This window comes from Myxococcus eversor, assembly GCF_010894455.1.
In the GTDB taxonomy this organism is placed as follows: domain Bacteria; phylum Myxococcota; class Myxococcia; order Myxococcales; family Myxococcaceae; genus Myxococcus; species Myxococcus eversor.
This window is the reverse complement of sequence record NZ_JAAIXY010000006.1, coordinates 400,563-458,233: the sequence shown is the minus strand read 5'-3', so window position 1 is coordinate 458,233 and position 57,671 is coordinate 400,563. Positions and strand designations below refer to the sequence as shown.

Genomic DNA, 57,671 nt, shown 5'->3' with positions numbered 1-57,671 from the left:
GAGTACCACCGCAACCCGCTTTCCCTGTTGGATTTGGTCCAGGAGGGGAACATCGGGTTGATGCAGGCGGTGAAGAAGTACGACCCGGAGCGGGGCGTGAAGCTGAGCAGCTACGCGGCCTGGTGGATTCGGGCGTACATCCTTCGCTACATCATGGACAACTGGAAGATGGTGAAGCTGGGGACGACCGAGGCCCAGCGGAAGCTCTTCTTCAAGCTGCGCCAGGAGCAGGACAAGCTCGTGGCCCAGGGCTTCGAGGCCAGCCCCAAGCTCCTGGCGGAGCGGCTCAACGTCACCGAGCAGGACGTGGTGGAGATGGACCAGCGGCTCGGCCATGACGAGCTGTCCATCGACGCGCCGCTGGGTGGGGACGACGAGGGCTCGCGAGGCACGCGCGCGGACCGCTACCTGCCCTCGGGCGCCATCCCCGCCGACGAGCGGCTGGGCGCCGAGCAGCTCAAGGCCCTCTTCCGCGAGAAGCTCTCCGAGTTCTCCCGGACGCTGGAGGGCAAGGAGCGCTTCATCTTCGAGAACCGCCTCACCTCCGACGAGCCGCTCACCCTCCAGGACATCGGCGACAAGTACGGCGTCAGCCGGGAGCGCGCGCGGCAAATCGAGGCGGCGCTCATCCAGCGCATGCGCGAGTTCATGCGTGAACACATCCCCGACTTCGATTTGGTGGCCAACCCCAAGGGCTGACGGGGGCGGGAGCGCGCGGCGGGGGCGAGGAGCGGTATGCTCCCGCTGTCGCCACCGCTTCCTCCTGGGGGTCTTTCATGGGCCGCTTCTTCCGCGCCTCGGGCGTGTGTCTCGTCGTCGCCGCGCTGCTGACGCTCGCGGGTTGTGCCAGCTCGCTCCGGCAGAACTACCTGCGAGACAAGGCCGCGGACCACGTCTACGCCCGGCCGCTTCCGGACCTCTGGCCGGAGGTGAAGGCGCTCCTCAAGGATCAGGGCTACTCCTGGAAGGAGATGCAGGGCCGCTTCGTGCTGGAGACGGAGTGGCGCGACTCCGGGGGCGGGACGCTGGGACCCACCTCGTCCTCTCGCTTCCTGGTGGAGGGCCTCACGCTCGCCAACGGCGGCGCCATCCTCCGGGTGATGCGGGGCAACCGGGTGTCCCAGTCCATTGGCGTGGGCAACGTGGACCAGCGAATCGCCACGGGCGGCTCACAGCGCGCCCAGGAGGAGCAGGCCCAGGCCCGCCTCGACTCCACCACCAGCGGCGTGCTGCCCACGCAGCAGAACTACGCGCGGGACTTGGAGCTGGAGCTGCTGCTGCTCCAGCGAATCGACCCGGCCTCGGCCGCGAAGCTGGAGGCGGACGCCGTGAGCGCCCACCCCTGAGCCTTCGCTACTTCTTCCAGGGGCGGGAGATGACGCAGGCGTTGATGCCGCCCACGCCCATGGACAGCTTGCCCGCGCAGCCGGCGGGGGCATCCACGGCCTCGTCGAACACGAAGCGGCCGTGGACGCGCGAAATCTGCTGGTTGAGCTCCGTCTTCTTCAGCGGGGTGGGGAACACCTGCCCGCGTCCGTAGCCCAGGTACTGCGCCGTCAACTCCCAGCCGCCGCCCGCGGACATGCCGTGGCCGAACGTGCCCTTGCGCGCGGTGATGAGCACCGACTCGGGCAGCACGTCCCGCAGGTTCTGCACCTCCAGGTAGTCACCCGGCGTGGCGGTGGCGTGCAAGTCCCAGCTCCCCACGTCGGAGGGCTCGCAGCCCGCGGCGGCCAGCGCCTCGCGGATGGCCAGCGTGGGGCCTTCCTTGGACGGGGTGATGATGTGGTCCGCGTCCGCGGTGACGCCCACGGAGACGGGCTCCATGCCCAGCGGCTTGAAGCCCTTGGACGTGAAGTAGTCGTAGTCGCCCAGCACCCAGACCACCGCGCCTCCCGCGATGTGCGTGCCGCGCAGCGCGGTGAGGGGCTTGGAGATGGCGGCGTCGGCGGAGATGACGCGGGCGTTGTAGAAGCCGCCCACCACGAGCGGGCTGGGCGCCGCGTCCGTCATTCCCATGACGACGGCCTTCGCCTCACCCAACTGCAGCGAGTTCATGGCCAGCTTCAGTCCGTAGCCGAAGGACGAGCACGCGGCGACGGGAGCGAACGTCATGCCGGTGATTTGCCCCAGCATCGAAATCTGCGAGGCGGGCGTGTTGTGGATGTTCCACAGCACGTTGGAGGAGACGGCGTTCCAGGGCGGCTCCGGCGCCATCCACTTCTTCTGCAGCCGGGCGTTGCGGGTGCGCTTGTCCTTGATGACGGCCAGCTTCGCGGACTCCACGTCGGCGCCGTCCGGCACGCCGATGGCTTCAATGTCGCGCAGCTCCGCCAGGTACTCGCGCAGCTCCGTGGACTGGCCCGTCCAGAAGTGCCACCACGCGTCCTCGGCCTCGTCGCGGAGGCCTTCTTCCACCGACGACGGCTCCGGCGGCAGACCCGCCAACGGCTCGCGCGTCTCCAGCCACTTGCGCAGCACCGCGTTGCGCTCCGGCGCGGACCAGAAGCGGTCCCACCGGCGCTGGGCGCGGTACAGGTCCAACGAGATGGACTGGATGGTGGGCAAATCGCCCAGGCCGGTGCCCACGTAGACGTGCGCGCGGGGCCCCAGGGCCTGCAGCTCCTGCTCCAGGCCGGGGTTCTGCGCGAGCGACTGGATGAACGCGCCGATGGCGAACTGCGTCGGCTGGCCCATCTTCCGCTCCAACTGCGAGAAGCGGTTGGCGGGGAAGCGCTCGTCAATCCAGGGCTTGTAGTCGGCCAGATTGAAGTCCGGCGTGCCGACGAGGAAGTTGTCCGGCCCGAAGCCGTTGAAAGGGGACAGCCAGCTCTCGGAGGACGTGAGGTTCCTCTCGAACGCCTCGATGTTCCTGGACCGGGGGGCGACGACGCCCCAGCCGAAGATGCCAACTCTGCGCACGGTGTGACTTTCCTTGGCCGCTAGGGGGCGAGCGGCGCGATCTTCAAATTGTCGAAGTGGACCCGGCTCTTCCAGCCGGAGAATCCGAAGTACTGATTGCGCGTGCCTTCCAGGGGCGAGGCGTCCTGGAGGGTGAGGAAGGGCTGCCCGTCCAGTTCCCAGGAGAGGGTGCCCGCGCGCCGGGTGAGCTTGAAGTGGTGGCGCTTGCCGGGAACCACGAAGGCCCCGTCGCGCGACACGCGGTCCGGCGTGTGCTCGCTGCGGCGGGCGATGGCGGACTGCGTGTTGCGCCAGCCGCCGAAGATGAACACATAGCCCGTCGCCGTGTACTGCAGGCGCAGGTCTCCGGCGTAGAAGGAGCGACCGTCGCCCCACGCCTCGATTTTGATGTCGCCGTCCGGGCTGTCCGTCCACGCGTCGAACTCAATCGTCGCGTCGCGGGGGATGGGCCGCTTCAGCCACACGGGGCGGTTGTGGAGCAGCTCCACCACCAGCGCGCCGTCCACCAGCTTCGTGGCGGCGGGGTTGGTGACGTTCCACGCGTCTCCCAGCGTGTCGCGGTTGAAGTCGTCCGCGTACGGGCCCGGAGGAATCACGGGCGCGGCGGGGGCGACGCGGGCGGGCAGCCGGTCCGGCGTGTCCACGCGCAGGTTGTCGTAGAAGATTTGCGACTCGAAGCCGGACAGGCCCAGCCTGTCATTCCCCTGGCCCTTCAGGGGACGCGGGTCGTCGAACTCCAGGAAGGGCTCTCCGTCGATGCTCCAGCGCAGGAGCGAGCCGCGGCGCTCGATTCGCCAGTGGTACGTGCGGCCGGCCTGCACCGGCGTGCCGCGCGCCTCCACGCGCACGCGGGTGTCGTCCTTGAACACGGTGGCGATGTCGGCGGCCTCAATCTTGGCGCCGTCGTCCACCTTCTCACCCTGGGCACCGGCCTTGCGCGCCGCGCGACGCTTGAGCGAGTCGATGTTGGGCGCGCCCATGTCGAGCCGGCCAAGCACGGACAGGGAGTTGTTGAATCCGCCCTGCACCAGGATGTACCCGGAGCTGGGGTCCACGCCGTTGCCGAAGACCTCCACCCGGATGTCACCCTCGGGCAGCTCCGAGCGCACGTCGAACTCGATGGCCACGTCGTCCGGCAGCGGCGCCTGGAGCCACAGCGGGTTGTTCTTCACGCCCGGCGCCAACAGCTCGCCCTGAATCACCCGCCAGTAGCCGCCCGTGGAGAAGAAGTCCCGCTTCACCACGCCCGGGTCCGTGAAGTCCTGGGTGTAGGGCACTGTCGCCGTCACGTCCGCGTCGCCGCGGAACAGGGCGTAGTGGATGAGGGGGAACTGGATGACCAGAATCAGCGCGGCGAGCACGGCCCAGCCCCGGCGCGACATCCCTTCCGGCTTCACCCACGCGCCGCTGGCGCCAGGCTCCTGCCGGGGGGCGGGCTCCGAGGGGGACTCCGGCTTCTTCTCCGACTCCTTGCGCCTGACCTGGCCCATCAATCCTTTGGGGGGAGAATTCTGGGGGGAAAGGCGGCGGAATGTACGCGCCACGACGCTGGAGGTAAAGCGCGGCCGGCGCCCGGAGGAGGTCGTCTACTTGACCCCCCAACGTTTCTCGAGCGCCCGCTGCTCCGCCTGCCGGAGCTTGAGGCGCTCCTTCTCCGCGCGCTGCTTCTCGGCCTCTTCGGGCGAGGCCCGCATGGCGAGCTGATAGACGGCGCCGGCGATGGCGAACAGGCCGGCGGCGATGATGACGCCCCAGGGCCTGCTGGCCACGGCGGCCACCAGCCCGCCGAACTGGTGCAGCGCCGCCAGCGCGCCGATGACGAGCACCCACCCGCCCACCGCGGAGGCCACCAGGGCGCTGACCACCCGGTGCAGGAGCGCGCCCACCAGGCCGCCGATGATGAACCCCGGCGCGAAGCCGAGCAGGAAGTCCTGTGGCCCGGCGATCTGCCCGGCCAACAGGCCCAGCGGTACGCCCAGTCCCACGAAGGTGATTGCGGGCGGAAACAGGAAGCCCAGCGCCAGGAGCACCGCCGCGACGATGGAGGGCGCGCGCGGGTCCAGGTCTGGCAGGCCCAGCTTCGCGGTGATGGCGCCCGTCCACACCAGCCCCAGGAGCGCGCCGATGGGCCCGGCCAGCACCCGGAATACCCGGGGGCCTCCGCCCACCAAAAGGAGCGTCACCCCGGCGACACAGCAGACGATGCCCGCCCACATGGGCAGCAGGCGGTAGATGCCGACCCAGCCCGACGGGTTGAGCTCCTGATAGGCCTTGAGGGCCTGAAGGAGGCCTTCCATGGCTCCAACTCCTTGCATTGCGGCGTACCCGACGTTGGCCCCCTTGAGGGGCACGAGGGCGCCGACGATGTAGCTTAAGCGTAGCGGGTCAAGGCCAATAGCAGCAGCAGCACGAAGACGGCGGCGGCGAGCAGGGCGAAGCCGTAGAGGGCCTTCGGGGTGGAGGTGTGGCGCAGCAGTGCCTCGGCCTCGGCCCGGTCCTCCGGGCTGAGACTGCCCGCCAGCAGACGCTCGGCGTCGCGCCGTGCTCCGGCGACGTCTCCGGCCTCCTTGCGAGCCCAGGCCGCCCGGACCTCGGGAGAGCCGGGCTGCTCGGGCGTCTGTCCGCCTTTTGCCATGGGCCCGCTCTATACCGGGGAATGCGAGCACCCGTCGACGGTATATAGATGCGCTCTATGTCCGCGCGGCGTCTGACCCGTCGAAACCTCCTGCTCGGCTCCGCCGCGCTTGCTCCGCTGCTGGCGGGGCGTGCGCACGCGTTCGGCGAGAAGAATCGCTTCATCCCCGCGGTGGCGAAGCACGGCGGCCGCTGGGACTCGCGGCTGTCCGGCCTGCGGCGCATCGCCTGGGAGCTGCAGCGGCGCACGTCCGTCGAAGTGGTGCCGGACGCGCGGCCCTTCGCGCTGAGCAGCCCCGACCTCTTCGAGTACCCCTTCCTCTACTTCGGCGGCGACGGCGGCTTCCCCCCGCTCAACGACGCGGAGGTCGCGAACCTCCGGCGCTACCTGACGTATGGCGGCTTCATGCTCGCGGACGCCAACGACGGCAGCGATGGGGACGGCTTCGACGCCAGCTTCCGTCGGGAGATGGCGCGCGTGCTGCCGCAGAGTCCGCTGGCGGAAGTCCCCTCCGGACACGTGGTGTTCAAGTCCTTCTTCCTGCTGGACGCGGCGCCGGGCCGGCTGCTCAACAAGCCGCAGATGATGGCGGCCAACCTGGGCAAGCGCGCGGCGGTGCTCTACACGCAGAACGACGTGGCCGGGGCCTGGAGCCGCAACGAGTCCGGGGACTACGAATTCGACGTGAGCCCCGGCGGCGAGCCGCAGCGGGAGTTGGCGGTGCGGCTGGGCATCAACGTGTGCATGTACGCCCTCTGCCTGGACTACAAGGACGACGCCGTCCACCTGCAGCTCATCCTCAACAAGCGGCGCTGAAGCACCGGCCCTACGCCAAGAGCCTGGATGAATTCCCCCACCTTCAACGCCTGGAAGCTCGTCAGCCTCTCTCCCCTGCCTTCGTGGGCGCTGGTGTTCCTCGCGCTCGGGTTGCTCCTGGGAGTGGCGCTGGCCGCCTGGGGCGTGCGTCGCGAGCCCTCGCGCGGACGTCGCGTCCTGCTGTGGGCGCTGCGCGTGGGCGCGGGCGTGGCCGCGCTCTTCTTCCTGCTGGAGCCCGGCATCCGCCATCTGCAGGTGGCGCGGATGAAGAACCGCGTCGCGGTGCTGGTGGACCGCTCCGCGTCCATGGGTTTCCCCTCGGAGCCCGGAGGCCCCACGCGCGCGGCGGAGGTGGCCACGTTCCTGGAGAAGGCCTCTCCGGCGCTCGCGGGACTCCAGGACCGCTTCACGGTGGAGATGTACGGGTTCGACCCGGAGCTGGCGCCGATAACTCCCGCGTCGCTGGCCAAGGAGCCGCCTCGCGCGGGCTCCACGGACCTGCTGGCCGCGCTGCGTGCGGCGGCGGGCGCGGGGCAGGGCGCGCGCAAGCTGTCGGGCGTGCTGCTGTTCAGCGATGGCGCGGACAACACGGAGTTGAAGGCGGGCGTGGTGGGCCGTGCGCGCGCGGCGCTGGCGGACCTGGGCGTTCCCGTCTCCACTTTCACCGTGGGCCAGGAGGCGCTGAAGGACCTGGCGATTGAAGGATTGAAGGTGGATGACTTCGCCTTCGTGCGCAACTCGCTCACGGTGGAGGCGGAGATTCACGGCCGCGGCTTCCGGGGCAAGGAGATTCCCGTCGTGCTCAGCCAGGAGGGCAAGACGGTGGCGAGCAAGACGGTGCGCCTGGAGACCAACGACGACGTGAAGCCGGTGTCCTTCACCTTCACGCCGGACCAGACGGGCCGCTTCGTCTACACGGTGACGGTGCCCACCTTCCCGGACGAGGCGGTGACGGACAACAACAGCCGCTCCTTCACGCTGAAGGTCATCAGAGACAGGGTGCGCGTGCTGCTGGTGGTGGGCCGGCCGTCCTGGGACGAGCGCTACCTGCGCGGCCTGTTGAAGCAGGACGCCAACGTGGACCTCATCTCGTTCTACATCCTGCGCACGCTGTCGGATGACCCGGGTGTGGTGAACGAGCGCGAGCTGTCCCTCATCCCGTTCCCCATGGAGGAGATTTTCGACACGAAGCTGGACACCTTCGACGTCGTCATCTTCCAGAACTTCGGGCACGCGGACCCATCGCTCTCCATCGCCGAGTACGAGCGCAACCTGGAGCGCTACATCCACAACGGCGGCGCCTTCGTGATGATTGGCGGCGACAGCGTGCTGGGTGAAGGCCGGGCCACCATGCCCACGCTGATGGAGGCCCTGCCCGTGGCCGCCGCGGGCCCCGCCAACGTGGAGCCCTTCACCGCGCGCCTGACGCCGGAGGGCCTGCGCCACCCGGTGACGGCCATCGGCTCCGGCGCGTCCAGCACCGAGGCCGCGTGGGGCGAGCTGCCGCCGATTCCGGGCGCCAACCTCACGTACGCGCGCCCTGGCGCCACCGTGTTGCTGGAGCATCCGCATCTCACGGCGAACGGGAAGAACGCGCCGCTCGTCGCCGTCTGGGACTACGGCCGGGGCCGGGCGTTGGTCATGGCCACGGATGCGTCGTGGTACTGGGCCTTCGCCGCGCACCGGGATGGCTCGCCCAACCGCGCGTATGACCGCTTCTGGGGCAATGCGCTTCGGTGGCTGGTGAGGGACCCTGACCTGACGACGCTGAAGGTGACGGCGGACCCGCCGTCGGTGGAGCCGGGGCGTCCGGTGGCCGTGGTGGTGCAGGCGCGCAGCGCGGACTACCAGCCCGCGCAGGACGCGCAGGTGCGGGTGGAGCTGTTCTCGGTGGCGACGCAGAAGCCGGTGGCGGTGCAGACGGGCGCCACGGGGCCGGACGGTGTGGTGCGCCTGGAGTTCGCGCCGCCGGACCCGGGGCCGTACAAGCTGCTCGCGACGGCGAAGAAGGGCGAGACGGACCTGGGCAAGGGCGAGGACGCGGTGGCGGTGCGCGCCGTGGGGCCGGAGCTGTCGGACGCGTCCGTGCGGCCGGAGTTGATGGAGCAGATCGCCAAGGTGACGGGCGGCAAGGCGTACAAGCTGCCTCAAGACGGGCTGCCGGACATGCCGCTGTTGGACCCTCCCGTGGTGGAGGTGGGGCGCGCGAAGGACCAGCCGCTGTGGGACCGCTGGTACTACCTCGTGGCGCTCATCGGCCTGCTCGGCGCGGAGTGGTTCGCGCGGCGCCGCTTCGGCTACGTCTGAGTCGCGCGGGGCGTGCCCGCGAGCATGGAATAGGGGCTGCTGGGGAGCGTTCGCCAGGTGCGATAGAGAGGGGACTCCCAAAGTCCCTTCCTGGAGCCTGGAGCCCCCGTGCGTCACGTCCTCGCGCTTCTCCTCGTCGTCCTGCCGCTGTCCCCGGCCTTCGCGCAATCACTGCCCGCCGACTTCGACGCCACCATCGAAAAGGCGATGAAGACCTTCGATGTGCCGGGCGTGGCCCTGGCCGTGGTGAAGGACGGCAAGGTGGTGCTCGCCAAGGGCTACGGCGTGCGCAAGCTCGGAGACAAGACGCCGGTGACGGCGGACACGCTGTTCGGCATCGCCTCCAACAGCAAGGCCTTCACTGCGGCGGCGCTGGCGATGCTCGTCGAGGAGGGCAAGCTCCAGTGGGATGACCGCGTCGTCGACCACCTGCCGTCGTTCCAGATGCATGATGCGTACGTCACCCGTGAGCTGACGATTCGGGACTTGCTCGTCCACCGCAGCGGGCTGGGGCTGGGCGCGGGAGACCTGCTGTACTTCCCGCAGTCCACCTTCACGGAGGACGAGATTGTCTCCAAGCTCCGCCACATCCCCCCGGCAACGAGCTTCCGCAGCCGCTACGCGTACGACAACATCCTCTACCTCGTGGCGGGCAAGGTCATCGAGAAGGTGAGCGGCCGTCACTGGCGCGACTTCGTGCGCGAGCGCATCTTCGTGCCGGTGGGCATGCGCGATAGCAGCACGCTCTTCAAGGCCCTGCGGGTGAGCGGCAACGTCGCCACGCCGCACGCGAAGGCGGACGGTGTGCTCAAGGCGATTGCTCCCATGGGCTTCGAGAACAACTCGCCCGCGGCGGCCATCAACTCCAGCGTCAACGACTTGTCCAAGTGGATGCTGACGCAACTGGCCCAGGGCGTGATTCCGGGCACCGATGGCAAGAAGCGGCTGTTCAGCGAGGCGCAGTCGAAGGAGATGTGGGCGGCGCAGACGGTGATGACTGTCACCGAGCCCTCCAAGCCCCTGGCGGCGCTGCGCGCGAACTTCGCGGCGTATGGGCTGGGCTGGTCGCTGCGCGACTACCGGGGCTACAAGCTGGTGGGCCATGGCGGCGCGCTGCCGGGCTACTACTCACGGGTGATGCTGGTGCCGGAGCTGGGGCTGGGCATCGTCGTGCTGACGAACCAGGAGGAGCGCGGCACGCTGGAGGTGCCGGTGTGGACGGTGCTGGACGCGTTCATGGGCGCGCCCGCGACGGACTGGGTCGCCGCGTTCAAGGCGGACGACGACGCGAAGAAGGCCAAGGCGGAGGAGAAGGTCGCGGGCCTGCAAGCGGGGCGGAAGACGGAGAGCAAGCCGTCGCTGCCGCTGGACGCGTATGCGGGGAAGTTCCGCGACGCGTGGTATGGCGACGTGACGCTCACGCGCGAGGCGGAGAAGCTGATGCTGCGCTTCAGCAAGACGCCGAGCCTCGTGGGCGAGCTGGAGCACTGGCAATACGACACCTTCGTCGCGCGCTGGAAGGACCGCTCGCTCAACGCCGATGCCTTCGTGTCCTTCTCGCTGAAGCCGGACGGCACGGTGGGCGAGATGCGGATGCAGCCGGTGTCGCCGCTCACCGACTTCAGCTTCGACTTCCAGGACCTGCTCTTCACGCCCGTGAAGGAGACCCCCGCCGCTGTCGCGCGGCCGGTGCACTGACTTCGGCCCGGGCGCTGCCCGCCTGGCGTTGCTTCCAGGCGGGGGCGCTCACGAGGCCGCGAGCTTACGGCTGCTGCTTCTCCACCACACCGCACGCGATGCGGCCACCAGCGTCGCCCGTGGGGTCGGTCTGGTAGTCGTCTTCCTTCGTGTGGATGACGACCGCGGAGCCGTCCTTGTCGAACAGCGCCTTCACGGTGAGCCCGTTCTGGGAGAACGTGTCGAACTGCACCTTGCCGTCCTGGCCCACGTAGAGGTTGGGCAGGTCGCCCACGTGCTTGCCCTTGGGCGCCATCATCCCGTGCGCCTTCTTCGTCGGGTTGAAGTGGCTGCCCGCCGTCTTGAACTCCGGCGCCTCGCACTTGCCCGTCTCGTGGATGTGGAAGGCATGCTGACCGGGAGGCAGGTCATGCAGCTCGCCCTTGATGACCACGCCGTGCTTGGTCTGCTCGAAGGTGACCTCGCCCACGTCCTTGCCCTGCGCGTCCTTCACCGTCGCCTTCGCCATCTCTCCCGGCGGAATCATCTTCTTCGCGGGCGCGGGCGCGGGCGCCATGGCGGGGGCCGCCTGCGCGGGCTCGGCGGGCGGCGGGGCCGCGGGGGCCTGGGCCAGCACGGGAGCAGCGGCGGTGAGAACGGTGGCGGTCAGCAGCGCACGGATTTTCATGAAGTAGGTCCTTCCTCCTGAAGGGAATGCAGCTTGGCGAAGGTGGACACTAGCGGTTGTTTCCGCAGCCCGCAGGGAAACCGTGCGGGCGGGCAGCGGCCCCGCCACGCACAATGCTCACTCCTGACCAGGAGGAGGCACCAGCAACGGCACCGGCACCACGCGTGACGCTCCGAAGGCCGGAGCCCAGACGCGCTGCACCTCGGGTCCATTGAGGAAGCGGACGATGGCCTGGAAGGCGGGCAGGGGACCTCCCAGCGTCTCCGCCCACTCCAATCCTCGCGGCGACAGGTTGGGCACCAGCGGACCCAGCTCCTCCGCCGACGTCGACGAACGGGTGACGCGCAGCCCCTCGTCCCTCAGTCGCTTGGGGACATACAGGGGCGCGAAGCGCGCGTGCCGGTGGTCATGGACGCAGCCCTCCTCCTCCAGCAGCGCGGCGGACAGCGGCAGCTCGCGCACGTTGAAGAGGAGCTTCACCGCGCCGACGTGCGGGTCATACGGGCCGCGCAGCCGGTGGTCTCCCCGGGGAATCAGGCGCCGGTCCAGGTAGCAGAACGCGCGAGCCTCCGGCGGCAGCGTGCCCCGATGCCGAGCCCCACCGTAGCGATAGAAGGGCCGCAGGTGCTTGGCGTCCACCTCCAGCGGCGTGCCCACCTTGAGCGCGCGCAGCTTGGGCAAAAGCTCCTCCGACAGGCCGTGCACCCGCGCGAACTCCGGCAGCTCCTCCATCGGTGACGCGGCGAAGGCGCGGATGCGCGCCAGCAGGCGCTCCGGGTCCGCGTCCACCAGCAGCTCGTCGAAGCGGGTCTTCACCCCTGGCAGGCTCACGGGCACCAGGGTGGTGAGGGGTTCGCCTTCCGCGCTCCAACGTGCATCCAAGGCACTGGCCTCCGGGGTGGTGGGTGCCAGGCGCCACTCGGGCGCCTCGGGGGTGAAGTGCTGCCAGACGCCGCGTCGCTCGAAGCGCGGCGGGTCCACATGGCCCGGAAGCGAGGACCACACGGTGATGCACGTGCGCACCTGCGTGCCCGCGAAGGCGCCGGGCCCCAGGTCCACCACCTCGCGCAGCGTCAGCATGCGCAACAGCGACTGGCGCAGCGGCGCGTAGAGGAAGGCGTCCAGCAGGCTCGCGGGGGTGATGAAGGCGAGCACGCCGGGCCGCGTGGAGAGCCGGTGCGCGGCCACCAGCAGGAAGAAGGCGAAGTCGTCCCGCAGGCTGGTGCCCGGTGGGAGCGCCAGGGGCAACAGCGCGCGCAGCTTCGCGTAGGCCGTCGGGTCCTTCAGCACCGGCGACGTGCCGTTGTAGGGGGGATTTCCCACCCACAGCTCGCGGTGCTCCGGAGGCGTCGTCGCGAGCATGGGTTCCATCCCACCTCGCAACGTGTCGCCTTCGCGCACGTCGGCTTCCGGGACTCGAGCCTGACAGAGTCGGGCTACGGCGGGGTCCAGCTCCAGCCCACACAGACGGGCTCCGGGCCAGAGTTTCGAGGCCGCCGACAAGAAAGCTCCTGCCCCACAGGCGGGGTCCACCACCGTGAGGGGTCCAGCTCCCAGGTGCGCCATCGCGAGCGATAGCGTGCGTTCCACCAGGGGTGCGGGCGTGAAGAACGCCCCCACCGCCTTGCGGTCCAGCCCGGGGAACTGGTGGACGAGCTTTTCCTCGTCGACGTCCAGCATCCTGTTCGCGGCGCGTGGCATCGGGGACTCATCCTAGCCAGCACTTCGCCCAGGGGTGATCCATCCAAAGCTTTGCAAATGCACTCAAACGCTCGGATGTGTCATCCCAATCATTTCACATGCCCGGAAGTCTGAGATTTGGGGCCCCGCAATGCGTTGCGCAAGCCCGCACCGACGTCCGAGTGGGTTGTCCACGTGCTACAGGCCTACCCAGGTTGCCTCATGATTCCGCGAAACAAGGCCATCCCCACCAGCATGGCCCCCACGAAGAGCAGCACCGGGGTGCCTCCCACGGGGAGCGACACCAGGGCCGGGCCGGGGCAATAGCCTGACATGCCCCACCCGATGCCGAAGAGGGCCGCGCCCCCAATCAACCGTCCGTCCACGGAGGCCTGGGGCGGCGGAGGGAAGCGCTCCGCGAGCACGGGCTTCGTCCGTCGCAGGATGAAGGGGCGCAAGAGCGCGTAGGTGCCCAGCGCGCCCGCCATGACGAAGGCGAGGCTCGGGTCCCAACGTCCCGCCACATCGAGGAAACCCACCACCTTCGCCGGGTCCGTCATCCCTCCCAGCCCCAGCCCCAACGCGAAGAGCAGGCCCGCCACGCCCGCCACCAGGAGCGACTTCATGAAGCACCTCCCAGCACATGGCGGGAGAGGAAGACGGTGAGCGCGGCCGTCGCCATGAACGTCAGCGTGGCCACCAGCGAGCGCTTGGAGCCGCGGGCGAGGCCACAGACGCCGTGGCCGCTGGTGCAGCCGCCGCCCAGCCGGGTGCCGAAGCCGACGAGCAGCCCGGCGACGAGCGTGGCGCCCACGTTGGTGAGCACCGGAGGCCCGAGCGACTCCGGACGGAAGACCGAGAGCAGCACGCCTCCCAGGGCGAGCCCTCCGAGGAAGGCCGCGCGCCAGCCGAAGTCGGCGGGTGCAGGGGACAAGAGCCCGCCGGTGATTCCGCTGATGCCCGCGATGCGGCCGTGGAAGAGCAGCAGCAGGGCGGAGGCCAGGCCGACGAGGACGCCCCCGAGCAGGGGAAGAAGGACCGGATTCATGGTGACACACCCATCGAGGAGAAAGAGCCCGAGAGGGGAGGGTGTCACGTCATCGGCTGCCCGTGAGAATCATGGAGGCGGAAAAAAACGATTCAGTACCCGGTGCCTGAGCGGGCGGCCCCACGAGCGCCGGCTCCACCGCGCGCATGCGGTCGCGGGAGCGACTGGCGGGGGACTCCTGAAGAGGGGCGGGACCCGGGCTCCTTGGAGACCCAGGCCCCACCCCCGCCCTCCTCCCCAGGAGCAATGACGGAGGAGGGCTACTCGGTGGCGTTACGCCTTGCTGGGCGTGGGAGTCGGTGTCGCGCTGGATTCCGACGCGGACGACTTCGCCGCGGCGGCTGCGGGTACAGGGGCCTGGACCGCGCCCATGTGCATGCGGTGCTTCACCTCCGCGAAGCGTTCGCTGGACTCGCGCTCCGGGAACAACAGCGACACGAGCACTCCCACGACGAAAGCCAACGGCATGGTGATGATGCCTGGATTCTTCAGCGGGAACATCGCGCTCGCGTTCTTCAGAAGGTCCACTTGTACGGTGGGCGACAGGAAGATGAGCAGCACCGCGCTGAACGAGCCCGTCAGCATGCTGGCCACCGCTCCATAGGTGGTGAACTTCTTCCATGCCATGGACAAGAGCAGCGCGGGGAAGTTGGCGCTCGCGGCGATGGCGAACGCCAGGCCCACCATGAAGGCCACGTTCTGTCCCTTGAAGGCCACGCCCAGCACCACGGCCAGCACGCCGAGGAAGAGGCTGGCGAGCCGCGCCACCTTGAGCTGCTCGTGCTCGGGCGCCTCGCCCTTGCGCACCACGCTGGACCACAAGTCGTGGGACAGCGCCGCCGCGCCGGACAGCGTCAGGCCGGCCACCACCGCGAGGATGGTGGCGAAGGCCACCGCGGAGATGAAGCCCAGGAAGCCCGTGCCGCCCACGACTTCCGCCAGCATGGGCGCCGCCATGTTGCCGCCCTTGTCCACACTCGTAATCGCCTGCCGGCCCACCAGCACCGACGCGCCGAAGCCGAGGATGAACGTCACCAGGTAGAAGTAGCCGATGAGGCCCGTGGCGTAGAACACGCTGCTGCGCGCGGCCTTCGCGTTGGGCACCGTGTAGAAGCGCATCAGGATGTGCGGCAGGCCCGCCGTGCCGAACATCAGCGCCAGCCCGAGCGAAATCGTCTCCACCGGGTTGCTCACCAGCGCGCCCGGCGCCAGCGTCTGCGCGCCATACTGCGTGGCCGCCTCGTTGAAGAGCGCCAGCGGGTTGAAGCCGAACTTGTACAGCACCGCCCCGGCCAGCGCGGACGCGCCCGCGAGCAGCAGCACGGCCTTCACGATTTGCACCCACGTGGTGGCAATCATCCCGCCGAACAGCACGTAGAGAATCATCACCGCGCCGACGATGACGACGGCGGCCTCATAGGACAGGCCGAAGAGCAGGTGGATGAGGTTGCCGGCGCCCACCATCTGCGCAATCAGGTAGAAGCTCACCACGGTGAGCGTGCCCAGCGCGGCGGCCAGTCGCACCGGCGTCTGCTTGAGGCGGTACGCCACCACGTCCGCGAAGGTGTACTTGCCCAGGTTGCGCAGCGGCTCGGCGATGAGGAACGTCACCACCGGCCAGCCCACCAGCCAGCCCACCGAGTAGATGAGCCCGTCGAAGCCGGACATGGCGACGAGGCCGGCGATGCCCAGGAAGCTGGCGGCGCTCATGTAGTCGCCCGCGAGGGCGAAGCCGTTCTGCAGGGCGCTCACCCCGCCGCCGGCCGCGAAGAACTCCGAAGTGGTCTTCGTCTTGCGCGCCGCCCAGTACGTGATTCCCAGGGTGACGCCGACGAAGAGGAGGAAGAAGAGGATGGCCGTGCTGTTGGGCTGGCCCAACTGCGTGCCCGTTCCAGGGGTTGTCGTGGGATTCATTCGAGGCTCGCTCTCAGCGACGCAGTTGGCTCAGGGCGCGGTCGTACTTGCCGTTCGCCCAGATCATGTAGATGCCCGTCAGCGCCCAGGCGGTGACGATGACGATGGCACCCAGGAGGATTCCCACCGACAGGCCGGGAGTGAGCTGCTTGCCCATCAGCGGCTTGTTGAAGGCCACCAGCAGGATGAAGCCGAAGTACGCCACCAGCGTGGCCCCCGTCAGGACTGCGGCCACCCTCCAGCGCGACGCGGCGAGTGCTTCCAGGGCGTCTTCTTGGGATTTCGTAGGCATCGCTTGTCTCCAGTGTGACGTCGGAAGGCCAGGGGGAATCAGGACTTGGCCCGCACGGGCGCGCCCTTGATGAGCAGCTCATCCAGCACGGCGGGGTCTGCGAGGGTGGTGGCGTCTCCCAGGTTCTCCGTCTCGCCGGAGGCAATCTTGCGCAACATGCGGCGCAGAATCTTGCCGGAGCGCGTCTTGGGCAGGCCGTTGACGACGACGACGCGGTCCGGCGTGGCGATGGGGCCGATGACGTGGCGCACCTGCTCCTTGAGCGCGCCCACCATCTGCTCGGTGGACGTCTCCTGCCAGTCGGGCTTCACCGTGACGAAGGCGCACACGCCCGTGCCCTTGATGTCGTGGGGGAAGCCCACCACGGCGGCCTCGGCCACGGCCTCGTGCGCGACGAGCGCGCTCTCCACCTCCGCGGTGCCCAGGCGATGGCCGGAGACGTTGAGGACGTCATCCACGCGGCCGGTAATCCAGTAGTAGCCGTCCTCGTCGCGCCGGCAGCCGTCGCCGGTGAAGTACAGGTTGGGGAAGCGCGAGTAGTACGTCTCCACGAAGCGCTGGTGATGGCCGTACAGCGTGCGCGCCTGTCCGGGCCACGAGCGCGCCAGGCACAGGTTGCCACTGACGCCGTTGCCCTCGATGACGCGGCCCTCGTCGTCGAGCAGCACCGGCTCCACGCCGAAGAAGGGCAGGGTGGCGGAACCCGGCTTGCACGGCGTCGCGCCCGGCAGCGGGGAGATGAGGATGCCGCCCGTCTCCGTCTGCCACCACGTGTCGATGATGGGGTTGCGGCCCTCGCCCACCACGTCGTGGTACCAGCGCCAGACCTCCGGGTTGATGGGCTCGCCCACGCTGCCCAGGAGGCGCAGCGACTTGCGCGAGGACTTCTTCACCCACGCGTCGCCCTCCTTGATGAGCGCGCGCAGCGCGGTGGGCGCCGTGTAGATGACGGTGGCCTTCACGTCGTCCACCACCTGCCAGAGCCGGCCCGCGTCGGGGTACGACGGCGTGGACTCGAACAGCACGGTGGTGGTGCCGTTGAGGAGCGGGCCGTACAGCAGGTAGCTGTGGCCCGTCACCCAGCCCAGGTCCGCCGTACAGAAGTGCACGTCGTCGGGCCGCGCGTCGAAGACGTAGTGGTGCGTGGTCGCCGCATACACGAGGTAGCCGCCCGTGGTGTGCAGCACGCCCTTGGGCTTTCCGGTGGAGCCGGAGGTGTAGAGGATGAAGAGCGGGTCCTCCGCGTCCATCCACTCGGCGGGACACACGCCCCGGTGGCGCGCCATCTCCACGTCCAGCCACGCGTCGCGCCCTTCCACCATGGGGACTTCGCGCGACGTGCGCCGCACCACCAGTACGGACGTCACCTGGGTGAGGCCCTCCACCGCCTCGTCGGCGATGGCCTTGGTGGGGACGCTCTTGGGGCCGCGCGGGCCCTCGTTCGCGGTGACGAGCACCCTGGCGCCGCAGTCGAGGATGCGCTCGCGCAGCGACTCCGAGGAGAAGCCCGCGAACACCACCGAGTGCACCGCGCCAAGCCGCGCGCACGCGAGCATGGTGTACGCCAGCTCCGGAATCATCGGCAGGTAGATGCAGACGCGGTCGCCCTTGCGGACGCCGTGGGCCTTGAGCACGTTGGCCACGCGGCCGACGTGGTGCCGCAGCTCCCGGAAGGTGATGGTCTGGTATTCGCCCGGCTCGTTCTTGGCCCAGATGATGGCGGCCTTGCCGGGGCGCTCGCGCGCGTGGCGGTCCACGCAGTTGTACGCGGCGTTGAGCTTGCCGCCGCTGAACCAGGAGAAGTCCACCTGCTCCGCGTCCACCTCGCGGATGGCCTCCGGCGGATGGAACCAGGTGAGCCGCTGGGCCTGCTCGCCCCAGAAGGCGTCGGGTTCTCGCAAACTCTTTTGATAGAGGTCGCGGTACTCCGCCAGATTTTTCACGTGGGAGTCCCTGGAGAAGTGCTCTTTCGGCGGGACGAACGAATCCTTCGCGGCAGTCATCGGGGGTGACCTCGGGAGAGCGGGGAGGTGTCAGTAGAAGAACTGGAGCTGCGCGGTGCCGGCGATGCCGGTGTCCGTCTCGGAGATGTCGCCCAGGCGGGAGATGGCGACCTCCGTCTTCAGGTTGAAGGTGTGCTTCTGGAACCAGAGGTTGAAGCCGGGCCTCACCACGAACGCGTCCTGCGCGATGACGCGCGAGTTGAAGTACTCCACGGACACGAGCGGCTCCACGTGGCCGATGCGGTAGCCCAGCTCAGACAGGAAGCCCGTGCCGCTCTGCGCGCTGTCCATCCCCTGGCGGTAGGTGTACACGCCCGTCTGGAAGACGAGCTCCTGGTTGTTGCCCATGGGCCAGTCCAGGAACACGTCCGCGGAGAACGCCACCGAGTCGTGCACGCCGCTGGCTGTCGCGACGGCGGAGGGCTGGTAGTCCGCGCCCGCGCCCACGGAGAGGTGGGGCTTCTCGGTGAAGTAGATGCCCTGGAAGAAGAGGTCCTCTTCGCGGGTGAGGAAGTTCCACCGCACCATCGCCACGCCTCGGGGAATGTCATCCGGGTTGATGGCGGGCGCATCCTCGCGGACGGTGCCCTCCGCGCCATTGAGGATGGCGGCGCGGAAGCCGAGCGGCCCGACAAAGCCGCGAAGCTGCACGCCCATGTCGCGCCAGACTTTCCCGACGCCCGGCGTGAAGCGGATGAGGTTGGAGTGGAAGTCGACGGTGTTGAGCGCGATGGCGCCCTGCAGGTTGTGGCGTGACAAGGGGGCGATGAGGAAGCCCGCGTCCACCCAGATTTTGTCGGCGAACTCGTAGGAGGCGAACGCGTCCTGGACGAAGAAGTCGACGTTGTAGTTGCCGTCCTTGCCGAAGTTGGGCTGGTCCGTCTCCATGAAGAAGGACAGCCGCTTCGTCACGTTGCCGAAGACGAGCAGCCGCACGCGCCGCAGGAAGAAGTCGGTGCCCACGTGCCCGACGGGTGCTCCGTCCTTGATGAACTGGGCCTGAGGCTGCAACAACAGATTGATGTTGAGGTGGGCCTCGTCGTTGATGGTGATCTTCCCGGCGACCGCGGAGCCCAAGGGGAGCAGGGCCACCGCGAGCGTCAGCAGCAGCGGCAACGGGCGCGTGGGGGTGAGGGGCATGCCCGTCGCCCAGAGCAACACTCCGGCCAACGTCCACCGCGCGGAGATTCAAGACCTTGGAGGTTGGCTCGCCGCGTCAGGATGTTACGGAAGGTGACGTGGGCGTTACCTCGGTAACGAATCATGCAATGCGTCGTAACGAATCGCGCACGAGCCGAGTCGTTGGCTGACGACATCGCTCCCGCCCTGAAGGCGGTGCGTCAGGCGCGCGTGCGCGGGAGGCCGAGCTTCTGGCGTTTCTCCCACAAGGCCTTGCGGCTGATGCCCAGGCGCTTCGCCAGCTCCGTCTCGCCCATGTGCTCCTGGTGCTCGAGCACGAAGCGGCGGAAGTACTCCTCCATGGAGCCGCCCGCCTCCTCGGCTTCGGGCTCGCCGGGCTCGGGCGCGTCGGGGGTGAGCGGACTCGCCTCGCCGCCGGGCAGCTCCAGCGCGAGCAGGTCGGGGGTGACGACGGGGCCATCCGAGAGGATGACGGCTCGCTCCAGGGCGTTCTCCAACTCGCGCACATTGCCGGGCCAGGGGTGGACGCTCAAGGCCAGCATCGCCTCCGGTGACAGCGTCGCCGGGGCGCGGCCGAGCTTCCGGCAGGCCTTCTCCAGCAGGTACTTCGCCAGCACGGGCAGGTCGTCGCCGCGCTCGCGCAGGGGCGGCATGCGAATCTCCACCACGCGCAGGCGGAAGTAGAGGTCCTGGCGGAAGACGCCCTCCTGCACGCGGCGAGGCAAGTCCCGGTGCGTGGCGGCGACGATGCGCACGTCCACCTTGCGAGGCCGCGTGGAGCCCACGCGCCGCACCTCGCCGTCCTGGAGCATGCGCAACAGGCGCGCCTGCGCGGGCGCGGGCAGTTCACCCACTTCGTCCAGGAAGAGGGTGCCGCCGTGCGAGGCCTCCACCAGGCCCGCGTGCGCGGTGAGCGCGCCGGTGAAGGCGCCCTTCTCGTGGCCGAACAGCTCGCTCTCCAGGAGTCCCTCTGGAATCGCCGCGCAGTTCACCGATATCAGCGGGCCGTCCGCGCGAGGGCTCTGCGCGTGGAGGGCGCGGGCCACCAGCTCCTTGCCGGTGCCGGACTCGCCGAGCACCAGCACCGTGGCGGGGGAGGGGGCGACCTTGCGGATGCGCTCGAACACGTCGCGCATCGCGGGGCTGCTGCCCACCATGCCGCTCACTGGATACGCTTGCTCCACCTCGCGCTTGAGCGCGGCGTTCTGCCGGGTGAGCTTGCCCTCGCGCAGCACGCGCTCCACCTGGAGCAGCAGCTCGTCGTGGTCGAACGGCTTGGCGATGTAGTCCACTGCGCCCAGCTTCATCGCGTCCACGGCGGACTTCACCGTCGCGTAGCTCGTCATGATGAGCACCGGCACACCCGGGCACAGGGCGATGATGTCCGTGCCTGGCGCGCCCGGCAGGCGCAGGTCCGACAGCACCAGGTCGAACGAGTCCAGCGCGTAGTCGCTCGAGGCCTCCTGCACCGCGCCCGCCTCGGACACGTCGTGCCCCGCGCGTACGAGGAGTCGTCGCAGCTCCGTGCGGATGATGGGCTCGTCCTCGATGACCAGGATGCGACTCATGCGGTGGCTCCCGGACCTGGACGCGTGCTCGACTCCACGCCGCGCGCATCGGGCAGGCTCACCGTCACGCTAGTCCCTCCCCCCGTCCGACTGTCCACCTGAATGGTGCCGCCGTGCTCCCGGACGATGCCCGCCACCAGCGCGAGCCCAAGGCCCGTGCCCTCGCCCGGCTGCTTCGTGGTGAAGAACGGCTCGAAGACCCGCTGTGAGAGTTCGGAGGGAATGCCGTGCCCCCGGTCCAACACGCGCAGGTGGATGCGGCCCTGCGTGGCCTCCGCCTCCAGCTCCACGCTGGCGCCTTCCGGTGAGGCATCCATGGCGTTGGTCAGGAGATTGACGAGGACCTGCTCCAGTCGCTGCGAGTCGCCCTGGACGACGAGCCCCTCCGGGCTGCGGTGCTCGAAGCGGACGCCTCGGGACTTCGTCGCGGTGCGCGCCAGGCGGGCGAGCTGCACGGCCTCGCTCAGCAGGGGGCCTACCTCCACGTGCGCGAAGGGGCGAGCCTCCCCGCCCACCGTGCCGGCGTGGCTGAAGCCCACCAGCGCGCGCACGATGGCGTCGATGCGGCGGCACTGCTGGAGGATGAGCTGGGTGCGCTCCTTCACCGCGTCGGCATCGTTCAGCTCGTACTTGAGGTTCTGCGTCAGGCTGGCGATGGCCGTCAGGGGATTGCCAATCTCGTGCGCCACGCCCGCCGCCACGCGTCCGAGTGAGGCCAGTCGGTCCTGATGTGCGAGTCGCGCATCCACGGCCTTGCGCGCCGTCAGGTCCTCCACGAGCAGCGCCATGCCCTCCGAGGTGCCGCCGCCTTCTTCATCCGGCGTCAATCGTGAGCGGTGGAGCCGCAGCGTGCGCTCGGCTTCGTCCACCGTGACGCGCGTCTCGGTGTCCGCCTCGGCGCCGGCCGCGAAGCTGGAGAGGAGCGGGCCCCAAGGGGCGGGAAGGGCTGCGAGGGGATGGCCGCGAGCGGCGTGCTCCTCCACGCCGGACAGTCGCTCCAGCGCGGCGTTCCAGATGACCACCTCGCCATCCGGGCCCACCGCGCACACGCCGAGCGGCAGGTCCTCAAGGATGCGCCGCAGGTAGCGCCGCACCGCCTCCACCGCGTGCACGGGGCCCTGCATGCCCCGGGCATCGCGCAGGCGCTCTTCCACGAAGCGGAGCTGCTCGGCCAGCGCGGCGCGGGTGCCGGGCCCCAGGCGCAGCGCTTCTTCCACGGTGAGGCGCGCGAGCACTGGGCCCAGGAGTCCGGACAGGTTGCGCTCCACGCCGTCGCGCAGGCGGCGCAGCTCGGCGGGGCGGCGCTCGTCGGGGGACATATCCAGGCCCGCCAGCGCGCGGTCGACCTCCGCCGACGCGGCCTCGGCACCGAGCAGGGGCGCGAGCCGCTCGCGGAACTCCCGGGGCGAGCCCGCCTCCACGCCACCGGAGACGAGTCCCGGAGCCTCCCGTGTGCAGGCCCGCGCGGCCTCGGCTTCGGACTCGGACTGTCGAGTGGCCAGGGACACGGCGACGAAGGCCAGCGTGTTGAGCGTGAGCGACGCGAAGGTGGAGAAGCCCCAGGGCTCGTCCCCTGGGAAGCCGAGCAGCATGGCGACGCGGTGGGTCCACGCGACCAGGCCGGGAGAGGCCCACAGTGGCACCACGAGCGTGAGCATCCACGTGGCGGCCCCGGCGCCCATGCCCGAGAGCAGTCCCGCGCGAGTGGCGCGCTTCCAGAACAACAGGCCCAGCACGCCCGGGGCGAACTGCGCCACCGCGACGAAGGACACGAGCCCCAGGTCCACGAGCCCCAGGCCGCGAGTGTCGAGGAGCCGGTAGAAGCCGTAGCCCGCGAGGATGATGAGGGCGATGAGCAGTCGGCGCGCCCAGAGGAGCCAGCCGTAGAGGTGGGGCTGTCCGCGCGCGTAGCCGAGGGGCAGCACCAGATGCGTCAGGCACATGGGGGCCAGGGCCAGCGTGGTGACGATGACCATGGCGCTGGACGCGGACACGCCGCCCAGGAAGGCCACCAGCGCGAGCCCCGTGGCGCCGCGCGAGGCGGGTACCGCGAGCAGGTGGAAGTCCGCGGGCCAGGGCAGGGACAGCGCCTCGCCACTCCACAGCACGATGGGCACGGCCAGGTTCATCACCAGCAACACGAGCGGGAAGGCCCACGTCGCGGTGGAGAGCGCGTCGCGCTCGGGGGCCTCGGTGAAGGCGACGTGGTAGCTGCGCGGGGTGAGGAAGGCGGCGGCGCAGGAGAGCACCAGCAGCGGAGCCCAGGATGCGTCACGCGCGGGACGGCGCAGTTGCTCCACCGCTTCGGGATTTGCCTCCAGCCACTTCCACAGTCCGTCCACGCCGCCGAAGACGGACGACACGGCCCATGCGCCCACGGCCACGAGGGCCACCACCTTCACCGCGGACTCGAAGGCGATGGCCAGCATCAGCCCTTCGTGGCGCTCGCGAGCGGTGAGGTGGCGCGCGCCGAAGAGGACGGAGAAGACGATGAGCACCGCGCAGAAGCCCATGCCGACGAGCGTGGGCGAGGCGGAAGGGCTCAGGACCTTGGCGGACTCGACGACGGCGCGCACCTGGAGGGCGAGGTAGGGGAGGCTGCCCGCGAGCATGAAGAGCGTCACCGCGGTGCCGGTGCTCTGTCCGGGGTAGCGGAAGGCGAGCAGGTCCGCGAGCGAGGTGAGCTGGAGCTCGCGAGTGAGGCGCAGCAACGGGCGCCACAGCACGGGCACGAGCAGGCAGGCCAGCGTGACGCCCAGATAGATGCCCAGGTAGCGGAAGCCGTGTCGGGCCGCGTAGCCCACGCTGCCGAAGTAGGACCACGACGTCGCGTAGACGCCGAGCGCGAGCGCGTAGACGAGCGGGTGCTGGGTGATGCGCGAGGAGATGAGGCCGCGCTCGGCCGCGTAGGCGACGAGGAACAGCACCATCAGATAGGCGACGGAGGCGGCGACGAGTGAGCCAATCTCAAGCGTCATGGCCACCGCTCCGGTACGCGGCCCAGGCCCCCAGGGCGATGACGCCCAGCCAGACGACGAAGGGCATGTACCCGGGCGCGTCCTCCGCCAACCACAGACGCCGCAGAGGCGAGCCGAAGAGGAGCACCGCGATGGTGAAGACGAGCAGCGACGGCATCGCGGGCGCGTCTTGCTCTGGGGGGCGCTTCATGGGCCCGAGGATAGCAGCGGGGCGGCGGCCGGGTGACAATGGGGTGACGTGCTTTCCGCCCGAGGCCCGCGTGCCTGAGTGGGGGGCGGGCCTCGCGAGTCGGTGAGGCGTCGAGCACGAGTGGGAAGGAGCAGGTCATGGCTGGCGCTAGGGGGACGCCCGATTGGCGGTTTCGGCCGCGCGCGACCGCTCAGAGGAAGCGGTTCAACAGCGCTGTTCTGTTCATCTGGTGTGCTATCGGAGGCGCGGGCGCGAAGCTGGGCCTGGACGTGCTCGTCGCGGTGCTTCAGGCGCTCCTGCTCCCGGTGCATATGAATGCCCGGAGTTCGATGACGGGTGTCCCGGCCATGGGGCTGGTGCTCGGGAGATTACTGGTGTCCGCCGCGCAGACGGGGTGGCTATGGGTGGGCTTCCGCTTCGCGCGGTTCCTGGTGCGCCCGGTCATCGGCGAGGACCAGGTCGCGATGGACTCGAAAGGCGTGACGTGGCGACAGTGGAGGGGCCCGGGGAGTGAGGTGCACCACCTGCCGTACTCCGACGTGGCGGCCTTTCCTGAACCTGTGGGGAGCGTCACGGCGCTGCTGCACACCGGGAAGGTTGTGGAACTCGCGAGCGTGGGGGAGTTGGAGCACGAGGCGCTGTGGAAGCGACTGTGTGGACTCTCCGAGCTGGGTGTCACGCCCAAGGTGCTCACGGCCTGTGTGCCCGAGGGACGCGAAGCGATTGCGCTTCCTGAGGGCGGCGTGGTGCTTCGCCGCGAGTGGGATGGTGGGATTGAACGCGCCTGGGCGTTGGGCGGCGTGGTGCTGCTGCTCCTGGTGTCTGCTGCCGTCGTGATGTGGAGACAGGGCATCGACGGAGCCACCGTGGAGGGGCCGCTGTTCGCGGTGGCGCTGGTGGGGTTCGTGGGCTGGGTGGGGCTGAAGGCCTGTCCCTCGTTCCAGTCGCGGCGGGAGTGGGAGATCCGTCCGGGTGTCCTTGAGAAGGTCCGGTACCGCATCGGACGGCCCATACGTGTGAACCACGGCGTGAAGTCGCTCGAGGTGCGGCAGGACGAGACCGGGGAACTCGGCACGCCGGAGTGGGTGTATTCCTCCTTGTTCCTGAACACGCCCAAGGGCCCCGTGCGACTGGAGCGCGGCAGCGCCAGTGCCCAGTACATCCAGCACCTGGGGCAGTGGCTTGCACATCGCCTCAAGGTGCCGCTGAACGTGCGCGCCATCCAGGACGAGCTGCCGAAGGTCAAATCCTCGCGTCGGTGCCGGACGGGGTGAGGCGCGGTGAGCGCCTTCTCCCAGGGGCTGTGGTGGTCAGCCAGGAACCTTGGCTGTCAATCACAGGGACCGTGGTTCGAGTACGCGTTGGGGAGCTGAACCCATACTTGAAGCGAGGGCGCTCTCGGGATGCCTCTGATCCAGCCACCCTCCGCCTACCCTTCGCTGGGCCCGCTCCCTTCCGCGCAAGGAAGGCAACGCCCCCTGAGCGTTTCCCTTGCGGTGCCTCCGTGCCGAAGGCTTCGCCAATCGCTGTCTGGATAAACGACCCGCGCGGCTCTCCGCCTCACAAGAAGCCGCGCAGTAATCTCTCGAACGCACTGTCGCAATCACGTTGGCGGAGAGGGCTCCAGAAGGTGGGAATGCCGCTGGCATGTGGTTGGACGTCAACGGTGTAAACTACGCCAAAAGAGGGACCCCATGATTCCCGCAAAAGCATTCAGAGGCAACGTTGCGTCGCAGTTGCACTACGCCGCAGGACTATCTCCGGAAGAAGCTTCTGTCATCCTCGAAAGCCGGCTGGAGGACCAGATGTGGACAGCCGCAGCTGCTCTATGGGTCGAGGTCGCGTGCGGGGTCGACAGACGTTCCGGGCGCAGCGGCATGGTCACTGCTCTGGTGGCCAGGCTGGCCCGACAGTTGATGGGCAGCCCCATTAGCGCCGACCTTCATGACTTCCTGCCGCGCGTTTTCGCGGAGCTCATCGCGGATCCTTCTACCGCAGCCTCCATTGGACCGGTCCTCGATCCGCTGGTGGGGTGGATTGCACTGAGCGCCAAGGCTGGAGACGCGGGACTCGTGGCCAAGATCCTGAATGCCACCTGGAGCCATCTCTCGAGTGTCCCCGGTATTCGAGACCCGCCGATCAAAAACCTCAGTCAGTTCCTCGGTCTCCTCTCACAGGTGGAACCCAGCAAAGACAGAACAGCACAGGGGCAGATCGAACAAGAGCAGCGCCGGCGCACCGATCTACTGAGGTCTTTCGTTCCCCTGGCTCATTGGATGATCGAAAAGGGCGCAGCGGAACTTCGCCAGCCAGGGCAAGGGCCATTGCTTGTCATGTTGTTGGAGTGCCTCGCCGAGGGAAAGCCTGCGGAGCTTCAGCTTGTGCTTCGGTTCCTCTCTCTTCACGCCAGACCCAACGAGGGCATCGGGCCTCAGCACATGGAGCTCTTCTGGCAGGTAGCGGAGCGTGTGCTAGCGGAAGGTGCTCCAGGTACGCTCATTTGCGAGTTGGTGGCCTCGATGTACCGTGGAAACTGGTGGGCCGAGCACTGTGCCCATCCGCTGGAGGCTCCGAAGAAGCTGCCTCGGGCGAGCCAAGCCATTCTCCAGGGACTCGTCGATGGGCGATTCGAGGCCATCGCCCATAACGCCAATGAGCGCTTTCATCCAGTCACTTGGCGGCTGGCTTTCCATCATCCTCCTGGGCAGTCAAAGCCCTTGCGGTTCCTCGAGGTGTCTCCCCTCTCCCGCGCTCTGGAGATTCTGGGCACCGCAGCAAGTGAACCGAACGCTCCCACCGCGGTGGCGGACTGGGCACACTATCTGGTCAAAGAATGGATTCGTCTTCATGGGCTGCGTGCCAGGAAGGATCTGGAGCCGCTCTTGAAGCTCACGGCTCTGCCGGGTCTGGGCGCGGCGGTGGCCATCGGTCTTGAGGAAGCACTCGAGGCGGCCCCTTCGACGGACGACACGCCTCTCGCGTTGCGAATTCTCAACGAACTTGGAGGGTCCCCGGACGCCCTTCGAGCTGTGCTCACCCTCGAATTGGAGCGGCCTGACTTCACCCATCGCAACACAGCCTCTCTGAGTTGGCTCCAGGATGAGTTCCGTCGTGTTCTTCACCTGCCGTGGACCGAGCCCGTCTTCGGTATCGATCTGCCTGGGATGTTCCAGGAGGCGCGAGACGTGCGCTTCATGAATCTGCCCCAAGAGGACCAAGTCGAAGTGCGCGGCGACTGCGTCATCCTTCACGAGCCGAGCTATCAGCAGATGGTGGCCAGCATCTCTGACAGGGAAGAGCTCCTGGCTACCGCAATGCTATACTTCCTGCACGAGTGGGTTCACGTGCAACAAAACATCGGCCAGAAGCGCATGGTGGACCTCCTGCGAGAGGCGGGGGGCGAGTCGACGCTGATGCAGCTGGACCTGTCGGCGGACCATGCCGCGACCCAGCTCACCCGGCGCGTTGAACCTCGGTGGAGCCTGGCCTGGCTCAAGGGCCTTCAGAGCCGCTCCCTGCTCAGCTACCCGGCCGGGCGCGGTCACACCACTGCATCGCGTGGCCGCAAGACTACCCGGCTCATCTCACTGCGACTCGATTACCTTGTACGCACCGCTTCCCGCACTCCAGGCTGGTTCTCGAAGCTTGGTGAAGGTTACGTTTTCGTGGATCTCAGCCCAGGAGGCGGTGCGATGTTCCTCCTCGTCAGCGGCCCACCTCTCTCCGTCGTAGACCACACACGTCTATCATCCGAACAGACCGCATTCCTCACCGCAATCATGGATGAGCGCGAGGAGAAGGGCGACAGGCTCACTGATCTCGATGCGCTGCTTCGGATCAGCTTTCGGATCAGTTGAGCCGGGTGGGGCCGGACCGAAGGGCGTCTCCAACATGACGAAGCCACTGAGCGGGACGCCCAGCCATCGCTGTGCCTGCCCTGGAATTCGGTCGCTGCGTCATGGGCGCCAATGCCTCCTTTGGCAGTATGGTCAGTGCTGGCTGAAGGTAAAGACGCGCATGCGGGCCCTCGGCGCCCGCACGCATGTGGTCCTCCGTGAAGCGATGAGAGAGGCACTCGCAACCGTGCGATCTCAGGAGGCAACTGCATGGTTCGCCTCCTGTGGCTCCCCGCTTCAACCGGTGTGCGCACCGTGGTAGTCCTCAGAATGGGCGAGAACTGGCGTCAGGGCTGCCTGCAACGGACCGCATTGGCCGACCCAATGGGACAGCTTCCACAGCTGGAGTTGCAAAACGCAGATTCTAGAACATACCCGCTGGGGCAGCGCGTCCCACACTGGGAGAAGGCTGTGCTATTCACCACGCAGTCGGTTTGATTGGAGCCGCCGAACCCGCAGTCGGCGGCGCACGAGGATGTGCAGGAATATCCGGTGGGATGATATCCGGTGGGGCAGCCAAGGCCACACGTGGTGAAAGAGATGCCGCTGTTAGGTGAGCAGCTGGCTTGGTTGACGGCGCCAGCGCCGCAGCTACTGCCGCACGAGAACGTACAAGAATAATAGCTGGGGTGATATCCAGCAGGACAGCTGATGCCACACTGGATGAACCCGCCGGCGCTGTTCGTCTCGCAATTGGTTTGATTGGAGCTACCAAATCCGCAGTCGGAGCCGCACGAGAAGCTGCAGGAATACCCGGTAGGATGAGAACCGGCTGGGCAGCCGAGGCCGCACGACCACAACGCCGACTCAGTTGAAGCAATCGTTTCGGAGTCTTCCGTCGCAGCAGGCAGTTCACTGGGCGCTGTATCCACGCCACAGGCGATTTGGGTAGCGACAACGGCAATCAGCAATGCACATCTGGTCATAGGCGGAATCCTCAGGACGGCAAGGTGCGGGGCAAAGACTACCGCAAGGAAGCACGGCATGCATGTAGATTCATGCACAAGAAAGAGAGGGGGAATGAGCGTTCAGTGGAGTTCAGAATCCCTGCGAAGGCTTGCATCAGGCACTGGAAGATTGCCTTGGCGCTGCACCGAGATGCTCGCCACTGCAGGTCGATGCGCGTGCGGCCCCAGCAGCGGGTGGGCGTCCAACGAAGATGGCGGGCCTGGGGCGTCGATCACAGACGCAATGTGAGTGATTGCGGCGCACCGCACCCGGTGTGGCCAGGGTGCAGGCGGGTGGGCCAGCAGCATCGAACGCAACCGCTTCTCCGGCAACCTCAAGGCGTTCAGCAACACCGAGCTGCGCTTCCACGCCGCGCAGCTGAAGCTGTTCTGAATCGAACGGACATCGCGCTACGCTCCTCGTCGTCACAGCACGGTCACACCCTCAAGACGAGAGTCGCGAGCGGAGGTGACACATGTCCCGAGGGATTCGCTGGCGGATGCGATGTTTCCAGGTCAGCGCCGCTGCCCCGGTCCTCGTCCAGGGAGTGAACCAGGGAGCGCGCTCCATCGCAGTGGGAGAGGACCACATGCTCGCCGTCACTCCCGCCGGTGACGTGTGGGCCTGGGGCAACAACCAGGACGGGCAGCTCGGCCACGGCGAGCCCTTCGACGCGCTCATGCCCATCCCATCGCGCCTGGACTGACCGTGCGAGGCCTGACCGTGTCCGATTTGACGGGAGCAACTCCAACCTACCTTGCCAGAAGCACGTGGACGCGGCTCCAACTAGGGTCGTACTTGTAGAGCAGGGCGATGTCGTCACTGCCATCGCCATTGAAGTCGCCGCTGACCATGCGGCCCGTGACGGCGTCAGGGCTGTAACCGCCGTTACTGCCCCACCAGCCGAAATCGCCCTGGTACTGGAACGAGGTCCCGGTCGAGAGCAGGACATGCACCCGGCTCGAGAAGGCGCCGTACTTGTAGAGCTGGGCGATATCGTCACGGCCATCGCCATTGAAGTCGCCGCTGACCATGCGGCCCGTGACGGCATCAGCGCTGTAACCGCCGTTGCTGCCCCACCAGCCGAAATCGCCCTGGTACTGGAATCGCGTGGCGAAGGAAGTCGTGTACAGCGCCTCGGTGATGCCGCCAGCTTCAATCATTTCGTGCGTCGCAACCAGGGACACCTCGGCATCCCGACCGACGTAGACGTTGCCTTCGAACTCCGGTGGCTCATCGGGTGGCTCGGCGCACCCGGACACAAGGGCAATGCATCCCACCGCGAGTACGACACCTCTCATAAACATGGATACTCCTTGCATGCGCTTCTTCCACGCGCGTGAGACTGTGGAGACATCTCGGCGGAACGACGTCCCTCTCGCCACGCGTGCAACGGCTAACTGTTCGAGGAACGCCAGACTCTAGAGAGAGCCTGCTCTCCCTCGCGCCGGAATAGCCTCTGCGACGGGGGAACTTGTTGTGCTGTACGCCCCTGCCTCGGGCATTTGCGGGGTGGTTGTCTGGTTGACGGTCAACATTCCTATGCGCTCTAGCGGAACTTGTCGCACCGGGGCCAACACTTCGCATGCTTGAGCAGAGTGGACTTGATCCGCTTCAGTGGACGCCGAGGAAGAGGCAGGTACGGTGTCCGACATGATGGGAGAGAAGAAGCCGCGACAGCGGCAGCGTCGCTACACGGAGGAGTTCAAGTGTGCCCACCCTGAACCCGGTCACTAGGTCATGGGTCCGTCAAGGCCACATTCGGCAGTGCGCCAATGCGAGTGAGCGAGGCGCGCACGGTCGTCGACATTCCGTGCAGGCGAGGCAGGGAGAATCATCCAGGCCCAAGCACCGCGTGGACGTTCCGGCGTCCGCCTTCACCATCCACTTCAAGGCTTGCGGATTCAGGGCCGTGCCAGGAGCAGCGCCCGGCCGAACCGGGCGCCCCATCTCATCCACTCAGAGAGACTGCAAGAACGCGAGCAATGCCGTCCGCTGGGAGCCGCTCAGAGTACGGAACGCCTCCTTGGAGGACTCGGCCTCCCCACCGTGCCACAGGATGGCCTCGGAGAGGCTGCGCGCGCGACCGTCATGCAGATAGGCCTCCCCGCCGCTGATGCCGACCGTCAAGCCAATGCCCCAGAGAGGTGGCGTGCGCCACTCCGCTCCCGTGGCCCCCTCTTCCGGGAGGTTGTCCGCCAGCCCTGGTCCCATGTCATGCAACAGCATGTCGGTGTAGGGATGAATCACCTGGCTGCGCAGCTCGGCGTACGGATGATACGGGCTGGTCGTCAACGTCGCGACGTGGCACCGGGCACAGCCCATGCTGTTGAAGAGGCCTTCCCCCTGAATCGCTTGAGGGGCATCGAGGTTGCGGCGCGCGGGGACCCCGAGCAGGGCGATGTAGCGCACCATCCTGTCCAGGTCCGCATCCGCCAACTCAGTGCTCGCACCCGCACAGGTCTGCCCCGAGCCGCAATCCGGAACGGGGAAGACAGAGGTGGTGACCCCCATGTCGACATTGAGTGCGTTCGCGACCTGATGCCGGAGCCTCGCCTTGCCCGCCTTCCAGCCGAAGCGCCCGGTGCGCGGCTGGCCCGTCTGTGGATCCACCACCGTCTGCATGCGCCCGGAGATGCCGTCCCCATTGGCATCGTTGGCATCGGCGAGGCTGGCAATCGTGCCCTCATCGAGCGCCTCCAGCAGACCCAACCCGACCAGGGGCGGCGTGATGCGGGCCGAATGGTGCGTGGGAACGGGACCCGTGAAGTCGTAGAGGGGGCGCCGCAACTGGTAGCCCGTGCCATCTCCGAACGTGCCACTCGTCACCGTCCAACCCGAGATGCTCACGTTGCCCTCGGGGCTCCCGGTGGTGCTCTGCGGTTGAAGGACCCACCCCAGTGCCGGATGCGCCGTCACGGCGGAGCCGACCGCTCCCACCCTGACGGTATAGCGGAGGGGAGGCGAGAGGACGACGTGGCCATAGGGGTTCCCTCCACTGGGGCCACCACCGCCCACCGTGAAGCTCACCGGGGACGTGGTGCTCAGTCCCCCCGCGGAGTTGCCAATGGTGAAGTGATACTGGACGACCGTCCCCGCCGCGATGTTGTTGACCAGATGGGTGTTCGCGTTGGAGCTGTCATGCGCCATCCGGAAGCTCTGCTGGGAGCCTCCGTTGAGCCGGTAGTGAAGGTCGGCCCAGGGAGCGTCATTCACATAGAACCGCAAGGCATACACGGACGTCGCCGGGTCGGGAGGAAGCGCGCGGCCATTGCTGATGTGGCAGGCAACGCAGGTGCGCGCGATATAGGCGGGCCCGAGCTTGTTCTGCTGCGCGGTGAAGCTCGGGTTGCCAGCCTCCGAGTGGGAGCCATCGCCGAAGTCGGTGTGATGCAGGCGCCGCCCCTCGACGAACGGCTGGGCGTTCCCGGGCGCCATGTTCGTCGCCAGCTGCTTGAACAGGTGCACCGGCTCGTTTGAGTAGCTGTAGCCAAGCGTCGTGCGTCCTCCCAGCCAGGCTGCCTGGGGCAGGGGAAACGAGTCCAGGTTCGAGCCCTTTCCTTCCCAGGGCACCATGCCGCCCTGGCCCACGATGTAGAGGAACGCCGTCCCGTAATAGTTGGCGCGTCCCACGACGGGCGGGAGCATGAAGGGGCTGAATTCAATCTCCATGCGGTCGCCCACCTGGATCCGCCGGTTCTCCTTCGCATTGTAATTGAGGGTGGCCGTGTAGTGCAGCGGGTCCACCTGCGTCATGTCCACGTTGAACCAATACTGAGAGAGCACCGCCTGGCCTTGGTAGAACGCGCGGAAGTCCGGCGTGTCCAAGGCATGAAGTGAGGTGACGTTGACGGTGATGTCGGTGCCACCCTTGGCGACCCTGTCGATGATTTCGATGCCGTGGGTGCGGTATTCGAAATACAGCGGCAGGTAGTGCTCGTAGCTCTGGAACTGCGCTTCACGCGCGTGGCGATCTCGCGACCGGTCTCCGAGACGGGTGATGAGCGCCGTCGGCGTATCCACCACGACCGCGGGCTCGAGCGGGGTGCTGGAATCGAAGAGCGGGACCACCGGGGCCAGGGACGCCGGCATGGAGGACGGGGTCGGCTGTGCTTCATCGCGAGGGACCTGTGGCGCGTCCCCGCAAGCGCCGCTGAACACCCCCATGATGGCCAGACTCCAAGCTGCCACTCGTGCGATGGAAGGTTCTCTCATGCCCTTGAGTTTATCCTGTCGAAAGCCGAAATAGCCTGAATTCCGGCTTGGCTTCCCGCGCACTGGGCATGCGTGTGAAAAGAGACAATTGAGCAGCCTGTACCGCACCGGATTGCTGAGACACCCGTCTGGTAATCAGGCCGCCTGCCGTGTCCGCGGATGCCTCCGAGGGAAACCACACGAAGCGCGGGAGTGCCACGGAAGCGGGGGCCTCTCACTGGCGAGAAGCCGCCTCATCCAGTCTTGCGCGACAGGTAGTGGAAGTTCCCACCTGGGTCCGTATGCGTCGCTTCCAGCGTGAACCCGTGCGTGCGCAGCAGTTCGCGATACCCGTCGACACTGTACGAGTGATAGCGGAACGGAACGCCGTTCATCGGCTCGCCGTCGATGGAGCCGTGGGTATCGCCCGAGGTGAAGAGGAACGCGGCGCCAGGCTTCAGTGCCCTCGCGATTCTGGAGATCGCCTGTTCCTGCTCTTCGTGGCGCAGGTGGAACAAGACTCCCCACGCAATCGCGGCGTGGAACGTTAGCGCCTGAAGTTCACACGACTGGATGGGCGCGCAGAGCACCGGCACGCGGGGGAAGTTCGCTTGAAATCGCGCCAGCAGCTCGCGAGAGCTATCCACGCCCAGCACTTGGCACCCGTGCTCAATCAGCACCCTCGTCAGCGGCAATCCCGTGCCGCAGCCGACGTCCAGAACCGAGGCGCCGCCCGGGAGCGAGGCCGCGAGCGCGGTCACTTCCTGGACGCCCATGTCGCCTGAGCGCTGGGATGCATACCAGTCCGCGATCAAATCGTACTCGTGCACGCGTCAGCCTCCTCCTGGTGTGGCCGTGCCTGGTGCTTTCCCAAGCCGCGAGCCCGCGCCGTCACGCGGTCTTCGGGGCGGCTTTGAACACCGCGAGCTGCGCGGCGAACGCACGCTGGTAGGCCGGCCGCGCTTCGGCTCGGGCGATATAGGCGGCGAGGTTCGGATACGCCTCGAGAATGCCCGAGCTCTGTATCCTGCGCAGGACCGTCACCATGAGAATGTCGGCCGCGCTGAAGGCGCCGTCGAGCCAGTCAGCGTCGCCGAGTCGCGCGGAGAGGTCGTCCAACCGCTTCCGGATGGTGTCGTCCAGCGCGCGCAGGCGATGCTCGTACCAGGGCTGGTCGCGCTCGAGAATCGTCACCAGACTGCGGTCGAAGATGGGCGGCTCGACCGTGTTGAGCGCCGCGAACATCCATGCGATTGCGCGCGCACGGCCATTCGAATCTTCCGGCAGCAGGCCGGCATGGCGCTCCGCGATGTGGAAGACAATCGCGCCGGACTCGAACAGGGCGAGCTCTCCCTCCTCATAGGTCGGAATCTGACCGAACGGATGCAGCGCCTTGTGCGCTGGCTCCTTCATCGCATCGAACGACAGCAGACGGACTTCGTAGGGCTGGCCCACCTCTTCCAGCGCCCAGCGCACCCTCATGTCCCGCGCCAGTCCGTTGCCGCGATCAGGCGAGCGTTCAAAGGCGGTGATGGTGATGGTCATGTCCCGCTCCAGGATTGCTCAAGGGACGATGAACATGCCGCCTGTCGCCAGCGGGTGCAAGGTGTCGCACACGGCTGACGCCCCACGGCGCATGGCGCACCGAGGCCGTTCCGGCGCGTCGAGCATCGCCCTCAGTCCATGCTCCGGGCGGCCGGGTGCTCGCGGCTCCCCGCAGCGGGTGCCGGCCACCGGGCTGCGCGATGGATTGAGCCTGCGATTCGCTCGGCGCATGATGTCGCGGCCCGTCGAGCGCCGCTCTCCGGTGACGCGAGGGGCATTGACTCTGGGAGACATCATGCGGAACCTGATTGCGCGTCTGGTGGTGTTGTCGTTGGCGGCGTTCGGAGGGGCTGCGCTGGCCGAAGGTAAGGCCGCTGGTCCGGGGCTCGCGGTAAAGCCTCTCACGGAACAGGACTTGTCGGACCACGCGGGTGCTGGCTGCACGTTGGGGAAGGGGAGTGTGGTCTATCTGCTCGATGACCTCCAACAGGCCGTGGTGCGAGTGGATGAAAAGGTCGTCGAACTCAAGCCGAGCAAGGCGGACACCAACCTGTCCGGTCTCGAGAAGAAGGGCGATAGCATCCAGTACGCCGACGCCACCGGGACGTTCACCGCCGAGGTCGTGATGCTCACGAGCAAGACGCTGAAGCTCACCCTGACGAAGGAGGGCAAGAAGGCGTCCGTGGAGAAGCTGAAGCTGTCCTGCGGCGATTGAGCGTGGAACCCCTGTGCCCGGGACCATCCCGGGCACGATGCACCTCAACCCTCCAGGTCTTCCAACTGGGAAGGGCGCTCACCCAGCTCGCGGAGCAACTGGCGCTCATGCAGCAGCGCCTCTTCGGCGCCTCCAGCGAGAAGCGAAAGCCAGCAGTGGAAGCGACACCGCCGGCGAGCGCACGCAAGCAGCGCGGGCACGGGCCGCGTGCCCAGCCGCAGCTGCCCGTGCAGGAGGTGGTGCTCCCCCTGGACGAGGCGGACAAGGTGTGCGGCCTGTGCGGCGGTGCGTTGAAGGAGTGGGCGGGACAGACGGAGGACAGCCAGGAGGTGAGCGTGGTGGAGCGCCACTTCGTCTGGGCCCACGTGCGACGCAAATTCGTGGAGGCCGAGAGAGTGGCCCCCGTGCGCGCCGAGGTGCTGTCGCTCATTGGCCAGCTGTATGCTATTGAGGCCGACCTGCCACAACCGCACGTACTGCAGGGGAGCAACAGGCCGCGGCACTGGCGCAACGGCTCGCGGTGCGACAGGAGAAGACCGCTCCGCTGGTGGCTGCCATCCGCGAGTGGGCGCTGGCCCAGCGCTCGCTGCCAGGCAGTGCTCTGCGCAAGGCGCTCGAGTCCATGCTGGAGCTGTGGAGTGGGCTGACCGTCTTCCTCTCCGACTGACACCACCGCGCCCATCGAAGCCGCGCGGGGGCTCATCCACGCCCCGTCCAGATGGGGCGCGGCGAGCTGTTACCCATGGGCTTCCCTGGTGGTCTCCGCACTCCTGTAGTTGAGTCAGTCCATGCGAAGACTCCTCCTCCTCTGCTTGCCGCTGTTCGCCTGTGTGACGACGAAGTCCGTCCCGGCTTCTGCCGACTCCAGCGCGTTGCATCAGGTGAAGCGGGTGAAGGTGGCCGAGGGGGTTGAGCTCGAACTGCTCGACTTCGGAGGCCAGGGACCCGCGCTCGTCTTCCTGTCGGGTCTGGGCAACACGGGCCACGTGTTCGACACCTTCGCGCCGGAGTTCACCGCAGCCCATCACGTCTACGCCGTCACCCGCCGGGGGTTTGGCTCGTCGAACTGGCCCGAGCAGGGCTACGACACCGCCACCCTGGGCGAGGACGTCGTCCGGGTGCTGGAGGGGCTGGGAATCGCGAAGGCGTCATTCGTGGGCCACTCCGCCGCTGGGCCAGAGCTCACCTGGGTGGCAACCCATCACCCGGAGCGCGTGGAGAAGGTGGTCTACCTGGACGTGAGGACCAACGGTGACCTGCTGGCGGAGCTCCTTTCGGTCCTGCCCATGCCTCCTCCGAGCGAGCCCGCTCCCGAGGACGTGGCCTCACGCGCCGCGCTCGCCGCCGCGCTCGCGCGTGACGTCGGAGGAGCGTTCCCCGCGCACGAGATCGACGAGGCGAACGAGTTCGATCCGAAGACCGGGCACTACCTGCGCGCCCGCAGGTGGCCGCACGCGGAGGCACGGGTGATGAGGGGTTTCTCGAAGGTGGACTTCGCGGCCGTGACGGCGGCCGTGCTCTTCCTCTACGTGGATCAGCCTCGGTCCGGGCGGCCGGAGGACCTCCCAGGCTTCTCCCAAATGGACCTTCCCGTGCAGGAGAAGTTGAGGACCCTGAGCGCCAGGGCGCTCCAGCGGGACGCCGAAATGCTGAGCGTGATGAGCATGCCGAACTGGAAGGGAATCAAGCTCGAGCACGCGCGGCACTACGTCTGGCTCACCAACCATGACGAGGTGCTGCGCGAGATGAAGACCTTCCTCGAGACATTTTGAAAGGGCGGCGAAGGCGCGCTGGATGAGCGCATCTCCTGTTTCCACACTTCGAGCAAGCGAACACGTCCAGCGCTTTCCGTCCTGCGTAGCGGCCTGGCGAGAGTCCAATCGGGGTGTGCGCTCCTTCTTCGGCTCCCCCTCGTCGCGGCAAAGGACGGGCTCTCTTCCGCCGGCTCCGGCCTCGCCCCTGCTTGGGGGAAATGGCTCGCCTGCGCGGTGAAGACCCGGGATGCTACCTGCTGCGCGCCGCCCTTGCCGCCATCGAGAATCCCGGTACCGTCACGCTCCCGGCCAGCTCCGACTGACGCCACCGCGCCGTGCTTCAATGCCCGGCGGGCTCATCCTTGCCCCGTCCAGACGGGCGCGGCGAGCTGTTACACATGACACGCGTCGACCCGAGCTCGGGCGTATTGGCAGCAGGGGCTACCCGTGTCCGCCAACGTAGCGACAGGTCCAGGTCACGTCGCAGTAGAAGCCAGGGGGGCAGCGGCCCGCCGCGTCACAGGAGATGGACTGCTGGTGGGTGTCCCCGGGTTGGGCCTCCTGGATGCCCGCGGCTGGCACCTGTTCCCGAGCCACGTCCTCTTCCGTGCCACCACAGGCGCATACCGCCATCGCCACCGCGAAGACCCCTGCGCTCCGCCATCCGTTCTTCATGTCCATCCCCTTGTGTGTTGAGGAGTCGCTCGCGCGGCTCCAGAGGGGGAAAGGATGCCCGAGTCCGCGGGGCGAGGGGATGACCTCGCAAGCAGCCTTCAATCCTGCCGATGCCCCACGTGCGGTCACCCGGTGGGACGTCTCCCTGAGGGGCAAGGCCATCCGCTTCACCATCCTGTCGCCAGCGGCATGTGCCTGGAATCCGGCGGGAGACGGCTGGGCGTGCATGGATTCTCCGTGGGCGCCCACGGAAGTCCATGAGGTCGAAGTCGGAAGCCCTCAGGCCTTTGCCTTCTTCGAGGGCTTAGCCTTCGCCACCGGCTTTGCCTTCGAGGGCTTAGCCTTCGCCACCGGCTTTGCCTTCGAGGGCTTAGCCTTCGCCACCGGCTTCGCCTTCGCCACCGGCTTCGCCTTCGTGGCCGTCTTCGCCTTCACCGCCGGCTTCGCCTTCGAGGGCTTCGCCTTGCCCTCACTGTTGAGGGCGATCGCCTGGCGAATGAGCATCTTGAAGGCGGCCGCATCCACCTGCTCCCCTTCGCGGATGTCGATCGCCCGGCGCGCGTTTCCTTCGAGGCTCGAGTTGAAGAGCTTGCCCGGGTCCATCAGGGATGCACCCTTGATGAAGGTCAGCTTCACGACCTCCTTGTAGGACTCGCCCGTGCAGATGATGCCGTCGTGCGACCAGACCGGCGTGCCCATCCACTTCCACTCCTCGACGACGTCCGGGTCCGCTTCCTGGATGAGCTTGCGCATCCTCGCCAGGGTCTCCCCGCGCCATCCCCCCAGGTCGACGATTCGCTGTGAGATGAGCTCGGATGCCGAAGGGCCTCCGCTCGCGCCTGTCTTCTTCATGGTCTCCTCCTAGGAATTCCAGCGCTCAGGCGGTCGCCGGGCGGAGCTCGACAGCCGGGGCCTGCAGACGGCGCCAGAAGAAATACGAGAGCCCCCAGAGCACGCCGGTGACCACCGCGTAGATCCACCGCTCCATGCCGTGACCCATCGCGAGGTGGGCGATGAGCGCGGAGACGAGCGTGAAGGCGAAGCCCGCATAGGCCCACTCCTTGAGCCGCGCCGGCACCGGCGCGAGCAACACCACCACGCCAATCAATTTGGCCCACGCGAGCCCTTTGCGGAAGTAGTCCGGGAAGCCGAGCTCGGCGATGGCCTGCGCCACCTCCGGCAGGCTCAGCTGCGCGTAGGCGGTGAAGCCCATCTGCAGGCAGAGCAGCACGGTGACGACCCAGAAGCCAATGACGATTCCTTTTGAGCGGTGCATGTTCATATCGGGCGAGAATCAGAAGGAGGGGGCTTCGACGCCGAACTGCTTGGCGTACTCGACGTTCAATCGCTGCCAGCCATCGAACCGCATGGCGTCAGGTCCGACGAGGCGTCCGATGGGCTGACCAGCGAGCAGCCGATCCATCACATCGAAGCAGATGTGCCAGCCCGCGGCGCCCATCGAGATGAAGCCACGGTTGATGTTGTGCCAGAGCGTGAGTCGGGTGCCGGTCCCCTGCGGCTCCAGCTCCCAGCGGAGGTCCTGTCCCCCCCAGCTGTATTCGAGCAGCTTCGGCTCGTCGGCCCGCTTGATCTGCGTCTCCGCGACCATCTGCTTCGGCGCTCCCACGGTCGACAGCTTCGCGGTGCCAACGCTCCCCAGATTCCGGTCGGAATCGAACGGCGCCCACTCACGCAGGTGCTCGGGCTCCGTGATGGCCCTCCAGACCTTCGCGGGAGGGTGGGAGAGGTCTCTGACGAGCACCAGCGTCCACTTCTCTCCCTCCTTCTCAATCCTGGCGCCCGACGCGGCACCCGGCCTGTAGTTCTCACGGCTGCTCATGTTTCTTCCTTCCTTTCACAGGGGGGACCTTGTCCATCTTGTCGAGGTGTTGCTCCAGCGCATCCAGGTGCTTCGACCAGAAGCGCCGGAAGGGAATGAGCCATTCGTCGACTTCCATCAGCGGCTCCGGTCTCAGTCGGTAGAGGCGACGCTGCGCTTCAATGCGTGATTCCACGAACCCCGCATCGCGCAGCACCCGCAGGTGCTTGGAGACGGACGGCTGCGACAGTTGGAGCTCGCGCTCCAGGTCGCCCACCGACCGCTCCGACGAGAGCAGCAGGCTCAAGATGGCCCGTCTGTGGGGCTCCGCGATGATGGCGAATGAAGATTCCACGCTCTGTATATACGCATCGGGGTATATACTCGTCAAGGCATATTGCTCGCCGTCGGCCGACGGTCGACGTAGAAACCGAAGTCCCACACCCCAAACCCACTGCCGTTGGTGTCCTACGCCATGACTGAGCGCAAGCCCTCCCCCAGCCAGCCTCCCGCGGACCGCCATGACCTGATTCGTGTCCGAGGCGCCCGTGAGAACAACTTGAAGGACGTGAGCGTCGAGCTCCCCAAGCGGCGACTGACGGTGTTCACCGGCGTGTCGGGCTCGGGCAAGTCGTCGCTGGTGTTCGGCACCATCGCCGCGGAGTCGCAGCGGCTCATCAACGAGACCTACAGCGCGTTCGTCCAGGGCTTCATGCCGAGCCTGGGCCGGCCCGAGGTCGACGTCCTGGAGGGGCTGACGCCGGCCATCATCGTCGACCAGGAGCGGATGGGCGCCAACTCCCGCTCGACGGTCGGCACGGCGACGGACGCCAACGCGATGTTGCGCGTGCTGTTCAGCCGCCTCGGCAAGCCGTACATCGGCTCGTCCAACGCCTTCTCCTTCAACATCCCGTCGGTCCGCGGCGTCGGACAGATTGAGGTGGAGAAGGGCGACGAGAAGAAGGTGGAGAAGCGCGAGTTCACGGCCGCCGGTGGCATGTGCCCGAAATGCGAGGGCATGGGCTCGGTGACGGATATCGACCTGTCACAGCTGTACGACGACACGAAGTCGCTCGCCGAGGGGGCGCTCACCATTCCGGGCTACAACGCCGACGGCTGGCAGGTGCGCATCTTCGCGGCGTCGGGCTTCCTCGACCCGAACAAGCCCATCCGCAAGTACACCAAGAAGGAGCTCCACGACTTCCTCCATCACGAGCCGACCAAGGTGAAGTTCGAGAACATGAAGCTCACCTATGAGGGGCTGATTCCGCGAATCCAGAAGTCGTTCCTGACCAAGGACAAGGAGGCGATGCAGCCGCACATCCGCGCGTTCGTGGAGCGGGCGGTGACCTTCAACCGCTGTCCCGAGTGCGAGGGCACCCGGCTCAACGCCGCCGCCCGGTCCTCCAAAATCAAGAAGGTCAACATCGCCGATGCCTGCGCGATGCAGATCAGCGACCTGGCCGAGTGGGTGCGCGGGTTGAACGAGCCCTCTGTCGCGCCGCTGCTGACGACGCTGCGGCAGACGCTCGACTCGTTCGTGGCGATTGGCCTGGGCTATCTCAGCCTCGACCGGCCGTCGGGGACCCTGTCGGGTGGCGAGGCCCAGCGCACGCAGATGGTTCGACACCTGGGGTCCGCGCTCACCGACGTGACGTATGTCTTCGACGAGCCGACCGTTGGCCTCCACCCGCACGACATCCAGCGGATGAACAGCCTGCTGCTTCAGCTGCGCGACAAGGGCAACACCGTGCTGGTCGTCGAGCACAAGCCGGAGGTCATTGAGATCGCCGACCACATCGTCGACCTGGGCCCTGGTGCTGGCACCGCCGGTGGCGAGGTGGTGTTCGAGGGCACCGTCGCCGCGCTGCGGGCCAGCAAGACACTGACCGGGCGACACCTGGACGACCGGGCCTCCTTGAAGCCGTCGGTGCGCAAGCCGTCGGGCGCGCTGAAGATTCGCGGCGCCAGCTCCCACAATCTGAAGAAGGTGGATGTCGACATCCCGCTCGGCGTGCTGGTGGTGGTGACGGGCGTGGCCGGGTCTGGAAAGAGCTCGCTGATTCACGGCTCGGTGTCGGGCAAGGACGGAGTGGTGTCGGTCGACCAGACGGCGATTCGGGGCTCGCGGCGGAGCAACCCGGCGACGTACACCGACATGCTGGAGCCGATTCGCAAGGCGTTCGCGAAGGCCAACGGCGTGAAGCCCGCCCTGTTCAGCGCCAACTCCGAGGGCGCCTGCCCCACGTGCAATGGCGCCGGGGTCATCTACACCGACCTGGCGATGATGGCCGGCATCTCCACGCCCTGCGAGGACTGCGAAGGCCGACGGTTCCAGGCGGCGGTGCTGAAATACAAGCTTGGTGGGCGCAACATCGCCGAAGTGCTCGACCTGCCCGTCAAGGACGCAGTCACCTTCTTCGGCTCCGGCGCGGCGAAGACACCGGCCGCGCATGAGATTCTCGAGCGCCTGGCCGACGTCGGGCTGGGTTACCTGCGGCTCGGCCAGCCGCTCACCACGCTGTCGGGTGGCGAGCGACAGCGCCTGAAGCTCGCGACGCACATGGGCACGGACGGCGGCATCTACGTGCTCGACGAGCCGACCACCGGCCTGCATCTGGCCGACGTCGAGCAGATGCTCGGGCTGCTGGACAGGCTGGTCGACTCCGGCAAGTCCGTCATCGTCATCGAGCACCACCAGGCGGTCATGGCGCACGCCGATTGGATCATCGACCTGGGGCCGGGCGCGGGCCACGAGGGCGGGAAGATTGTCTTCGAGGGCACTCCGGCCAATCTCGTCGCGGCGCGGTCGACGCTGACCGCCGAGCACCTCGCGGCGTACGTCCGCTGAGATTTCGCTGGCTCGGTACAGCCATTCCTCTCCGGGCGACTCGAGTCCCGGGAGGAATGGCGGTACGCCCGGCGGGACTCGCGGCTGATAACCTCCGTCCGCCATGTCCGAGGACGCCCCCGCCTTCGCAGAGCTCGCGCAGTTCACCTTGGACCGGGCCTCGCTCCGGCTGCTTCCCGAGTCGTTCTGCCGTCGCAACCAGGTGGTGGTGCTGGGCAAGGTGGACCCGGAGTCCCACGACGCGCCGGTGACGGTGGGCACGACGAACCCGGACAATGGCCAGATTCTGGCGCTCGTCACCGAGTTCCTTCGCCGCCCGCTCCACACGGTGCGGCTGAACCCCTACGAAATCGAGTCGGCGTTGGAGGTCGGCTTCGGCGCGGGGCCGCGCGTCACGGCGGATGTCGTGCTGAGGCCCGGCGTCAAGCTCACGCACTCGCCGACCACCGTGGAACTGGTGGAGCACGTCCTCTTCAACGCCGTGGAGATGAAGGCCTCCGACATCCACGTGGAGAGCTACTTGGACGACGTGGACCTCCGCTATCGCGTCGACGGCATCCTCCATCAGTCCTACACGGACATCGACCCGCGCTCGCTGCCGGGCGTGGTCAGCCGGGTGAAGGTGCTGGCCGGACTGGACATCACGGAGCGTCGCCGTCCCCAGGACGGTCGCCTGCGCGCCATCGTCGAGCGGCCCGAGGGGCGCAAGATGGTGGACTTCCGCGTCAGCGTGGTGCCGAGCCCCGCCGGCGAGGACGTGGTCATCCGCATCCTGGATGCGAGCGTGGGCCTGGTGCCCGTGGAGAAGCTGGGCATGGGGCCCGCCATGCAGGCCGTCTTCCTCCAACTGCTCTCCAATCCGGAGGGACTGGTGCTCGTCACCGGACCCACGGGCAGCGGGAAGACGACGACGCTGTACTCGGCGCTGGCGCGGCTCAATGACGGGCGGCGCAAGATTGTCACCGCCGAGGACCCCATCGAGTACTACGTCCCGAAGGTGAACCAGAAGCAGGTGACGCCGCAGATGCCCTACGCGACGTTGCTGCGCGCGCTCTTGCGCCAGGACCCGAACGTCCTGCTCGTGGGCGAGGTGCGAGACCAGGAGACGGGCAGCATGGCGCTGACGGCCGCCGCCACGGGGCACGTGGTGCTGGGCACGCTGCACACCGCGGACTCGGTGGGCGCGGTGGCTCGACTGCGAGGCCTGGGGCTGGACGACGTGGACGTGGCGGACTCGCTGCTGGCGGTGCTGACGCAGCGGCTGGTGCGGCGCATCTGCGAGCAGTGCGTGGAAGACACGAAGCCCACGCCGGAGCAGGCGAAGTTGTTGGGGCGGCTGCTGGACGGGGTGAACACGCGTGCCGGGCGAGGGTGCTCCGCGTGCAACCACACCGGCTACAGAGGCCGCTCCGGCATCTTCGAGCTGCTGGTGGTGGACCCGGACCTCCAGGACCTCATCGCGCACGGGGAGCCCACGGTGCGGCTGCGCCGCCATGCGCGGAAGCTCGGCCTGCGGACGCTGATGGAGGATGGGCTCGACAAGGTCAACGCCGGAGCCACCACGGTGGCGGAGCTGGTGCGCGTGGTGCCCTATCGCCACATCCTCACCACGCGGGATGAGCGCTTCGGCGCGGAGGCGGACGAGAAGGCCTAGGCCCACGCCGTCGCGGGGCATCTCCGCGTGCCACCAGGAGGCGAGGGTGCCGCCCTGGAAATGACCGCGTGACAACCGGGTGACATGCTTTCCGGGTGACGAGGTGGCGCTTGAGTCCGAGAGCGCACCGCTGTCGGTGCCACGTCGCCTTCGAGCGGCGGCGCATCCAGGAGGACCATCGTCTTGTGGCTCACGAAGGAAGGGGCGGTCTGGCGGGCGCGGCTGCGGCCTTCGTATGCGTCACGGTTCGCGCTCGCGCTCTGCTGGGTCTTCTGGACGGTTGGATGGACCGCTGGCGTCGCGGTGGGTTTCCGCGCGTTCCTCCATCTGCTCCTGGCGCTCCTGCGGCCCATCCCCCTGGTAGCGCAAGCGTCGACGGTGCCCACCTCGGCCGCGGGCGCGGTGCTGGCCGCCATGTTCCTGTTGGCGTGGGTGCTGGTCTGGACGCCGGTGGGCGTCGTCGTGCAGATGGGCTTGCTGTGGGCGCTCGCCGGCCTGGAGCAGGTGACGATGGATGCGCGAGGCGTGACGCGCAAGCGGCGGTGGGGGCCCTGGCATCGCGAGCTGCGCGTGCGCTACTCGGACCTGACGGACCTGTCCCTGCTGGGGCCGGGCAACGGGGTGATGGCGCTCCTGCCTTCAGGGAGGACCGTCGCGCTGGCCCAGAACGGAACGAGGGAGCAGCACCAGGAGCTGTGGGCGCGGATGCGCGAGCTTTCGGGACTGGGCGGCCCGGCGGCGGAGCTGAAGCGCCACATGCCGAAGGGGAAGGAAGCGGTGCCGCTCGCGGGTGGGGGCGAGGTGCTCCGGCCCGCGCGTCATATCCGGGTCCTCTGGGTCTGGTTCCACGGCGTCATGACCGCGTTGCTCGTCGGGGCCGTGGCCTGTCTGGTCTGGCGTCAGCTCTTCGATGGCGCAAGCCTCCTGGCGACGCTCCTGGCGGTGGGGCTGGGAGCCCTGGCCGCGCTGCTGGCGTGGCGAGGCTGGAGGACGCTCCAGGCGCGAAACGGGTGGGAGGTCCATCCTGGCGTCCTGGTTCGCATCCACCACGGGCTCTGGCGGGTGACTCGGGTGCGTCATCAGGTGACGGAGCTCCAGGTGGAACGTCATCGGCCGGAGGAGGACGACGACGGCGACCCGAAGTTCGCGCTGTGGCTGCGCTCTCCCCAGGGCTCGCGGGTGCTGATGCGCGGCACGGTGGACGTGCGTTCCCTCGAACACCTGGGGCACTGGCTCGCGCACCGGCTCGACGTCCCCCTGTCGCGCGAGGCGTTGGATGTGGCCGGGCCCTCTCGTGGCGCCGCGTGACGCCTTCCAGCCACTGATGGGGCAGGGGAGCACTCCTCTTCTGGGCTCGTTGACACGAGAAGACTCGACGCGTGACAGCGTCCCCCTCAGAATCGCGCGCGTGAGCGATTCGGGGGAGCACCCATGATGACCGTCCAGGAACTGCGCGCGCTGAGCTCCCGGCTGACAGAATCCTTCTTCTGCAAGCAGGTGGGGCCGTTCGTGCTGGTGCAGCGTCCGCCGAGCCCGGTGATGGCGCAACTGGCGCTGAAGATGGGCGCCGCGCGCACGACGATGGCCCGCGACATCCCCAGCCTGGAGCGACAGCAGGTCGCGCTCTGGCTGCACTTCGATGCGCTCACCGTGGCGACGCTGCCTCCCGTGGAGGGACAGGACGTGCTCACCGTGGGGCGACAGCCGGACTGCGACCTGGTGGTCAACGAGCCCTCGGTCTCCAAGCGTCACGCGAAGCTCTGCTGGTGGGGCCCTTCGGTCGGCTGCACCTTGGTGGACCTGAAGTCGAGCAACGGCACGTTCGTCAACGCCAAGGAGGTGGCGTCGGGCGGAGAGCTGCACGTGCGGGATGGCGACTTGCTGGGATTCGGCGACGCGACGTTCGCCTATCTGCTCGCGCCTTCTTTCTATTCGAAGATGAAGCGCGTCGTCCCGTAAGCGTCCCGCTAGGATGCCCCCAGGGTGCGTGAGCGCACCCCTTGGAGGGATGGGGACGTGGACGCGAAGCCGGACGACTTTGGACCGCCGAGAGATGAGCAGGAGTTGTCCGCCGTGGCGGACATCCTGATGCACGCCTACGCGATGACGCCGGCGGACTGCATCGCGTGGAGGCAGCGGCTGGACCCGCGCGACCTGCGGCTCCTGCGCGAGGGCGGGAAGGTGGCGGGCACGCTGGTCTCCATCCGCAAGGGTCAGTGGTTCGGCGGGCGCAGCGTGCCCGTTGTCGGCGTGGGTGGCGTGGGAGTCTCACCGCTGCACCGGGGGCAGGGCACGGCGACCCGGCTGATGACGCGGCTGGTGCAGGAGGCCCGCGAGTCTGGCGCGGCGCTCTCCATCCTCTATCCCGCCACCCAACCCCTCTATCGCCGCGCGGGCTACGAGCAGGCCGGAGCGCGCTACGAGACGCGCGTGCAGATGTCCGCGCTGGAGATGGGCGAGCGCTCGCTGTCGCTGCGAGCCATCGAGTCCCGCGACGAGGACGCCATCGCCGCCTGCTACACGAGCGTGGCCCGCTTCCGTCAGGGCTGGCTGGACCGGAGCGAGTTCTCCTGGAACCGCGTCCGCAACCCGCGCTCCGAGCCCGTCCACGGCTACCTCGTGGAGGGCAGTGCGGGAGTGGAGGGCTACGTCTACCTGGCGCGTCGGCCGCTCAAGGACTTGAAGCAGGAGCTGGCCCTCACGGACATCGTGGCCACCACGCCCGCGGCGGCGCGCCGGCTGCTGCGCTTCCTGGGGGACCACCACTCCCTGGGCACGGAAGTGGTGTGGTACGGCGGCCCCGACGACCCGTTCCTCCTGATGCTGCGCGAGCAGTCCTATTCGGTGAAGGTCTACATGCACTGGATGGTGCGAGTGCTGGACGTCGTCTCCGCGCTGGAGGCCCGAGGCTGGACGCCGGGACTCTCCGGCTCGCTGCACCTGGAGGTGACGGACGAGCTCTTCCCGGAGAACCAGGGGCGCTTCGTGCTGGAGGTGGAGGACGGCGTGGCCCGGGTGAAGCGCGGCGGAGAGGGCCGGCTGCGGCTGGACATCCGCCAACTGGGCCCGCTGTACACCGGCTTCCAGTCCGCGGCCTCCCTGCGCTCGGTGGGGCTGGTGGAGGCGGACGACGCCTCCGTGCAGGCGGCGATGGCGCTGTTCTCCGGGCCGCAGCCGTCCCTGCGGGACATGTTCTAAGGAGAAGGCGGGGCCCCCGATGGGCGCCAGGTCGCTCGAATGAGGGGCCCAAGGCCGTCGGGTGGCTACCGCGCCGAGGGCGGGTGGTGGTAGGAGCCCGAGACCTCATTGCCAGGGGAGCAGTCCATGCGGGCGTTCGTCACCGGCGGTTCCGGTTTCGTGGGCAGGTACCTTCTCGCGGCGCTCAAGGCGCGCGGCGACGAGGCTCGGGCGTTGGCGCGCTCTCCGGAGTCCCTCGCGACGGTGGCGGCGGCGGGCGGGGAGCCTTTCGAGGGCGACCTGTCCGACGTGGCGAAGCTGCGCGCGGGCATGGAGGGCTGCGACACCGTCTTCCACTCGGCCGCGCTGGTGAAGTCGTGGGCGCCTCGCGCGGAGTACTACGAGGCCAACGTGCGCGGCACGGAGCGGGTGCTGGAGGCCGCTCGCGCCGCCGGGGTGAAGCGGCTGGTGCACGTCAGCACGGAGGCGGTGATGGCGGACGGCACGCCGCTCGTGAAGGTGAACGAGACGTGGCCGCTGCCGGAGCGCCCCATCGGCGACTATCCCTCCACCAAGAACGAGGCGGAGCGCCGGGTGCTGAGCGTCAACTCCGCGGACTTCACTACCGTGGCGGTGCGTCCGCGCCTGGTGTGGGGACGCGGAGACACGTCGGTGCTGCCGCAGATGGTGGACGCGGTGCGCAGCAAGCGCTTCAAGTGGATAGGGGATGGTCGCTACCTGACGTCCACCTGCCACGTGGCCAACTGCGTGGAGGGCATGCTGCTGGCGGCGGAGAAGGGCCGAGGCGGCGAGGCGTACTACCTCACCGACGGCGAGCCGGTGGTGTTCCGGGAGTTCGTCACCGCGATGCTCAAGTCGCAGGGCGTGGACCCGGGCAACAGCTCCATTCCCTATGGCCTTGCCGCGCTGGTGGCCACGGTGGCGGACCTGGCGTGGGGCACGCTCGGGCTGCCGGGCCGACCGCCGCTCAGCCGCACGGAGGTGCTGCTGATTGGACGTGAGGTGACGGTGAGCGACGAGAAGGCCCGCCAGGAGCTGGGGTACGAGGGGCGGGTGCCGCGCTCCATGGGCCTGAAGGAGATGGAGACGGAGTTCCAGGAGCGGTCTTCGCGCGCCGCGTGAGGCGCGACAGGTGCGCATGAGCTAGCCTGGAGGGCCGGCCGATGCGCGAGGAGGATGGGCCATGCGAAGGTTCGAATTCGTCGAGGGAACCAGCTCCAAGTTCTGGCAGCCGGAGGTTCAGGGCAACACCTTCATCGTCACCTACGGCCGCATCGGCACCGCCGGGCAGCGCAAGGAGAAGGCGTTCCCCGACGCCGCGGGCGCCGAGCGTGAGTACGAGAAGAAGGTCGCGGAGAAGGTGCGCGAGGGTTATCGCGAGGTGACGGCCGAGGGTGCCGCGGCGCCCGCTCCCGTCGCCGCCGCGCCGCGCGCGCCCGAGAAGACGCCGCTGCCCCTTCGCGTGCCTGTCGCGAAGCCCACGCCGGAGACGCTCAAGGCCGCCGCGGACGCGCTCGCGGGACTGCGGGCCCGGCTGGGTTGGCGAAGCTGGGAGGTGACGTCTCGCGCCCGGAGCGCGCGCAGGGCACTGCGGGCGCTCGGTGGCGTGGACCCCGCGAAGCACGCGGAGCTGGCCTCCACGTTCGATGCGCTGATGGCGCGCGTCGTCGTCGCGCCGAAGGAGGGCCGGCTGCCGCTGCGGCATGCGCTGGGCCTGTTGAGCGAGCTGGACGTGGCGGCCTTCTCCCGCGCGGTGGATGCGTGGCGTCGCGCGCCGGAGACGGAGGCGCTGGCCATGGTGCGGCGGGCCGAGTCGCTCGGTGAGCCGGAGCTGGCGCTGCGGCTGGGGCTGTTGCTCGCGGAGCGGCCAGGCATGAAGGGCAGCGCGTCCGAGGAGGGCTGGGGCAAGCGCTGGGGCCAACTGCGTCCGCATGTCGAGGCGAAGCTGACGTCGTCGGGTGGCTCGCTGACGGAGTGGGTGAAGGGTGTGAGCGCGGGGAGTGATGCGCAGCTCGCCGGTCGGCTCTCGCGCCTGGAGGCGTGAGGCAAGACTCGGCGCGAGGGGGGCGCATCGACACATGACACCCAAGGTTCTCATCGTCGTCGGGCTCTTTCTCGCGCTGGGCGGGGTCCTCTATCTGACCTCCAACCGGGAGCCGCCTCCGCGCGGTGTCCAGGAGGCCGGCACGCCCGAGCCCACGTCGCCCCGGCCTCCGAGGCCCGGCGAGGTGGTGGACGTCTCGTTCCTCTACAGCACGGAGAAGAAGGAGTGGGTGGAGGCCGCGGCGGAGGACTTCCAGAAGCAGCATCCCCACATCCGGCTGAAGCTGGTGGGGCGTGGGTCGCTGGAGGCGGCGCAGGCCATCCTCGACGGCCGTGAGCAGCCCACGGTGTGGAGCCCGGCGGACAGCGCGGTGTTGCGCATGCTGGCCTCCGACTGGGCCACGGACCCCGAGCGCAAGCCGCTGTTCGCCGAGGAGGGCGAGCAGGCTCCGCGCCCGCTGGTCATCACCCCGCTGGTCTTCGTGGTGTGGGAGGACCGGGCGGAGGTGCTGCGCAAGGCGAGCGGTGGCGGCGCGGTGTCGTGGAAGGTGTTGCAGAAGGCGGTGACGAGTCCCCAGGGCTGGCCGGCGATTGGTGGCAAGCCGGAGTGGGGGTTCGTGAAGCTGGGCCACACGGACCCGACGCGCTCCAACTCCGGACTCCAGGCGCTGCTGCTTGCGACGCTGGAGTACTACGGCAAGCGCGGCGGGCTCACGGTGGCGGACCTGTTGGAGCCGCGCTACCAGGACTGGATGAAGGCGTTGGAGCGAGGTGTCACGCGCTTCGAGCCTTCCACGGGCACCTTCATGGCGGACATGGTCCGCTTCGGCCCGTCCCGCTACGACATCGCGGTGGTGTACGAGAACCTGGCCATCGCCCAGCTCTCCCACGCTCAGGGGCGGTGGGGGGAGCTGCGGGTGTACTACCCGGCGCTCACCTTGTGGAGCGACCACCCCGCAGCCGTGCTCCAGGCGGACTGGGTGACGCCCGCGCAGAAGGCGGCGGCGGTGGAGTGGCTGCGTTATCTGCAGAGCCGTCCGGTGCAGGAGCGCGCGTTGTCGTTCGGCTTCCGTCCGGCGGACCCGGCGGTGCCGCTGAAGACCGATGACCCGGAGAATCCCTTCACGAAGCTGGCCGCCCACGGTGTCCGCGTGGACGTGCCTCCCGTGGCGGAAGTGCCCGACGGGCCGGTGGTCCGCGACCTGCTGACGCTGTGGCAGCGCGTGTTGACCTCCGGTCGTTAGCGCGGCGGGCCACTCGCTGGCCGCCGGGCCCTGGGGACTGACGGCGCGGGTCGGCACTTCACATTCGCGTCGTCGCGTACCTGTCACCTCACCGCTGAATCGGACCCGGAGCCGTGGGGCGCTGCTCTCCGCGGGCGTGCGGCCGCTCGTCGTCATGCCAGGGCCTCCCTGGTTCCGAGGTGGGCACGCGGCCACCTTGGCGGCGGTGATGGGAGGGGTGCATGACGAGAGCTGCTCAGGGGACGAGGAGGGCCATGGGGGCGCTGTGGCTGGTGTTGCTGCTGATGACGAGCACGGCCCAGGCGTTCACCGACGCGGATGCGCTGAAGGTGGTGGGCTTCGCGAGAACGCAGCTGCGAAAGACGGCCACCGCCATGCCGAACACGTCGCGCTCACCCAAGGCCTCGCGCGCCGACGGAACGTGGTCGACGGTGGCCAATACGGACGCGGTGGCGTGGACGCAGGGCTTCTTCCCGGGGAGCATGTGGCACCTGTTCCAGGCGGGGCTGGAGCCTTCGTGGCAGCAGAAGGCCGACCAGTGGACGCGGCCCCTGGAGGGACAGAAGACGAACCGGCAGACGCACGACCTGGGCTTCAAGCTGTTCACGAGCTACGGCGCGGCGTACCGGCTCACGGGAGACCCGTACTATCGCGGCGTGCTGCTGACCGCGGCCGAGTCGCTCGCCACGCGCTACAACTCGCGCATCGGCATCATCGATTGCTGTGATTGGAACTCGGCGTGGGACGTGCCGCTCGTCACGGACACAATGATGAACCTGGAGCTGCTGCTGTGGGCCGCGGCGAACGGGGGCCGCGCGGAGCTGCGGACCATGGCCCTCAACCACGCGCTCACCACGCTGCGGGATGCCGTGCGTCCGGATGGCAGCTCATTCCACTACGTGGACTACAACGCCGCGACGGGGGCCATCCGCTCGAAGGGCACGTTCCAGGGGTACTCCACGAACTCCACCTGGGCGCGGGGCCATGCGTGGCTCATCTATGGGTACACCATGGTGTACCGGTACACGGGGGACGCGCGGATGCTCGCGGCGGCGCGCAAGGTGACGGACTGGTACCTGGACCACGTGCCGGCGGACATGGTGCCGAAGTGGGATTTTGACGCGCCGGGCACGCAGAAGGACTCCTCGGCGGCGGCGGCGGTCGCCTCGGCGTTGTTGGAGTTGAGCACCCTGGAGACGGATGCCGCGCGGAAGGTGCGCTACCGGGACGCGGCGCTGCGCACGTTGGACACGCTGGTGTCGCCCGCGTACTTCGCGCAGGGCACCAACAGCCCGGGCCTGTTGTTGCACGGCGTGGGACACCTGCCCGCCAACCAGGAGATTGATGTCAGCCTCATCTACGGCGACTACTACTTCCTGGAGGCGGTGCTCCGCTTCAACCCGAACCCGCCGTACCCCTGGTACTCGAAGGTCGCCTTCTTCGAGAGCCAGCACCTGCTCGGCGCTACGAACACGGGCGTGCGCACCGTCGAGTTCGATGTGACACCGCTCGCCTTTCCACAGGACGGAACGGTGGGCTACGCGGACAGCTCCACGTCGGTGACCGGCTACTCCTCGCTGAACCTGACGGTGAGGATGAACCTGGATGGGTACTTCGACGTGCGCAACGGTGGCGCCTACGCGTCGCTGGTCCGGGTGCCCTACGTGAGCGGCCAGACGTACCACGTGCGCCTCGTCGCGGACCTGCCCGCGCAGCGCTACAGCGTGTGGGTTCGCCCTCCGGGAGGGAGCGAAGTGCAGATCGCCAACCGGTATGTCTTCCGAACCGGGGCGCCGTCCATCAACGACCTGGGCCGCGTGTCCGTGAGGACGGTCATCGCGGACAGCGACTTCCGGGTGACGGGGCACACCGTGAGGCCCGGTGGGGCGACCGCCGCTGGCGAGGCCGACGAGGTGGCGGCTCTGTCGGTGGCGTCACCGGAGGGCATCGAGGGCGGGGCGACCGCCATCGGCGGCGCTGACGAGGTGGCGGTCCTGTCGATGGCTTCGCCGGTGGGAGTCGAGGGCGAGGGCGTGGGGCCCGTACTCACGGAGCCCACGGACGATGCGGCGTTGCTGGAGCAGCTCGCGGACTTCGAGCGCTGGGGCCCGGTGTCGGAGAACCCCGCGCCCGGTGACGTGGACGAGGTCGCCGTCGCCAACGCGGCCCGGCGCGTGGCCAACGAGGCGATGCCCGAGGGCTTCGGATGCGGCGCCGCGGGCGCACTGCCACTCCCGCTGCTCCTGCTCGCGCTGCGCAGCTGGCGTCAGCGTCGACGCAAGCAGCACTGAGGACATGCGTGACGGCGGCCCGCTCCTCGTCTCATCGAGGGGCGGGCCGTGCGCTCAAATCACGCCGTCCCAGCCCGCGTCGTTCCGACGGAATGCCTCGCGAAGCGCGGAGACCCGCGCCTCGGGGAGCGGGCCCTTCGCCAGCAGCCGGACATTGCGCAGCAGGTTGTCCAGATTGGCGGTGCCGACGATGCAGGTGTTCACCCCGGGGGCATGGGCCGTGAAGCGCAGCGCCAGCTCACTCCAGTCCAGGTCACCCGGGTCCACGGCCATGGCCTTCATCCGCTCCCAGTACTGACCCACGTCATGCGCGGCGGGCCGCGTGTCGAAGCGCCACGCCGCGTTGCCCAACGGCCGCTTCGCGATGACGCCCACGCCCAGCTCCCGCGCGCGAGGCACGCCCGCGTCGAGCGCGCGCTGGTCGAACACGTTGACGGAGGTCTGCACGCTGCCGAAGGCGCCGTTGGACAGCGCCACCTGGAGGGCCGCGTTGTCTCCCGAGTATGCGGCCACGCGCACCTTGCCCTGGGCCACGGCCCGTCGCAGCGCATCCACCAGCTCCGCGCGCTGGAGCACCTCACTGGGACACGAGTGGAAGTGCAGCACGTCGATGACGTCCGTGCGCAGCCGCCGCAGCGCCTGGTCCACGCCGAGGGTGATGCACTCGGGCGTCCAGTCCTCCACCCCAGGCACGCCGTAGCCGCACTTGGTGGACAGGAGGAACTCCCGCCTGCGCCCGGAGAGGAACCGGCCGATTCGCTCCTCGGACAAGCCATAGCTGGGCGCGGTGTCGATGAGGTTGAGGCCCGCGTCCAGCGCGCCATTCAGCAGCGCGGACGCCGCCCGGTCATCCAGGTCGGCACTGCCCACCTGGCCCGCGCCGAGGCCGAGCACCGACGTCTCCAGTCCAGTTCTTCCCAGCGGACGACGCTCCACGGTGCCAGCCTCCTCGCAAGCCCCGTGCACGGGACCCGCGCACGGGAGCATGTCACGACGAGGCGCGCGCGTGAGCCCGGGTCAGCGGACTCCGCGAGCGGCCAGGTCGATGAAGCCTCGAATCCAGAGGAGGTTCACCGCATGGCACGCGTCCATGCTCATGGGCGTGGTGGTCTCCAGCGTCGCCGTGTAGGGCACGCCCTGGCGCATATACCAGTCGGTGACGCTGCCATCGTGATACACGATGAGCCCGTCCTCGTCGGTGACGTTCTGCTCGTCGACCTTCTGGTTGCGCACCACCGTCGCGTACTTGGACGCGGCCTCGACGAAGGGGCGATAGACGGCCTTGTCTCCAAAGACATACGCGTACGTCGCGGCGCCACCCAGGTAGTTGTCCTGGTGGATGTCCAACGCCGCGTCCGGCGGACGGAAGCGCGCCAGGTCCGAGCGCACCAGGCGCGTCTCCTTGGGCCCGCCATCGAAGAGGGCCCAGCGCAGGTGGTCCTGGCCCTCGTTCAGCTCGCCGCGCCACTCACCGGGCGCCACCTCGTAGCGCATGAAGTCGTTGTTGGGCTTCTCGCCGGAGCGGTTGTAGCGGGTGCCGTCCTCGAAGCCGGAGGGGTTGATACAGGGATACACGCGCAGGCCCACGCCGCGTTGCCGGGCATAGGCCACCACCTCGGGGAAGCGCTCGGCCAGCGTGAGCGGGCCCGCGGGCTCCTCTCCGTGGAAGCCCGAGGTGATGACCAGCCAACGCTCTCCCGGCACGGTGATGCGGAAGAGGGGGTAGGGCTGGCCACCCTCCAGGACTTGTCCATACTCGGCCACTTCACCAAGGTTCTCGAACGAACGGATGCGTTGCGCGTAGTCGGTGTATCTCACACCTGCAACCTATGCGTGACGCTCCCCGCCGCCTACCCATTCCTACCCGCGGACATGGGTGGGCGTTGAGTGGGGGACGCGCTCCCCCAGGGCGGGTCACTTCATGCCGGTGCGCTCACGGAACTCCGTGGCCAGCTCCTTGCGCTGCTCCGGCGTCAGCGTGCCGTGGACCTCCAGCGCGGCATCCGTCGCCTGGTGTGCAAACGCGCGCATGGCGTCGATGCGCTCGTCCACCAGCGCGTGGAGCTTCTGCGCGTCGGGCTTGTCCGACTCGAGCTGGGTGACGACGTCCGAGCGCACCGCGTGCTGCTCCACCGCGAGCTTCGCGCCCTGGTCGAAGAGGCGGTCCTTCACGGCGTTGATGGACTGGCGCTGCGCGTCCGTGGCGTCGAGGTCATCCAGCTTGTCGTTCAGCTTCCACGACACCATCTGCTTGATGCGCTCGGGGTCTCTGCCCCAGCCATGGTGACCTCCGCGGAAGGCGAATCCGCTGAGCAGGACGACGGCGACGACGGCGGAACCGGCGATGGCGAGCTTCTTCATCATGGGGCACTCTCCGAATGCGGGACCCGACGTGGGCCCGGGTGGCTTCGCCGTGATTGGCGACGTTGCCCAATGTGCCGGGCCGCTTTATGGGGCGCTTGTACCGGGCGTGAAGAAGTATGAAGCCTCGGGGCCCTGGATTTCTCCCCGGGTGTGCCCGCCTGGACGCCTGGAGGGAGAGCTTGGTCCCACGGGTCCAAGGTGCCCCGATTTCGGGCGGCACTCCGCCTTTCCGCTCCTGACAGAACGGCTTGCGGGGCCGATTTATCGGCCTGTGGGACGTGCCGCGCGGAGGTGTTCGAGAGAGTAGCGGGAGGCCTGGGCCGAACGTAGTGTTCGGGCCATGTCCTTTACCCACCTCCACCTGCACACTCTCTACTCACTGCTCGATGGGGCCATCCGGATGAAGGACCTCATCAAGACGGTGAAAGAGAAGGGGATGACGAGTGTCGCCGTGACGGACCACGGCAACATGTTCGGGGCCATCGACTTCTACAAGAAGGCGAAGGACGCGGGCATCAAGCCCATCCTCGGCATGGAGGCGTACGTCGCGGGCCCCAAGGGTCGCGAGGACCGCTCGGAGAAGGTCTCCCACCACCTCATCCTGGTGGCGAAGAACGCGGAGGGCTACGCGAACCTGCGCTACCTCTCCTCCACCGCGTACATGCAGGGCTTCTACTACCACCCGCGCATCGACAAGAAGGTGCTCGCGGACCACAGCAAGGGCCTCTTCGCGTTGACGGCGTGCCTCGGTGGTGAGGTGACGAGCGCGTGCTTCCGCGGCGACATGGACCACGCCCGCCGCGCGGCCCAGGAGTACAAGGACATCTTCGAGCCCGGGCACTTCTTCCTGGAGGTGCAGTCCAACGGGATGCCCGAGCAGGACAAGGCGAACGAGAACCTGTTCCAGTTGTCGCGGGACATGGACCTCCCGCTGTGCGCCACCGCGGACGCGCACTACATCAAGCGCGAGGACGCGCGCGCACACGAGCTGCTCATGTGCATCGCCAGCGGGAAGACGCTGGCGGACAGCAAGCGGATGAAGCACGCCACGGACAAGCTCTACGTCACCAGCCCGACGGAGATGCTGGAGTTCTTCAAGGACATCCCCGAGGCCGTCCACAACACCCAGCGCATCGCCGAGCAGTGCAACCTGGAGCTGAAGCTGGGCAAGCCCATGCTGCCCACGTTCAAGGTGCCGGACAGCCACACGCCGGACAGCTTCATGTCGGAGCTGGCCTACGAGGGCCTGCGCGAGCGCTTCATCGAGCTTGCGGCCACCGTCAAATATCCCATCGACCGCGAGCAGTACCAGGCGCGCCTGACGCTGGAGCTGGGCGTCATCCAGAAGATGGGCTTCAGCGGCTACTTCCTCATCGTCCAGGACTTCATCAACTGGGCGAAGAAGATGGGCATCCCCGTGGGCCCCGGCCGTGGCTCCGGCGCCGGCAGCCTCGTCGCGTACGCGCTGCGCATCACCGACGTGGACCCGATTCCGTACAACCTCCTGTTCGAGCGCTTCCTGAATCCGGAGCGCGTGTCGATGCCCGACTTCGATATCGACTTCTGCCAGGACCGGCGGGACGAGGTCATCCAGTACGTCGGCCGCAAGTACGGCGAGATGAACGTGGGGCAGATCATCACCTTCGGCTCACTGAAGGCGAAGAGCGTGCTGCGCGACGTGTGCCGAGTGTTCGCGCTGCCCTTCAGCGAAGGTGACCGCATCGCGAAGCTGGTGCCGGAAGTCCTCAACATCACCTTGAAGGAGGCCATCGAGATGGAGCCTCGCCTCAAGGAGATGATGGAGAAGCCCTCCAACATCGGCGAGGTGGAGGGCAAGCCCGTCACCACGAAGGACGTGCTGGAGATTGCCCTCGCGCTGGAGGGCCTGCACCGCCAGCCGGGCATGCACGCGGCCGGCGTGGTCATCGCCGACAAGCCGCTGTGGGAGTTCGTGCCCGTCTACCAGCCGCCGGGTGAGAAGACGCTCATCACCCAGTTCGCCAAGGACGAGGTGGAGGCGGCGGGCCTGGTGAAGTTCGACTTCCTCGGCCTGAAGACGCTCACCGTGATTCAGCACGGGTTGGATTTGGTGAAGCGCAACCATGCCAAGGACATTCCGCGGCATGAGATTCCGCTGAATGACGACAAGGTCTGGGAGTTGATGGCCAAGGGCGACACGGCCGGCGTCTTCCAGATGGAGTCGAGTGGCTTCACGGAAATGGTGGTGAAGCTCAAGCCGTCCTGCTTCGAAGACGTCATCGCCGCGGGTGCGCTCTACCGCCCGGGTCCGCTGGACTCCGGCATGGTGGATGTCTTCATCAATCGCAAGCACGGCCGGGAGAAGGTGTCGTATCCGCACCCCGCGCTGGAGCCGGTGCTCAAGGACACGTACGGCGTCATCGTGTACCAGGAGCAGGTGATGCAGATTTCGCAGGTCCTGGGTGGGTACACCCTGGGCCGCGCGGACCTGCTTCGCCGCGCCATGGGCAAGAAGAAGGCCGAGGTCATGCAGGCCGAGCGGGCCGGCTTCCTCGAGGGCTGCGCGAAGAACAACGTCGACCTGAAGGTGGCCGGCGAAATCTTCGACCTGATGGAGAAGTTCGCGGAGTACGGCTTCAACAA

Annotated in this window: 48 protein-coding genes and 2 pseudogenes (2 of these 50 cut by a window edge); 23 read left to right on the top strand and 27 right to left on the bottom strand. The window is 68.0% G+C overall.

The window, feature by feature from the left end:
- Together G4D83_RS15400 and G4D83_RS15395 are read left to right on the top strand one after the other, a co-directional pair.
- Positions 1-699 carry the 3' portion of an RNA polymerase factor sigma-32 gene (locus G4D83_RS15400; protein ID WP_163865487.1) on the top strand. It extends 417 nt beyond the left edge of the window, so the window shows 699 of its 1,116 coding nt (coding positions 418-1,116); the start codon falls outside the window, past its left edge; its stop codon occupies positions 697-699.
- Between the two features lie 77 nt (positions 700-776).
- Complete coding sequence (locus G4D83_RS15395) at positions 777-1,346, top strand: hypothetical protein (protein ID WP_163865486.1); 570 nt, start codon at positions 777-779, stop codon at positions 1,344-1,346.
- Positions 1,347-1,353: 7 nt separating this feature from the next.
- Here the strand turns inward: G4D83_RS15395 and G4D83_RS15390 are convergent, their stop codons facing one another.
- The 4 genes from G4D83_RS15390 to G4D83_RS15375 all read right to left on the bottom strand — a co-directional run bounded on the left by G4D83_RS15390 (position 1,354) and on the right by G4D83_RS15375 (position 5,557).
- The gene (locus G4D83_RS15390) at positions 1,354-2,922 is read right to left on the bottom strand and encodes a beta-ketoacyl synthase N-terminal-like domain-containing protein (RefSeq protein WP_163865485.1); all 1,569 of its coding nucleotides are present in this window, start codon (positions 2,920-2,922) and stop codon (positions 1,354-1,356) included.
- Between the two features lie 20 nt (positions 2,923-2,942).
- On the bottom strand, positions 2,943-4,412 hold the full coding sequence (locus G4D83_RS15385; protein ID WP_163865484.1) for a DUF6250 domain-containing protein: 1,470 nt from the start codon (positions 4,410-4,412) through the stop codon (positions 2,943-2,945).
- A gap of 96 nt (positions 4,413-4,508) precedes the next feature.
- Positions 4,509-5,219, bottom strand: a complete 711-nt coding sequence (locus G4D83_RS15380) for a hypothetical protein (protein ID WP_163865483.1) — start codon at positions 5,217-5,219, stop codon at positions 4,509-4,511.
- 74 nt (positions 5,220-5,293) lie between these two features.
- Entirely contained in the window at positions 5,294-5,557 is a 264-nt protein-coding gene (locus G4D83_RS15375; protein WP_163865482.1) for a molecular chaperone DnaJ, read from the bottom strand.
- 57 nt (positions 5,558-5,614) lie between these two features.
- Here G4D83_RS15375 and G4D83_RS15370 point away from each other — a divergent pair, with 57 nt between their 5' ends.
- From G4D83_RS15370 to G4D83_RS15360, 3 genes are all read left to right on the top strand, one after another.
- Positions 5,615-6,373 carry a DUF4159 domain-containing protein gene (locus tag G4D83_RS15370; protein WP_163865481.1) on the top strand — a complete coding sequence of 253 codons (759 nt, stop codon included), beginning with the start codon at positions 5,615-5,617 and terminating at the stop codon, positions 6,371-6,373.
- Between the two features lie 27 nt (positions 6,374-6,400).
- Entirely contained in the window at positions 6,401-8,680 is a 2,280-nt protein-coding gene (locus G4D83_RS15365) for a glutamine amidotransferase (RefSeq protein ID WP_163865480.1), read from the top strand.
- Positions 8,681-8,788: 108 nt separating this feature from the next.
- Positions 8,789-10,378 carry a serine hydrolase gene (locus tag G4D83_RS15360; protein ID WP_163865479.1) on the top strand — a complete coding sequence of 530 codons (1,590 nt, stop codon included), beginning with the start codon at positions 8,789-8,791 and terminating at the stop codon, positions 10,376-10,378.
- Between the two features lie 64 nt (positions 10,379-10,442).
- Here the strand turns inward: G4D83_RS15360 and G4D83_RS15355 are convergent, their stop codons facing one another.
- From G4D83_RS15355 to G4D83_RS15305, 11 genes are all read right to left on the bottom strand, one after another.
- Entirely contained in the window at positions 10,443-11,045 is a 603-nt protein-coding gene (locus G4D83_RS15355; RefSeq protein WP_163865478.1) for a superoxide dismutase family protein, read from the bottom strand.
- A gap of 117 nt (positions 11,046-11,162) precedes the next feature.
- On the bottom strand, positions 11,163-12,746 hold the full coding sequence (locus G4D83_RS15350; protein WP_163865477.1) for an HsdM family class I SAM-dependent methyltransferase: 1,584 nt from the start codon (positions 12,744-12,746) through the stop codon (positions 11,163-11,165).
- A 185-nt stretch (positions 12,747-12,931) separates the two neighbouring features.
- Positions 12,932-13,351, bottom strand: a complete 420-nt coding sequence (locus G4D83_RS15345; protein WP_205522641.1) for a DUF6691 family protein — start codon at positions 13,349-13,351, stop codon at positions 12,932-12,934.
- Entirely contained in the window at positions 13,348-13,773 is a 426-nt protein-coding gene (locus tag G4D83_RS15340; protein ID WP_163865476.1) for a YeeE/YedE family protein, read from the bottom strand. Before G4D83_RS15340 ends, G4D83_RS15345 begins: the two co-directional genes overlap by 4 nt.
- 273 nt (positions 13,774-14,046) lie before the next feature.
- Positions 14,047-15,687, bottom strand: a complete 1,641-nt coding sequence (locus G4D83_RS15335) for a sodium:solute symporter family transporter (RefSeq protein ID WP_240356340.1) — start codon at positions 15,685-15,687, stop codon at positions 14,047-14,049.
- Positions 15,688-15,700: 13 nt separating this feature from the next.
- On the bottom strand, positions 15,701-15,979 hold the full coding sequence (locus G4D83_RS15330; RefSeq protein ID WP_163865475.1) for a DUF485 domain-containing protein: 279 nt from the start codon (positions 15,977-15,979) through the stop codon (positions 15,701-15,703).
- 38 nt (positions 15,980-16,017) lie between these two features.
- Positions 16,018-17,982 (bottom strand): acetate--CoA ligase, encoded by a 1,965-nt coding sequence (gene acs / locus G4D83_RS15325; RefSeq protein ID WP_163865474.1) that lies wholly within the window; start codon positions 17,980-17,982, stop codon positions 16,018-16,020.
- A gap of 30 nt (positions 17,983-18,012) precedes the next feature.
- Complete coding sequence (locus G4D83_RS15320) at positions 18,013-19,122, bottom strand: porin family protein (RefSeq protein WP_163865473.1); 1,110 nt, start codon at positions 19,120-19,122, stop codon at positions 18,013-18,015.
- Between the two features lie 200 nt (positions 19,123-19,322).
- Positions 19,323-20,690 (bottom strand): sigma-54-dependent transcriptional regulator, encoded by a 1,368-nt coding sequence (locus G4D83_RS15315; RefSeq protein ID WP_163865472.1) that lies wholly within the window; start codon positions 20,688-20,690, stop codon positions 19,323-19,325.
- Positions 20,687-23,668, bottom strand: coding sequence for an ATP-binding protein (locus G4D83_RS15310; protein WP_163865471.1), 2,982 nt, complete (start codon positions 23,666-23,668; stop codon positions 20,687-20,689). The genes G4D83_RS15315 and G4D83_RS15310 overlap by 4 nt, the downstream gene beginning before the upstream one ends.
- Positions 23,658-23,858 carry a hypothetical protein gene (locus tag G4D83_RS15305; RefSeq protein ID WP_141640700.1) on the bottom strand — a complete coding sequence of 67 codons (201 nt, stop codon included), beginning with the start codon at positions 23,856-23,858 and terminating at the stop codon, positions 23,658-23,660. Before G4D83_RS15305 ends, G4D83_RS15310 begins: the two co-directional genes overlap by 11 nt.
- A gap of 329 nt (positions 23,859-24,187) precedes the next feature.
- Between G4D83_RS15305 and G4D83_RS15300 the strand changes: the two genes are divergently transcribed.
- The 4 genes from G4D83_RS15300 (at position 24,188) to G4D83_RS15285 (ending at position 29,408) form a co-directional block, all read left to right on the top strand.
- Complete coding sequence (locus G4D83_RS15300) at positions 24,188-25,132, top strand: hypothetical protein (protein ID WP_163865470.1); 945 nt, start codon at positions 24,188-24,190, stop codon at positions 25,130-25,132.
- 420 nt (positions 25,133-25,552) lie between these two features.
- Positions 25,553-27,715 (top strand): hypothetical protein, encoded by a 2,163-nt coding sequence (locus G4D83_RS15295; RefSeq protein ID WP_163865469.1) that lies wholly within the window; start codon positions 25,553-25,555, stop codon positions 27,713-27,715.
- A 1,236-nt stretch (positions 27,716-28,951) separates the two neighbouring features.
- Positions 28,952-29,095, top strand: coding sequence for a hypothetical protein (locus G4D83_RS15290; protein ID WP_163865162.1), 144 nt, complete (start codon positions 28,952-28,954; stop codon positions 29,093-29,095).
- A gap of 82 nt (positions 29,096-29,177) precedes the next feature.
- Positions 29,178-29,408, top strand: coding sequence for an RCC1 domain-containing protein (locus G4D83_RS15285; protein WP_163865468.1), 231 nt, complete (start codon positions 29,178-29,180; stop codon positions 29,406-29,408).
- A gap of 46 nt (positions 29,409-29,454) precedes the next feature.
- Here G4D83_RS15285 and G4D83_RS15280 read toward each other — a convergent pair whose 3' ends face one another.
- The 4 genes from G4D83_RS15280 to G4D83_RS15265 all read right to left on the bottom strand — a co-directional run bounded on the left by G4D83_RS15280 (position 29,455) and on the right by G4D83_RS15265 (position 34,441).
- Entirely contained in the window at positions 29,455-30,009 is a 555-nt protein-coding gene (locus G4D83_RS15280) for an FG-GAP repeat domain-containing protein (RefSeq protein ID WP_163865467.1), read from the bottom strand.
- Between the two features lie 652 nt (positions 30,010-30,661).
- Complete coding sequence (locus G4D83_RS15275) at positions 30,662-32,794, bottom strand: di-heme oxidoredictase family protein (protein ID WP_420826636.1); 2,133 nt, start codon at positions 32,792-32,794, stop codon at positions 30,662-30,664.
- Positions 32,795-33,150: 356 nt separating this feature from the next.
- A complete protein-coding gene (locus tag G4D83_RS15270) occupies positions 33,151-33,726 on the bottom strand; it encodes a class I SAM-dependent DNA methyltransferase (protein ID WP_163865465.1) in 576 nt (191 codons plus the stop codon).
- A gap of 61 nt (positions 33,727-33,787) precedes the next feature.
- Positions 33,788-34,441: a glutathione S-transferase family protein gene (locus tag G4D83_RS15265; protein WP_163865464.1), complete on the bottom strand. Its 654-nt coding sequence runs from the start codon at positions 34,439-34,441 to the stop codon at positions 33,788-33,790.
- Between the two features lie 295 nt (positions 34,442-34,736).
- Between G4D83_RS15265 and G4D83_RS15260 the strand changes: the two genes are divergently transcribed.
- From G4D83_RS15260 to G4D83_RS15250, 4 genes and pseudogenes are all read left to right on the top strand, one after another.
- Positions 34,737-35,156 (top strand): hypothetical protein, encoded by a 420-nt coding sequence (locus G4D83_RS15260; RefSeq protein ID WP_163865463.1) that lies wholly within the window; start codon positions 34,737-34,739, stop codon positions 35,154-35,156.
- A 107-nt stretch (positions 35,157-35,263) separates the two neighbouring features.
- A pseudogene (locus G4D83_RS47215) lies at positions 35,264-35,626 on the top strand (IS66 family transposase); the annotation flags it as partial.
- Positions 35,627-35,676: 50 nt separating this feature from the next.
- Complete coding sequence (locus G4D83_RS46090) at positions 35,677-35,823, top strand: IS66 family transposase (protein ID WP_420826635.1); 147 nt, start codon at positions 35,677-35,679, stop codon at positions 35,821-35,823.
- A 121-nt stretch (positions 35,824-35,944) separates the two neighbouring features.
- Positions 35,945-36,928, top strand: a complete 984-nt coding sequence (locus G4D83_RS15250) for an alpha/beta fold hydrolase (RefSeq protein WP_240356338.1) — start codon at positions 35,945-35,947, stop codon at positions 36,926-36,928.
- 423 nt (positions 36,929-37,351) lie between these two features.
- Here G4D83_RS15250 and G4D83_RS15245 read toward each other — a convergent pair whose 3' ends face one another.
- The 5 genes and pseudogenes from G4D83_RS15245 to G4D83_RS15225 form a co-directional block, all read right to left on the bottom strand.
- A complete protein-coding gene (locus G4D83_RS15245) occupies positions 37,352-37,585 on the bottom strand; it encodes a hypothetical protein (protein WP_163865461.1) in 234 nt (77 codons plus the stop codon).
- Positions 37,586-38,026: 441 nt separating this feature from the next.
- A pseudogene (locus tag G4D83_RS15240) lies at positions 38,027-38,437 on the bottom strand (DUF1801 domain-containing protein); the annotation flags it as partial.
- Positions 38,438-38,462: 25 nt separating this feature from the next.
- Positions 38,463-38,861, bottom strand: a complete 399-nt coding sequence (locus tag G4D83_RS15235; RefSeq protein ID WP_163865459.1) for a DoxX family protein — start codon at positions 38,859-38,861, stop codon at positions 38,463-38,465.
- An 18-nt stretch (positions 38,862-38,879) separates the two neighbouring features.
- Complete coding sequence (locus G4D83_RS15230; protein ID WP_163865458.1) at positions 38,880-39,425, bottom strand: SRPBCC family protein; 546 nt, start codon at positions 39,423-39,425, stop codon at positions 38,880-38,882.
- Entirely contained in the window at positions 39,412-39,759 is a 348-nt protein-coding gene (locus tag G4D83_RS15225; RefSeq protein ID WP_163865457.1) for an ArsR/SmtB family transcription factor, read from the bottom strand. The genes G4D83_RS15230 and G4D83_RS15225 overlap by 14 nt, the downstream gene beginning before the upstream one ends.
- A gap of 120 nt (positions 39,760-39,879) precedes the next feature.
- Between G4D83_RS15225 and G4D83_RS15220 the strand changes: the two genes are divergently transcribed.
- From G4D83_RS15220 to G4D83_RS46820, 9 genes are all read left to right on the top strand, one after another.
- Positions 39,880-42,255: an ATP-binding cassette domain-containing protein gene (locus G4D83_RS15220; RefSeq protein WP_163865456.1), complete on the top strand. Its 2,376-nt coding sequence runs from the start codon at positions 39,880-39,882 to the stop codon at positions 42,253-42,255.
- Between the two features lie 103 nt (positions 42,256-42,358).
- Positions 42,359-43,909, top strand: a complete 1,551-nt coding sequence (locus G4D83_RS15215; protein WP_163865455.1) for a GspE/PulE family protein — start codon at positions 42,359-42,361, stop codon at positions 43,907-43,909.
- Positions 43,910-44,092: 183 nt separating this feature from the next.
- Complete coding sequence (locus G4D83_RS15210) at positions 44,093-45,217, top strand: conjugal transfer protein TraG (RefSeq protein ID WP_163865454.1); 1,125 nt, start codon at positions 44,093-44,095, stop codon at positions 45,215-45,217.
- Positions 45,218-45,340: 123 nt separating this feature from the next.
- Positions 45,341-45,868 (top strand): FHA domain-containing protein, encoded by a 528-nt coding sequence (locus tag G4D83_RS15205; protein WP_163865453.1) that lies wholly within the window; start codon positions 45,341-45,343, stop codon positions 45,866-45,868.
- Between the two features lie 57 nt (positions 45,869-45,925).
- On the top strand, positions 45,926-47,107 hold the full coding sequence (locus G4D83_RS15200; protein WP_240356337.1) for a GNAT family N-acetyltransferase: 1,182 nt from the start codon (positions 45,926-45,928) through the stop codon (positions 47,105-47,107).
- A 126-nt stretch (positions 47,108-47,233) separates the two neighbouring features.
- Positions 47,234-48,229, top strand: a complete 996-nt coding sequence (locus G4D83_RS15195; protein WP_163865452.1) for an NAD-dependent epimerase/dehydratase family protein — start codon at positions 47,234-47,236, stop codon at positions 48,227-48,229.
- 61 nt (positions 48,230-48,290) lie between these two features.
- Positions 48,291-49,151, top strand: a complete 861-nt coding sequence (locus G4D83_RS15190; RefSeq protein ID WP_163865451.1) for a WGR domain-containing protein — start codon at positions 48,291-48,293, stop codon at positions 49,149-49,151.
- A gap of 34 nt (positions 49,152-49,185) precedes the next feature.
- On the top strand, positions 49,186-50,394 hold the full coding sequence (locus tag G4D83_RS15185) for a substrate-binding domain-containing protein (protein ID WP_163865450.1): 1,209 nt from the start codon (positions 49,186-49,188) through the stop codon (positions 50,392-50,394).
- A 221-nt stretch (positions 50,395-50,615) separates the two neighbouring features.
- Complete coding sequence (locus G4D83_RS46820) at positions 50,616-52,685, top strand: glycoside hydrolase family 88 protein (protein ID WP_275902372.1); 2,070 nt, start codon at positions 50,616-50,618, stop codon at positions 52,683-52,685.
- A gap of 54 nt (positions 52,686-52,739) precedes the next feature.
- Here G4D83_RS46820 and G4D83_RS15175 read toward each other — a convergent pair whose 3' ends face one another.
- The 3 genes from G4D83_RS15175 to G4D83_RS15165 all read right to left on the bottom strand — a co-directional run bounded on the left by G4D83_RS15175 (position 52,740) and on the right by G4D83_RS15165 (position 55,049).
- Positions 52,740-53,621 carry an aldo/keto reductase gene (locus G4D83_RS15175; protein ID WP_163865449.1) on the bottom strand — a complete coding sequence of 294 codons (882 nt, stop codon included), beginning with the start codon at positions 53,619-53,621 and terminating at the stop codon, positions 52,740-52,742.
- Between the two features lie 81 nt (positions 53,622-53,702).
- Positions 53,703-54,503 (bottom strand): M14 family metallopeptidase, encoded by an 801-nt coding sequence (locus G4D83_RS15170; protein ID WP_163865448.1) that lies wholly within the window; start codon positions 54,501-54,503, stop codon positions 53,703-53,705.
- A 96-nt stretch (positions 54,504-54,599) separates the two neighbouring features.
- Positions 54,600-55,049, bottom strand: coding sequence for a Spy/CpxP family protein refolding chaperone (locus G4D83_RS15165; RefSeq protein WP_163865447.1), 450 nt, complete (start codon positions 55,047-55,049; stop codon positions 54,600-54,602).
- A gap of 340 nt (positions 55,050-55,389) precedes the next feature.
- On the opposite strand from G4D83_RS15165, the gene dnaE reads away from it, so the two are divergent.
- Positions 55,390-57,671, top strand: the 5' portion of a protein-coding gene (gene dnaE, locus G4D83_RS15160; protein WP_163865446.1) for a DNA polymerase III subunit alpha. 1,270 nt of this gene lie beyond the right edge of the window; only the first 2,282 of its 3,552 coding nucleotides appear in the window; its start codon is at positions 55,390-55,392; its stop codon lies beyond the right edge, outside the window.

Coding starts and splice junctions, on each gene's coding strand:
- G4D83_RS15395 (WP_163865486.1), top strand. CDS start 777: ATGGGCCGCTTCTTCCGCGCCTCGGGCGTGTGTCTCGTCGTCGCCGCG.
- G4D83_RS15385 (WP_163865484.1), bottom strand. CDS start 4,412: ATGGGCCAGGTCAGGCGCAAGGAGTCGGAGAAGAAGCCGGAGTCCCCC.
- G4D83_RS15380 (WP_163865483.1), bottom strand. CDS start 5,219: ATGGAAGGCCTCCTTCAGGCCCTCAAGGCCTATCAGGAGCTCAACCCG.
- G4D83_RS15375 (WP_163865482.1), bottom strand. CDS start 5,557: ATGGCAAAAGGCGGACAGACGCCCGAGCAGCCCGGCTCTCCCGAGGTC.
- G4D83_RS15370 (WP_163865481.1), top strand. CDS start 5,615: ATGTCCGCGCGGCGTCTGACCCGTCGAAACCTCCTGCTCGGCTCCGCC.
- G4D83_RS15365 (WP_163865480.1), top strand. CDS start 6,401: ATGAATTCCCCCACCTTCAACGCCTGGAAGCTCGTCAGCCTCTCTCCC.
- G4D83_RS15355 (WP_163865478.1), bottom strand. CDS start 11,045: ATGAAAATCCGTGCGCTGCTGACCGCCACCGTTCTCACCGCCGCTGCT.
- G4D83_RS15350 (WP_163865477.1), bottom strand. CDS start 12,746: ATGCCACGCGCCGCGAACAGGATGCTGGACGTCGACGAGGAAAAGCTC.
- G4D83_RS15345 (WP_205522641.1), bottom strand. CDS start 13,351: ATGAAGTCGCTCCTGGTGGCGGGCGTGGCGGGCCTGCTCTTCGCGTTG.
- G4D83_RS15340 (WP_163865476.1), bottom strand. CDS start 13,773: ATGAATCCGGTCCTTCTTCCCCTGCTCGGGGGCGTCCTCGTCGGCCTG.
- G4D83_RS15335 (WP_240356340.1), bottom strand. CDS start 15,687: ATGAATCCCACGACAACCCCTGGAACGGGCACGCAGTTGGGCCAGCCC.
- G4D83_RS15330 (WP_163865475.1), bottom strand. CDS start 15,979: ATGCCTACGAAATCCCAAGAAGACGCCCTGGAAGCACTCGCCGCGTCG.
- acs (WP_163865474.1), bottom strand. CDS start 17,982: ATGACTGCCGCGAAGGATTCGTTCGTCCCGCCGAAAGAGCACTTCTCC.
- G4D83_RS15320 (WP_163865473.1), bottom strand. CDS start 19,122: ATGCCCCTCACCCCCACGCGCCCGTTGCCGCTGCTGCTGACGCTCGCG.
- G4D83_RS15315 (WP_163865472.1), bottom strand. CDS start 20,690: ATGAGTCGCATCCTGGTCATCGAGGACGAGCCCATCATCCGCACGGAG.
- G4D83_RS15310 (WP_163865471.1), bottom strand. CDS start 23,668: ATGACGCTTGAGATTGGCTCACTCGTCGCCGCCTCCGTCGCCTATCTG.
- G4D83_RS15305 (WP_141640700.1), bottom strand. CDS start 23,858: ATGAAGCGCCCCCCAGAGCAAGACGCGCCCGCGATGCCGTCGCTGCTC.
- G4D83_RS15300 (WP_163865470.1), top strand. CDS start 24,188: ATGACGGGTGTCCCGGCCATGGGGCTGGTGCTCGGGAGATTACTGGTG.
- G4D83_RS15295 (WP_163865469.1), top strand. CDS start 25,553: ATGATTCCCGCAAAAGCATTCAGAGGCAACGTTGCGTCGCAGTTGCAC.
- G4D83_RS15285 (WP_163865468.1), top strand. CDS start 29,178: ATGTCCCGAGGGATTCGCTGGCGGATGCGATGTTTCCAGGTCAGCGCC.
- G4D83_RS15280 (WP_163865467.1), bottom strand. CDS start 30,009: ATGTTTATGAGAGGTGTCGTACTCGCGGTGGGATGCATTGCCCTTGTG.
- G4D83_RS15275 (WP_420826636.1), bottom strand. CDS start 32,794: ATGCCGGCGTCCCTGGCCCCGGTGGTCCCGCTCTTCGATTCCAGCACC.
- G4D83_RS15265 (WP_163865464.1), bottom strand. CDS start 34,441: ATGACCATCACCATCACCGCCTTTGAACGCTCGCCTGATCGCGGCAAC.
- G4D83_RS15260 (WP_163865463.1), top strand. CDS start 34,737: ATGCGGAACCTGATTGCGCGTCTGGTGGTGTTGTCGTTGGCGGCGTTC.
- G4D83_RS15250 (WP_240356338.1), top strand. CDS start 35,945: ATGCGAAGACTCCTCCTCCTCTGCTTGCCGCTGTTCGCCTGTGTGACG.
- G4D83_RS15245 (WP_163865461.1), bottom strand. CDS start 37,585: ATGAAGAACGGATGGCGGAGCGCAGGGGTCTTCGCGGTGGCGATGGCG.
- G4D83_RS15235 (WP_163865459.1), bottom strand. CDS start 38,861: ATGCACCGCTCAAAAGGAATCGTCATTGGCTTCTGGGTCGTCACCGTG.
- G4D83_RS15230 (WP_163865458.1), bottom strand. CDS start 39,425: ATGAGCAGCCGTGAGAACTACAGGCCGGGTGCCGCGTCGGGCGCCAGG.
- G4D83_RS15220 (WP_163865456.1), top strand. CDS start 39,880: ATGACTGAGCGCAAGCCCTCCCCCAGCCAGCCTCCCGCGGACCGCCAT.
- G4D83_RS15215 (WP_163865455.1), top strand. CDS start 42,359: ATGTCCGAGGACGCCCCCGCCTTCGCAGAGCTCGCGCAGTTCACCTTG.
- G4D83_RS15205 (WP_163865453.1), top strand. CDS start 45,341: ATGATGACCGTCCAGGAACTGCGCGCGCTGAGCTCCCGGCTGACAGAA.
- G4D83_RS15195 (WP_163865452.1), top strand. CDS start 47,234: ATGCGGGCGTTCGTCACCGGCGGTTCCGGTTTCGTGGGCAGGTACCTT.
- G4D83_RS15190 (WP_163865451.1), top strand. CDS start 48,291: ATGCGAAGGTTCGAATTCGTCGAGGGAACCAGCTCCAAGTTCTGGCAG.
- G4D83_RS15185 (WP_163865450.1), top strand. CDS start 49,186: ATGACACCCAAGGTTCTCATCGTCGTCGGGCTCTTTCTCGCGCTGGGC.
- G4D83_RS46820 (WP_275902372.1), top strand. CDS start 50,616: ATGACGAGAGCTGCTCAGGGGACGAGGAGGGCCATGGGGGCGCTGTGG.
- G4D83_RS15165 (WP_163865447.1), bottom strand. CDS start 55,049: ATGATGAAGAAGCTCGCCATCGCCGGTTCCGCCGTCGTCGCCGTCGTC.